This is a genomic window from Commensalibacter sp. Nvir, from assembly GCF_963921845.1.
GTDB lineage: Bacteria > Pseudomonadota > Alphaproteobacteria > Acetobacterales > Acetobacteraceae > Commensalibacter.
Genome location: NZ_CAWUGZ010000009.1, coordinates 1 through 51,739, shown reverse-complemented (window position 1 = coordinate 51,739; position 51,739 = coordinate 1). Strand labels below are relative to the sequence as shown.

Annotated in this window: 47 protein-coding genes, 1 tRNA gene and 1 pseudogene; 24 read left to right on the top strand and 25 right to left on the bottom strand. The window is 37.4% G+C overall.

Features of this window, described 5'->3' with window-relative positions:
- Positions 1-342 precede the first annotated feature (342 nt).
- The 6 genes from AABE15_RS00625 to AABE15_RS00600 all read left to right on the top strand — a co-directional run bounded on the left by AABE15_RS00625 (position 343) and on the right by AABE15_RS00600 (position 5,677).
- Entirely contained in the window at positions 343-588 is a 246-nt protein-coding gene (locus tag AABE15_RS00625) for a hypothetical protein (RefSeq protein ID WP_338329343.1), read from the top strand.
- Positions 589-1,152: 564 nt separating this feature from the next.
- On the top strand, positions 1,153-1,923 hold the full coding sequence (rfbF, locus tag AABE15_RS00620) for a glucose-1-phosphate cytidylyltransferase (RefSeq protein ID WP_408870232.1): 771 nt from the start codon (positions 1,153-1,155) through the stop codon (positions 1,921-1,923).
- Positions 1,924-1,964: 41 nt separating this feature from the next.
- Positions 1,965-3,074: a CDP-glucose 4,6-dehydratase gene (gene rfbG / locus AABE15_RS00615; RefSeq protein ID WP_338329341.1), complete on the top strand. Its 1,110-nt coding sequence runs from the start codon at positions 1,965-1,967 to the stop codon at positions 3,072-3,074.
- A gap of 4 nt (positions 3,075-3,078) precedes the next feature.
- Positions 3,079-3,495, top strand: coding sequence for a dTDP-4-dehydrorhamnose 3,5-epimerase (locus tag AABE15_RS00610; protein WP_338329340.1), 417 nt, complete (start codon positions 3,079-3,081; stop codon positions 3,493-3,495).
- Positions 3,483-4,367 (top strand): sugar nucleotide-binding protein, encoded by an 885-nt coding sequence (locus tag AABE15_RS00605; protein WP_338329339.1) that lies wholly within the window; start codon positions 3,483-3,485, stop codon positions 4,365-4,367. The genes AABE15_RS00610 and AABE15_RS00605 overlap by 13 nt, the downstream gene beginning before the upstream one ends.
- Complete coding sequence (locus AABE15_RS00600; RefSeq protein ID WP_338329338.1) at positions 4,367-5,677, top strand: NAD(P)-binding protein; 1,311 nt, start codon at positions 4,367-4,369, stop codon at positions 5,675-5,677. Before AABE15_RS00605 ends, AABE15_RS00600 begins: the two co-directional genes overlap by 1 nt.
- Positions 5,678-5,990: 313 nt before the next feature.
- Here AABE15_RS00600 and ccmB read toward each other — a convergent pair whose 3' ends face one another.
- Together ccmB and ccmA are read right to left on the bottom strand one after the other, a co-directional pair.
- Positions 5,991-6,656 (bottom strand): heme exporter protein CcmB, encoded by a 666-nt coding sequence (gene ccmB / locus AABE15_RS00595; RefSeq protein ID WP_338329337.1) that lies wholly within the window; start codon positions 6,654-6,656, stop codon positions 5,991-5,993.
- Positions 6,653-7,282 carry a heme ABC exporter ATP-binding protein CcmA gene (gene ccmA / locus AABE15_RS00590; RefSeq protein WP_338329336.1) on the bottom strand — a complete coding sequence of 210 codons (630 nt, stop codon included), beginning with the start codon at positions 7,280-7,282 and terminating at the stop codon, positions 6,653-6,655. Before ccmA ends, ccmB begins: the two co-directional genes overlap by 4 nt.
- A gap of 191 nt (positions 7,283-7,473) precedes the next feature.
- Here ccmA and acnA point away from each other — a divergent pair, with 191 nt between their 5' ends.
- From acnA to rbfA, 6 genes are all read left to right on the top strand, one after another.
- The gene (gene acnA, locus AABE15_RS00585; protein ID WP_338329335.1) at positions 7,474-10,161 is read left to right on the top strand and encodes an aconitate hydratase AcnA; all 2,688 of its coding nucleotides are present in this window, start codon (positions 7,474-7,476) and stop codon (positions 10,159-10,161) included.
- Positions 10,162-10,400: 239 nt separating this feature from the next.
- A complete protein-coding gene (gene rimP / locus AABE15_RS00580; RefSeq protein WP_338329334.1) occupies positions 10,401-11,009 on the top strand; it encodes a ribosome maturation factor RimP in 609 nt (202 codons plus the stop codon).
- Positions 11,010-11,019: 10 nt separating this feature from the next.
- Positions 11,020-12,537 (top strand): transcription termination factor NusA, encoded by a 1,518-nt coding sequence (nusA, locus tag AABE15_RS00575; RefSeq protein WP_338329333.1) that lies wholly within the window; start codon positions 11,020-11,022, stop codon positions 12,535-12,537.
- Between the two features lie 84 nt (positions 12,538-12,621).
- Entirely contained in the window at positions 12,622-13,206 is a 585-nt protein-coding gene (locus tag AABE15_RS00570) for an RNA-binding protein (protein WP_338329332.1), read from the top strand.
- Between the two features lie 52 nt (positions 13,207-13,258).
- A complete protein-coding gene (infB, locus tag AABE15_RS00565; protein WP_338329331.1) occupies positions 13,259-16,132 on the top strand; it encodes a translation initiation factor IF-2 in 2,874 nt (957 codons plus the stop codon).
- Positions 16,132-16,557 carry a 30S ribosome-binding factor RbfA gene (gene rbfA, locus AABE15_RS00560; RefSeq protein WP_338329330.1) on the top strand — a complete coding sequence of 142 codons (426 nt, stop codon included), beginning with the start codon at positions 16,132-16,134 and terminating at the stop codon, positions 16,555-16,557. The genes infB and rbfA overlap by 1 nt, the downstream gene beginning before the upstream one ends.
- A 184-nt stretch (positions 16,558-16,741) precedes the next feature.
- On the opposite strand, the gene AABE15_RS00555 is transcribed toward rbfA, so the two are convergent.
- The 4 genes and pseudogenes from AABE15_RS00555 to AABE15_RS00540 form a co-directional block, all read right to left on the bottom strand.
- Complete coding sequence (locus AABE15_RS00555) at positions 16,742-17,338, bottom strand: ABC-type transport auxiliary lipoprotein family protein (protein ID WP_338329329.1); 597 nt, start codon at positions 17,336-17,338, stop codon at positions 16,742-16,744.
- Positions 17,335-18,285 (bottom strand): MlaD family protein, encoded by a 951-nt coding sequence (locus AABE15_RS00550; protein WP_338329328.1) that lies wholly within the window; start codon positions 18,283-18,285, stop codon positions 17,335-17,337. The genes AABE15_RS00555 and AABE15_RS00550 overlap by 4 nt, the downstream gene beginning before the upstream one ends.
- Positions 18,282-19,076, bottom strand: a complete 795-nt coding sequence (locus tag AABE15_RS00545) for an ATP-binding cassette domain-containing protein (protein ID WP_338329327.1) — start codon at positions 19,074-19,076, stop codon at positions 18,282-18,284. The genes AABE15_RS00550 and AABE15_RS00545 overlap by 4 nt, the downstream gene beginning before the upstream one ends.
- A 1-nt stretch (position 19,077) precedes the next feature.
- Positions 19,078-19,748 (bottom strand): annotated as a pseudogene (locus AABE15_RS00540) (MlaE family ABC transporter permease).
- 713 nt (positions 19,749-20,461) lie between these two features.
- Between AABE15_RS00540 and truB the strand changes: the two are divergent.
- The 4 genes from truB to AABE15_RS00520 all read left to right on the top strand — a co-directional run bounded on the left by truB (position 20,462) and on the right by AABE15_RS00520 (position 25,685).
- A complete protein-coding gene (gene truB / locus AABE15_RS00535) occupies positions 20,462-21,382 on the top strand; it encodes a tRNA pseudouridine(55) synthase TruB (protein ID WP_338329326.1) in 921 nt (306 codons plus the stop codon).
- Positions 21,383-21,410: 28 nt separating this feature from the next.
- Positions 21,411-21,680, top strand: coding sequence for a 30S ribosomal protein S15 (gene rpsO, locus AABE15_RS00530; RefSeq protein ID WP_338329344.1), 270 nt, complete (start codon positions 21,411-21,413; stop codon positions 21,678-21,680).
- A 291-nt stretch (positions 21,681-21,971) separates the two neighbouring features.
- On the top strand, positions 21,972-24,131 hold the full coding sequence (gene pnp, locus AABE15_RS00525) for a polyribonucleotide nucleotidyltransferase (protein WP_338329325.1): 2,160 nt from the start codon (positions 21,972-21,974) through the stop codon (positions 24,129-24,131).
- Between the two features lie 135 nt (positions 24,132-24,266).
- On the top strand, positions 24,267-25,685 hold the full coding sequence (locus AABE15_RS00520; protein WP_338329324.1) for a nitronate monooxygenase: 1,419 nt from the start codon (positions 24,267-24,269) through the stop codon (positions 25,683-25,685).
- A gap of 85 nt (positions 25,686-25,770) precedes the next feature.
- Here AABE15_RS00520 and purD read toward each other — a convergent pair whose 3' ends face one another.
- A complete protein-coding gene (gene purD, locus AABE15_RS00515) occupies positions 25,771-27,075 on the bottom strand; it encodes a phosphoribosylamine--glycine ligase (protein ID WP_338329323.1) in 1,305 nt (434 codons plus the stop codon).
- A 51-nt stretch (positions 27,076-27,126) separates the two neighbouring features.
- Here purD and xseA point away from each other — a divergent pair, with 51 nt between their 5' ends.
- The 3 genes from xseA (at position 27,127) to AABE15_RS00500 (ending at position 29,264) form a co-directional block, all read left to right on the top strand.
- Positions 27,127-28,578 carry an exodeoxyribonuclease VII large subunit gene (xseA, locus tag AABE15_RS00510; RefSeq protein WP_338329322.1) on the top strand — a complete coding sequence of 484 codons (1,452 nt, stop codon included), beginning with the start codon at positions 27,127-27,129 and terminating at the stop codon, positions 28,576-28,578.
- Positions 28,575-29,042: a YcgN family cysteine cluster protein gene (locus AABE15_RS00505; protein ID WP_338329321.1), complete on the top strand. Its 468-nt coding sequence runs from the start codon at positions 28,575-28,577 to the stop codon at positions 29,040-29,042. The genes xseA and AABE15_RS00505 overlap by 4 nt, the downstream gene beginning before the upstream one ends.
- Positions 29,043-29,178: 136 nt before the next feature.
- Positions 29,179-29,264 (top strand) — tRNA-Leu (locus AABE15_RS00500).
- Positions 29,265-29,278: 14 nt separating this feature from the next.
- On the opposite strand, the gene AABE15_RS00495 is transcribed toward AABE15_RS00500, so the two are convergent.
- The 11 genes from AABE15_RS00495 to AABE15_RS00445 form a co-directional block, all read right to left on the bottom strand.
- The gene (locus AABE15_RS00495; RefSeq protein WP_338329320.1) at positions 29,279-29,437 is read right to left on the bottom strand and encodes a hypothetical protein; all 159 of its coding nucleotides are present in this window, start codon (positions 29,435-29,437) and stop codon (positions 29,279-29,281) included.
- A gap of 470 nt (positions 29,438-29,907) precedes the next feature.
- Positions 29,908-30,825, bottom strand: coding sequence for a LysR family transcriptional regulator (locus tag AABE15_RS00490; protein ID WP_338329319.1), 918 nt, complete (start codon positions 30,823-30,825; stop codon positions 29,908-29,910).
- Positions 30,826-31,095: 270 nt separating this feature from the next.
- Complete coding sequence (locus AABE15_RS00485) at positions 31,096-32,028, bottom strand: AEC family transporter (RefSeq protein ID WP_338329318.1); 933 nt, start codon at positions 32,026-32,028, stop codon at positions 31,096-31,098.
- Positions 32,022-32,900 (bottom strand): triphosphoribosyl-dephospho-CoA synthase CitG, encoded by an 879-nt coding sequence (gene citG / locus AABE15_RS00480; protein WP_338329317.1) that lies wholly within the window; start codon positions 32,898-32,900, stop codon positions 32,022-32,024. The genes AABE15_RS00485 and citG overlap by 7 nt, the downstream gene beginning before the upstream one ends.
- Complete coding sequence (gene citX / locus AABE15_RS00475) at positions 32,897-33,430, bottom strand: citrate lyase holo-[acyl-carrier protein] synthase (RefSeq protein ID WP_338329316.1); 534 nt, start codon at positions 33,428-33,430, stop codon at positions 32,897-32,899. Before citX ends, citG begins: the two co-directional genes overlap by 4 nt.
- Positions 33,431-33,458: 28 nt before the next feature.
- Positions 33,459-34,973: a citrate lyase subunit alpha gene (gene citF, locus AABE15_RS00470; RefSeq protein ID WP_338329315.1), complete on the bottom strand. Its 1,515-nt coding sequence runs from the start codon at positions 34,971-34,973 to the stop codon at positions 33,459-33,461.
- An 11-nt stretch (positions 34,974-34,984) separates the two neighbouring features.
- Positions 34,985-35,851: an aldolase/citrate lyase family protein gene (locus AABE15_RS00465; RefSeq protein ID WP_338329314.1), complete on the bottom strand. Its 867-nt coding sequence runs from the start codon at positions 35,849-35,851 to the stop codon at positions 34,985-34,987.
- On the bottom strand, positions 35,848-36,147 hold the full coding sequence (citD, locus tag AABE15_RS00460) for a citrate lyase acyl carrier protein (RefSeq protein WP_338329313.1): 300 nt from the start codon (positions 36,145-36,147) through the stop codon (positions 35,848-35,850). Before citD ends, AABE15_RS00465 begins: the two co-directional genes overlap by 4 nt.
- Positions 36,144-37,220: a [citrate (pro-3S)-lyase] ligase gene (citC, locus tag AABE15_RS00455; RefSeq protein WP_338329312.1), complete on the bottom strand. Its 1,077-nt coding sequence runs from the start codon at positions 37,218-37,220 to the stop codon at positions 36,144-36,146. Before citC ends, citD begins: the two co-directional genes overlap by 4 nt.
- Entirely contained in the window at positions 37,220-37,645 is a 426-nt protein-coding gene (locus AABE15_RS00450) for a lipocalin-like domain-containing protein (protein WP_338329311.1), read from the bottom strand. Before AABE15_RS00450 ends, citC begins: the two co-directional genes overlap by 1 nt.
- 1,357 nt (positions 37,646-39,002) lie before the next feature.
- Entirely contained in the window at positions 39,003-40,034 is a 1,032-nt protein-coding gene (locus AABE15_RS00445; protein ID WP_338329310.1) for a DUF475 domain-containing protein, read from the bottom strand.
- Between the two features lie 1,256 nt (positions 40,035-41,290).
- Between AABE15_RS00445 and AABE15_RS00440 the strand changes: the two genes are divergently transcribed.
- The 3 genes from AABE15_RS00440 to AABE15_RS00430 all read left to right on the top strand — a co-directional run bounded on the left by AABE15_RS00440 (position 41,291) and on the right by AABE15_RS00430 (position 42,957).
- Complete coding sequence (locus AABE15_RS00440) at positions 41,291-41,575, top strand: hypothetical protein (protein WP_338329309.1); 285 nt, start codon at positions 41,291-41,293, stop codon at positions 41,573-41,575.
- A 32-nt stretch (positions 41,576-41,607) separates the two neighbouring features.
- The gene (locus AABE15_RS00435; protein ID WP_338329308.1) at positions 41,608-42,039 is read left to right on the top strand and encodes a hypothetical protein; all 432 of its coding nucleotides are present in this window, start codon (positions 41,608-41,610) and stop codon (positions 42,037-42,039) included.
- A gap of 189 nt (positions 42,040-42,228) precedes the next feature.
- Positions 42,229-42,957, top strand: coding sequence for a response regulator transcription factor (locus AABE15_RS00430; protein ID WP_338329307.1), 729 nt, complete (start codon positions 42,229-42,231; stop codon positions 42,955-42,957).
- A 15-nt stretch (positions 42,958-42,972) separates the two neighbouring features.
- On the opposite strand, the gene AABE15_RS00425 is transcribed toward AABE15_RS00430, so the two are convergent.
- Positions 42,973-43,758 carry an NAD kinase gene (locus AABE15_RS00425; RefSeq protein WP_338329306.1) on the bottom strand — a complete coding sequence of 262 codons (786 nt, stop codon included), beginning with the start codon at positions 43,756-43,758 and terminating at the stop codon, positions 42,973-42,975.
- Positions 43,759-44,239: 481 nt separating this feature from the next.
- On the opposite strand from AABE15_RS00425, the gene AABE15_RS00420 reads away from it, so the two are divergent.
- Complete coding sequence (locus tag AABE15_RS00420; RefSeq protein ID WP_338329305.1) at positions 44,240-44,716, top strand: helix-turn-helix transcriptional regulator; 477 nt, start codon at positions 44,240-44,242, stop codon at positions 44,714-44,716.
- A gap of 1 nt (position 44,717) precedes the next feature.
- Here AABE15_RS00420 and AABE15_RS00415 read toward each other — a convergent pair whose 3' ends face one another.
- From AABE15_RS00415 to AABE15_RS00390, 6 genes are all read right to left on the bottom strand, one after another.
- Entirely contained in the window at positions 44,718-45,395 is a 678-nt protein-coding gene (locus AABE15_RS00415; protein ID WP_338329304.1) for a tyrosine-protein phosphatase, read from the bottom strand.
- 18 nt (positions 45,396-45,413) lie between these two features.
- Complete coding sequence (locus AABE15_RS00410; protein WP_338329303.1) at positions 45,414-46,196, bottom strand: succinate dehydrogenase iron-sulfur subunit; 783 nt, start codon at positions 46,194-46,196, stop codon at positions 45,414-45,416.
- 20 nt (positions 46,197-46,216) lie between these two features.
- A complete protein-coding gene (sdhA, locus tag AABE15_RS00405) occupies positions 46,217-48,025 on the bottom strand; it encodes a succinate dehydrogenase flavoprotein subunit (protein WP_338329302.1) in 1,809 nt (602 codons plus the stop codon).
- A 35-nt stretch (positions 48,026-48,060) separates the two neighbouring features.
- A complete protein-coding gene (gene sdhD / locus AABE15_RS00400; RefSeq protein WP_338329301.1) occupies positions 48,061-48,474 on the bottom strand; it encodes a succinate dehydrogenase, hydrophobic membrane anchor protein in 414 nt (137 codons plus the stop codon).
- Between the two features lie 74 nt (positions 48,475-48,548).
- Positions 48,549-48,998, bottom strand: a complete 450-nt coding sequence (gene sdhC / locus AABE15_RS00395) for a succinate dehydrogenase, cytochrome b556 subunit (RefSeq protein WP_338329300.1) — start codon at positions 48,996-48,998, stop codon at positions 48,549-48,551.
- 352 nt (positions 48,999-49,350) lie between these two features.
- Complete coding sequence (locus AABE15_RS00390; RefSeq protein ID WP_338329299.1) at positions 49,351-50,370, bottom strand: aspartate-semialdehyde dehydrogenase; 1,020 nt, start codon at positions 50,368-50,370, stop codon at positions 49,351-49,353.
- Positions 50,371-50,580: 210 nt separating this feature from the next.
- Between AABE15_RS00390 and zapE the strand changes: the two genes are divergently transcribed.
- On the top strand, positions 50,581-51,720 hold the full coding sequence (zapE, locus tag AABE15_RS00385; RefSeq protein ID WP_338329298.1) for a cell division protein ZapE: 1,140 nt from the start codon (positions 50,581-50,583) through the stop codon (positions 51,718-51,720).
- Positions 51,721-51,739 lie beyond the last annotated feature (19 nt).

Genomic DNA, 51,739 nt, shown 5'->3' with positions numbered 1-51,739 from the left:
CAATTATTTATTACTGATGATTTTACGATCATGTTCCTATTGGGAGAGATTATATTAATGTTTTTGTATGATTGCTTTATCGAGAACATTTGATCTTGTGGTCGTACTTATAAAATTTTAATTGTTCCAATATTACGATTTCTTTCAAGGGAAGAAATTAGACGTTACTGTATTTTTTTAACAAAGTTGGGATTTACATAAGGATTATTTGCGTTTTTAGATAATTTTTGGTGAGACTATCTTATTATTTAATGAAATGAAGATAAATAAGAGTGGACTACATGAGTAGGCGACAGCTTATATATTAACCAATCATACCGATATATTTTATAAAGAACACTAATGCCAGTTTTAGTAAATTTAACTCACGATGACAAAGTTAATACTTTATCTTGGTTAAACTTTATTAATGTTTTTATTGGTACAATAAAACGAAATTTTATTGTATCGCGTGCAGGTCATACTTCTTTACATATGCATTGGCCTTATAACATTGATTTTAAAGATTGCAATGAGAACCTATGTATCAGTTGGTATAATAGAAATCCTTCTAACGTTATATTGGAATATGAATATTTTGCTCCTTAACCTGAAGAAAGAAAATTTTTATCAATATACAATATATTTAAAAAAATAGAGTTTTTGATCCATATGATTGTGTTTGGGTCCCTGACGATGATCTAATAAAATCTTGGCATAATAAACATCGTTTTTTTAATATTATAAGACATCAAAATTTTTTATTTAGCACAATCTTCTTTTTAATTTAGATTTATTTATCAATCACGAGGTAACAGCCAACTATCCGGATTATCATTTAAGATATAGTTGATTCGTTTATGAAACGTGTCTAGCTTTTTCTAGGAAAGTTTTAAAAAATATGCTCCTTAGTTTTGAAGCATCAAAGTATGGATTTGGTTTTTATTTGTTTGGTAAGCAAGTTGACAAATAATGATTATTAATAATGTTTTTAGTGAGTGAAAGTAGACTTTTTAGCAGTAATTTATAATATAAATGAAGGCTTGCATGAAGGAGAAATAGTTAAAAAAATGTATGGGGCTTTATATGTTTTCATGCAGACGGATGTTGAGGCGGTAATATATATAATTTAAGATATTTTGTTTTTAAAAAGAAAGTGATGATGTTGTGACTATTAAAGCAATAATTTTAGCGGGTGGTTTAGGTACACGCTTGGCTGAAGAAACGAGCACCAAGCCTAAGCCTATGGTGGAGATAGGTGGGCGACCCATTCTTTGGCATATTATGAAAATTTACAGTGCACATGGAATTAACGATTTCATAGTATGTCTTGGTTATAAAAGTAAATGTATTAAAGAATATTTTGCTAACTATTATCTTGAATCGAACGATGTCGTTATTGATATTCAGAAGAACAATATAGAAGTTATTTCTGGGCAAGCTGAACCATGGCGTATATCTCTGATTGAAACGGGGGAATCAACAATGACAGGAGGGCGACTAAAAAGAGTGCTTCCCTACGTTAAAGATGATCCTTTCTTTTGTCTTACGTATGGTGATGGTGTTGGCAACGTTGATATAACAAAATTGATTGCGTTTCATAAAACTCATGGATTGCAAGCAACCGTTACAGTCGTTCAACCTCCAGGACGTTTTGGTGCTTTAAATCTTGAAGAGGATAAAGTTATTTCATTTTTGGAAAAACCTATTGGTGATAGTAATTGGATTAATGGTGGTTTTTTTGTTCTTTCGCCCGAGGTTGGAAAGCGTATAGCTGGAGATGAAACAACGTGGGAACGCGAACCTATTGAAACACTTGCTTTAAATGGACAACTAGCTATTTATCGTCATTTTGGTTTCTGGCAACCAATGGATAATATACGGGATAAAATGTATCTTGAAACGCTTTGGGCATCGGGATCTCCTCCGTGGAAAAATTGGTAGATTTTTGATATTCTTTTTAATGAATTAGAAAGTGTTTAATTTTGAGTTTTCATAATTATTACGCAGGTAAGCGTGTTCTAGTTACTGGCCATACAGGATTTAAAGGTGCTTGGCTTTCTGTTTGGCTCTTATCATTAGGTGCAAAAGTTTGTGGATTTTCGAAAGATATCCCAACCAAACCCTCTTTATTTGCATTAGCTCAATTAGCTACTAAGTTAGAACACCACATTGGCGATGTTCGGGATTTTTCGCTCCTAAAAAAAGTTATCCATACTTTTCATCCTGATATTATATTTCATTTGGCTGCTCAACCAATTGTATCTTTTTCATATGAAAACCCCCTAGAAACCATTACTTCGAATGTGACCGGTACAGCGAATGTCTTGGAAGTTCTTCGTAAAATTGAATGGCCGTGTACGGCCATTATCATAACGTCTGATAAATGTTATGATAATCTAGAGTGGGTTTGGGGTTACCGGGAAATAGATGCGTTGGGAGGGAAAGATATTTATTCTGGCTCTAAAGGTGCTGCAGAACTCATATTTCGTTCTTACTATTATTCATTTTTTTGTAAGGCAGACCATCCTGTTCGAGTAGTGAGTGCAAGGGCTGGTAACGTTATTGGTGGAGGAGACTGGGCCTCTGATCGTATTGTTGCCGATTGCATACGAGCTTGGGGGAGTAATGAAACTGTTGAAATACGTTCTCCTAAGGCTACAAGGCCATGGCAACATGTTTTAGAGCCGTTAAGCGGCTACCTTACTTTAGCTGTTGATCTTGCAAGTAATGTAAAACTGAATGGTCAGTCTTATAATTTTGGACCCCGTGCAGAACAAAATCATACAGTGGTTGAATTGCTTGACGAACTAGGTAAAGTTTGGGGACTTGCTTCATCAGATAAGGCTTATAAAATTACAGCAAATATTCCTTTCCATGAGGCTGGCTTACTTAAGCTCAACTGTGATAAAGCTTTGTTAGAACTCCGATGGGAAGCTAATCTTTTTTATCAGGAGTGTGTACAGTTAACTGGTTCATGGTATCGTGATGTTCTGCAAAAAAAACAAGATGCTTACGAAGTTACAATGAAGCATATTTGTAATTACGAAAATTTAGCATCTGAACGTCAGCGCATATGGCAACAGGAAAGATAGAGTGATGCCAGACCTTTTACTTACACCTTTGCGTCGTATAGTGACAGAGAAAGGAAATGTACTTCACGCGTTAAAGTCAAGCGAAGTGAGCTATACAGGGTTTGGTGAAGCATATTTTTCTTGTATTCATGAGGGAGTAATAAAAGGATGGAAACGTCATTTGCGGATGACGCTTAATCTTATTTGCCCTTTAGGACTTGTCCGATTTGTTGTTTATAAGCATCAGAGTATTGTAATTGATACATTTCTTGGCCCTGAAAAGTCAGAAACATATCAGCGTTTGACTGTACCGCCTGGTTATTTTGTTGGATTTAAAGGAATAGCAGCAGGAACATCTATAATTTTAAATTTAGCTTCTATTGAACATGACCCCTCAGAAGCTGAGACTAAGCCATTGGAGGCTTTTTCATGGCCATCATGACGCATGATAATCGTATTCTTCTTTTAGGCAATAAAGGAATGTTGGGCAGTTCTTTTGCAAATGCCTTGTTAGAAGATTTTATTACTTTTCCGCGTGAATTGCTTAATGTTTCACAACCACAGCAGTTAATGAATGCTGTGGCAAATTTAACTCCTAACATCATCATTAATTGCGTTGCTGATACACAAGTAGATGCTGCAGAAAAAATGCCTGGGCCTGCATTTGCCGTTAATGCGTTACTTCCCAGTCTTTTAGCCCAATCAGCACGCTTAGTAGGGGCATTGCTCGTTCATTTCTCATCTACTGGTTGTTATGGAGATAATGTAAATAGTCCTTTAGATCCTCATTCTGATTTTTCATCACTTCGACCGACCACGGTTCATCATAAAAGTAAATTTCAAGGTGAAGAACTTGTTCGTGAGTCTGGTTGTGAGCATATTATTCTAAGGCTTGGTTGGTTGTACGGAGGAGAAACTACGCATCGTAAAAATTTTGTTTGGGCACGTATTAGAGATGCACGGCAAAAATCTATTATGGCATCTGATCCATACCAACTTGGCTCCCCTAGTCATGTAGACGATGTAGTAAAGCAAACCTTATTGTTGATTAAATCTGGAATAAAAGGCAGCTTTAATTGTGTAAGCACGGGAGCTGTTTCTCGATATGATTACACCGCTCATATTCTTAAAGTGGCTGGTTTATCTACACATCTTACTCCCACGCGTTTTACTCGTCATGCTCCCGTTGCTTTTAATGAGTCAGCAGTAAATGAAAAACTAAGCTTACTGGGTCTCAATATCATGCCAGAATGGGATATTTCTTTAACTAATTATATTCGAACATCATCAATGCAAGAAAAGAATTTGTCTTAATGCATGAAGAAGTAACAATTTTAGGGAGTGGTATTGCAGGTCTTTCTGCCTATGCAAGAGCCCAAGAGCTTGATTTAACGGCAAAAATTTATGAAGCAACATCGCAAGCTGGTGGTTTGATGAATAGTTTTACGCTTTCATCACCTGAAGGTGACTGGCTTTTCGATAATGCTGTTCATCTTTCTTTCGCAACAGAACTAGAGGTTCGGGCAATTTTCGATCGTACTCCGTATCTGACGCACGAACCGAAGGCTTTGAATTTTGACGCTGGTTATTGGCTATCACATCCAGTTCAAAACAATATGTTTGTGCTGCCAGCAAGTGAAAAAGCGGATCTCTTGGTCGATCTGGCTCAACATCTTGCAGAGAGGTGCACAAATAAAAAAGTAGGAAATTATCGCGAATGGTTAGTTGATCAATACGGTGTAAAAATTGCAGAACGTTGGCCGTTACGCTATACGCGAAAATACTGGACAATTCAAGCTGAAGAAATGGGAACAAAATGGATTGGTAGCAGAATGCGTGTTGCAGATCTGTGGGAAGTTGCTTTTGGTGCAATGAGCGCTGAAACACCTAATACTTATTACGTTTCATCTATGCGTTATCCAAAGCAAGGAGGTTACCGTTCATTTTTGAATTCATTGTTAAAAAATATTGATTTGTACTGTGACTGTCGTGCTGTAGGGATAAATACAGAAACACATGAAATTTTATTCAATACAGGTAACGTATGTTCTTATACTAATCTTGTTTCGACAATACCTTTACCCTATCTTGTTTCTATTATTGATAATGTACCCTCATTCGTTCGAGAAAACGCGAAAACTTTATATGCAACGTCTATTGACCTTGTTTCTATTGGTTTAAATAAACCTAATATTGCACCGTCTCTGTGGTTTTATATTTATGATGAAGATATTCTTGCCGCACGTGTTTATTCTCCAAGTTGGAAATCTCCAAAAAATGCGCCACCTAACTGTTCTTCTCTCCAATTTGAAATTTATTCATCTCGGCAAAAGAAACAACATTTTACACCAAATAAACTAATAGAGCATTGTTTGATGGCATTAGAAAAAATGCAAATTGCTTCGCGCAATAATGTAATTTTGACACATCATAAACATATTAAATTTGGAAACGTCGTATTTGATAAAGGGATGGAAGAACGACGCAATTATGTGCGTCACTGGGTTGAATCTCGTGGTATTACAGTGGCTGGTCGGTTTGGTGAATGGGATTACCTGTGGTCTAATCAAGCCTTTATGTCTGGACTCAACGCTATAAATAAAATCGTTTCTTTCCAATCGTAAGAATAAAAGTAGGTTTGTTGCAAAATATGGATTGGGTTGTGATTATTTACAAAATGGAAAAGGTTAGCAAGGAATAGAGCAGTTTAATCCAAGTATTTTTATAGGTTTTGTTTTTTGCACATGGTAGTTATTTGGAGGGAATGAGCAATTTATAGTTAAGAAATCGTGATTAACCTAGTCTCGTAGGTAATTAGTTAGTTAATGTTGAAGTTTTAAAAGGAAATAAAAATTTAGAGTAGATGATAATTTTAAACTGTTTACAGCTATTTTTTGATTCGAAGGATAGAGACAGTAAAATATATATGGTCTTGGGTTAATCCATTGCTAACTTAAGTCCTGCTGCAGCGACTAAAGGACAAAGCGGTAAAGATAAGATAAAGCACGCAGACAGAAGCTCAAGGTGGGGCAAAGGATTTAGATTGTGTAGCTGTGCGTTGGTGATTAACGTACCAAAAATTAAAACGGGTGTTACTAGAGGAAAGATAAGTAAAGGCAATAAAAAACTGTTTTTTCGAGCCCCTAAGGCAATGCAAGAGGCCATTCCTCCTAATAGCGACAAACAAGCTGTTCCAATAAGTAAGCTAAGCATAAGTAAAGGAATAAAAGTAAATTTTAAAGTGTACATTAGAACCAACGGAATGCTAACCATAACAAGGGGGAATCCTGTTGTAAGCCAATGGCTTATCATTTTAGCCAAAGCAATTTCATAAGTTGAAAAGTTTAGCAGTAAAAGTTGATCTAAAGAGCCATCTTCATAGTCCTGGTTGAAAAGTCTTTCTAAAGGTAAAATAGCGGATAAAAGACTGCAGACCCATAAAATACCAGGTGCAATTTGTTGCAGGAATTTTGGTTCTGGCCCAAGGGCAAGCGGAAATAAGGAAACAATTAACACGTAGGATAAAAGGCTTCCTATCGTATCAAAATGGTGATGATAAGAAAGTTTGAGTTCTCTGTAAAGTAAACTTATAAATGACATCATAAGCGTGAGTGTGAGGTCAATGCACAATGTTGAAGACGTAAGGTATGATTAAATTTCAGCGGTAACGTTACATGAGTAGAGGCAACGATGATACCGCCCTCTTTTTTAAAAGTTTCAAAAATTATACCAAGAGCTATCAACGTTTCTTTATCCAATCCTATAGAAAATTCGTCTAATAACCAGATTTTAGCAGGGGCCAACAAGAGTCTAGCAAGTGCAGCCCTTCGTTTTTGACCAGAAGATAACAGTCGTACTGGTATCTCCGCCAATGGGAAAATACCAAGAGCCTGTAACGCAGGAGTTATGTTTGTTTTATGGATTTGCCTAAATAGATTAAGATTTTCTTTGAGGGTTAAATAAGGCTTTAAAGCGTCAGAATGTCCAAGGAAAGCTATATTTTTCATGTATTGACTAAGATTATTATAGATAGAGGATTGATTCCAAAAAATGTTACCAAGATCTGGTTTTTTTAGCCCTGCTAGAAGACGAAGTAATGTAGTTTTCCCTGAGCCGTTTGCTCCTTGTATTAACAGTGATTCACCAGTTTTTAATGAAAAGCCAATTTCTCTGAAAATGAGCGTGTCGTCGCGGCGTATGCCAAGGTTTTTAGCTATCAATACATTCATATTTATAATAAAAACTATTTTTTTTAATTGTCTATCTGTGCAATTGAATTCTTGGTGGATTAACAGAATTATGTTTTTATGTTCATAAGTTATAGAAGCTAATAAAATAATAACAAGATTGTAAACATTAATCTGAACAATTTAGAAATAATATAACCTATAAAAAATATATTGCGTATGAGGACTTTATTATGAAACGCGTTGGTCAAGACACTCTAAAAGTTAGTCGTTTTTTAGAAGTTGATGGAAAAACTTATTGGTATTTTTCACTATCAGAAGCTGAAAAAACACTAGGTTCATTAAAACACTTACCCCATACGTTAAAAATATTGCTTGAAAACATTTTACGTTTTGAGAATGGGCACACGTTTACTATAGATCATGCAAAGTCTTTAGTTAAATGGCAAGACCATTTTCATTCTTCTTCCGAAGTTCCTTTCCGTCCGTCTCGTATTTTAATGCAAGATTTAACAGGTGTCCCAGCGGTCGTCGATTTAGCGGCTATGCGAGAAGGTATGATGACTTTAAAAGGGGATCCGCAAAAAGTAAACCCTCTTATTCCCGTTGATTTGGTTATTGATCATTCTGTTATGGTGGACTACGCGGGGTCTTCTAAAGCGTTTCAAGAAAATATAACGCTTGAATTTATACGTAATGCCGAACGTTATGCTTTTTTACGCTGGGGTCAAAAAGCGTTTCAAGAATTTTTTGTTGTTCCTCCTGATACGGGTATTTGTCACCAAATTAACTTAGAATATATTGCAAAAGTAGTGTGGACTAAGGACGAAGAAGACCATACTTATGCTTATCCTGACACGCTCTTTGGAACAGATTCGCATACAACTATGGTCAATGGTTTGGGAGTTTTAGGATGGGGGGTTGGAGGAATTGAAGCTGAAGCAGCAATGCTCGGTCAAGCAACTACCATGTTGCTTCCTGACGTTATAGGATTTCGTTTAACTGGAAAGTTATCAGGAACCGTTACGGCTACCGATCTTGTGTTAACGATAACTGAAATGCTCCGTAAAAAAGGAGTGGTTGGTAAGTTCGTTGAATTCTATGGCCCAGCATTAAATTCTTTGCCTTTATCTACGCGTGCAACCATTGCCAACATGGCGCCTGAATATGGGGCAACGTGTGGTTATTTCCCTGTAGATCGTCAAACTCTAGATTATTTGCGTCTGACAGGTAAAACAGAACATCAAATTGAGCTTGTAGAAGCTTACATGAAAGCGCAAGGAATGTTTCGTGACGTCTATTCACCAGAACCTATGTTTACGGATACGTTGCAATTAGATATTAGTACAGTTGTTCCTTCCGTCTCAGGTCCTTCTCGACCTCAAGATCGTGTTGCTTTGGTAGATGCACAAGTTGCTTTTGAAAAAGTGCTAACCAATACGTTCCACATCCCTGAACAAGAGCATCATGCTATTTATAAAGTACAAGATGAAACTTTTAGTTTGGAACATGGTTCTATTGTTATTGCTGCTATTACCTCTTGTACCAATACATCTAATACTGAAGTCATGATTGCTGCAGGTTTATTGGCAAAAAAAGCGCATGCGCTCGGACTTCAAAAAAAGCCATGGGTTAAAACTTCTTTAGCACCTGGATCAAAAGTAGTGACAGAATATCTAGAGCGTGCGGGCTTAATCGAATCGCTTAATTCACTTGGCTTTAATTTGGTTGGGTATGGTTGTACTACATGTATTGGCAACTCTGGACCGCTTGCTGAAAATATTGTCGATATCATTGAATCTAATCAATTGGTTGTTTCCGCGGTTCTTTCGGGTAATCGTAATTTTGAAGGGCGTATTTCCCCTAATGTCAAAGCAAATTATTTAGCAAGTCCACCGTTAGTGGTTGCTTACGCTTTAGTAGGAACATTAAAAAAAGATATCATTAAAGAGCCTCTTGGAATTTCAAAAGAAGGTAAAGCAATTTACTTAAAAGATATTTGGCCAACACCGCAAGAAGTTGCTTCGACCATTGCTGTTGCCGTTACAAAAGAAGAATTTCGAAAAGGGTATAATCAAATTACAAAAGGATCCAAGGAGTGGCAGTCCCTTTCCGTTACGGTTGGTTCTCAAACTTATGATTGGCTAGATGAGTCAACGTATGTCCGTAATCCACCTTATTTTAAAAATATTAGCCTTTTACCTGTACCTCGGAAACATATTAAAGGGGCTAGTATCTTGGCCTTGCTAGGTGATAACGTTACGACCGATCATATTTCTCCAGCAGGTGCTATTCGTGAAGATTCTCCTGCAGGAAAATACCTGACGGACCATGGTGTTTCTGTTGAAGCATTCAATTCGTATGGTGCTCGTAGAGGTAACCATGAAGTTATGGTAAGAGGTACTTTTGCTAATATTCGAATTAGAAACGAAATGGTGCCAGAGATAGAAGGCGGGTATACAAAGCACTATCCCAGTAATAAAGTAAATACTATGTATGATGTGGCTATGTTATACCAAAAGGAAAATATACCGCTTATTATTATTGGGGGTAAAGAATACGGCATGGGCTCTTCAAGAGATTGGGCAGCAAAAGGCACAAATCTTTTGGGAATAAAAGCCGTTATCGTTGAAAGTTTTGAAAGAATTCATCGTTCCAATTTAGTAGGCATGGGTATCTTACCCTTGGTGTTTGAGGAAGGTACCACAAGAAAAACGTTGGCTCTGAAAGGAGATGAGAAGATCGATATTGAAAATACCGATAAATTGAATCCGCGCCAAAAATTAAACATGCTTATTCGTTACAGTGATGGGTTTATTAGGAAAGTGCCGCTAATTTGTCGTATCGACACGCAAGAAGAGGTCGATTATTATCAACATGGGGGAATCTTGCCTTATGTATTACGATCAATGGCACAATAATTTTTATAATTTTTTGTTTTAAACCCTTCTTATTTATAGTTAAGAAAAAAAGCGGATAAAAATTATGAGTTGTGTTTTTTAGTAGCATTTAAATTGTTATCGTTTAATAAAGAGCACTAGCATCAAAATATTTTGTGGTACGCAGTTAAAAACTTGTAATTTTTATTTTTTTTGTTAAAATAACATAAAATTTATCTTCCATTGGTGGGGGGTGGTCTTAATCGGCCGCCTTTTTTATTTTGGACTCAACAGAATTATCGGATAACCGATTAGAACATCGAATAATAGCTTTGATTGAACCCGTCTTAACAAATATGGGTTTTGAGTTAGTGAGAGTGCTTATTTTAGGAAAACTTACGCCGACTTTGCAAATTATGGTTGATCGTATTAATGGATCGCTCATTAATGTTGATGATTGTGAACAAATAAGTCATGTAGTGAGTACTGTTTTGGATGTCCAAGACCCTATTGAAGGATCTTGGACGCTTGAGGTTTCATCACCTGGTATTGATCGTCCTCTAATAAAAGAAAAAGATTGGAATCGTTTTTCCGGTCATTTGGCAAAAGCTGAAATGTTAATTCCTATTGAAGGTAAAAAACGTTTTACCGGCGTGGCTCTTGGCGCGGATAAAGAGAATGCGCGTATGCGTCTTGAAGATGGTTCTGAAGTTTTATTGCCTCTAGGTGAAATACGTAAAGCTAAATTAATTTTAACCGAAGGCTTAATCAAAGCGTATCAGTTAATGATTCCTCCTGAAGATGAGGGTAATGATTTTTTGGAAATTGAAGAAAAAGATAGTTGCCAGTCCAGGCGTATTGATAAAATAAAGCGTCATAAAACGCATTGAGAGGTTAAAAATGGATACGTCTGTTCCCCGTCCAGAATTATTGCTGGTTGCTGATGCCGTTGCTCGCGAGAAAGCCATTAGTCGAGACGAAGTGCTTGAAGCAATGGAGCAGGCTATTCAAAAAGCGGGTCGTGCTAAGTATGGTCATGAGAAAGATATACGTGCAGTTATTGATCGTAAAAACGGTGAAGTGAGGTTGTCTCGATGGACAGAGGTTGTCGAAGAAGTTGAGAACGAGGATGCACAAATCGCGCATCATATTGCGATACGGATACAGCCTAATATTAAAATTGGAGAATTTATTATTGATCCGTTACCTCCTATCGATTTTGGCCGTATTGCTGCACAAACAGCAAAGCAAGTTATTGTTCAACGTGTAAGAGAATTTGAGCGGAATCGACAATACGAAGATTTCAAAGATCGTGTTGGTGAAATTGTAAATGGGACTATAAAGCGTACAGAATATGGCAATTTATTGGTTGAAATTGGTAGTGCTGAAGCTCTACTTCGTAGAGATGAATTAATACCGAGAGAAAATTTTCGCAATTCTGATCGTGTTCGTGCATATGTTTATGATGTGCGTAAAGAACCGCGTGGTCCACAAATATTTTTGTCTCGGACACATCCTTCCTTTTTGGCAAAATTGTTTGCTCAGGAAGTGCCAGAAATTTATGATGGTATTATTGAAATTAAAGCTGTGGCAAGGGATCCAGGATCTCGTGCAAAGATGGCAGTTACGTCAAAAGATACCTCTATTGATCCTGTTGGTGCTTGCGTAGGGGTAAGGGGATCTAGAGTTCAAGCTGTTGTTCAAGAGCTGCAAGGGGAAAAAATAGATATTATTCCTTGGAGCGGTCAGGCAGCAACGTTTGTTGTAAATGCACTTGCGCCTGCAGAAGTATCAAAAGTTGTTATAGACGAAGAGGCTGGACGTGTAGAAGTGGTGGTTCCTGATGATCAGCTTAGCCTTGCAATTGGCAGACGCGGTCAAAATGTTCGTCTTGCAAGTCAACTAACACGTTGGGATATCGATATATTAACAGAAACTGAAGAATCTGATCGTAGACAAGAAGAATTTAGGACCCGTACTGCGGGCTTTGTTTCTGAACTGGATGTTGATGATGTTATTGCAGGGCTTCTAGTTACTGAAGGGTTCCGTAATGTTGAAGAGCTGGCGTTTACCCCTATTGAAGAGTTAACGGAAATTGACGGATTTGATGAAGCTATTGCGCAAGAACTTTTACAACGTGCTCAGGATGTGTTGGTTAAACGACAAAACCAGTTAGAACAAGAACGACAAAGCTTGGGTGTTTCTGATGAAATTGTCGAATTGGATTGCTTTACTCCTTCAATGCTCATTTCTCTGGGTGAGAAAGGAATTAAAACATTGGATGATCTTGCTGATCTTGCGAGTGATGAGCTTATAGAGATTTTGGGGGCGGATTCCCTAGACGAAGAAACAGCCAATGCAATTATTATGCGCGCGCGCGAACATTGGTTTAACGAAGAAAATGATGCAAATTCTTAAAAACGTAAAAATTAATTACTATTAGGGTAGTACTATAGGTTTAATAGTGATTAATTTTCTTTTCATTCTAGGTAAACTACGGTAATGGTAATTAATTTTGAGAGAACGGATGAACACTATCGTTGCTGCGTAGTCACTAAAGAGAAAGGTAATCCAGAAGAATTGATTCGTTTTGTTTTGTCGCCTAACAGCGAAATTATTCCTGATTTAACAGAACGACTTCCTGGACGAGGAATGTGGTTGAAAGCTGATCGAAATGTTTTGCATATAGCAATGCAACGTCATGTGTTTTCTCGTGTGACGCAATGTCAAGTTAAAGTGCCGGAAAATATAATTTCTATTATCACAGAAGGACTAAAGCGGCGCATAAAGAATACGATTGGTTTTGCACGTCGTGCTGGGCAGGTAACTTATGGTTTTGAAAAAGTAAGAGAAAAAATTTCTCAAAATAAAGTTGCACTAATTATTCAGGCTGTTGATGGAAGTAGCGAAGAAAAAAAACGCTTATTATCAGGGACAAAATCATTGTTAATGATAACATTTTTGACAGCAGAAGAATTAGGAAAACTTTTTGGTCGCGAACGTGTAGTTCATGCGGCGATTCATGTGGGTTCTTTTGCTCATCGTATTGGATGTGATTATAAGCGATTAGTAGGATTCATTAATTAATAGAGTACGTTTTAGGGTTTTACCCAAAATTGGATAAAGAACAGGCAGGTATATGAGCGAAGGCAACGATCAAGAACAAGGGCAGGAAAAAAAACGTTTATCTTTACGTTCAGACGTAAAAAAGGACGTTGGGCGTACTGTCGATGCCGGATCTATCAGACAAAGTTTTAGCCATGGTCGTACCAAGGTTGTACAAGTTGAAGTACGTAAAAAGAGAAGTCCTATTAGTAGTCACGAAAAAACTACAGGCAATGCAACCAATATGGCTCGTAAGCCCACTGTTAAGAAGACAACCTCTGGTACAACAGGAAAGCGTTCTCTGACTGCTGCCGAATTGGCAACACGGCAAAGAGTTCTGGCAGAAAATAAAAGTGAAGAACAGCGCAAGGAAGCAGAACGCAAGGAACAGGAAAAAATCCTTATTCTTTCTGCTGCTGAAGAGGCAAGGAAAAAAGAGGAAGAAAAAAGAAAACAAGAAATCGAAGCCATTGCTTTGGCCAAATTAGAGGCTGAAAAAGAGCTTTTAAAGGCTGCTGAAGCTGCTTCTGAATCTAAAAAATTAAAAAAAGAAACTTTATCTGATGATGAAACTAAATCAAAAGTATTAAAAGAGAAAGCAAACGTTTCGTCCAAGAAAAAAGAATCGTTAACCACTAAGGTTCATGATCGAAGCTCTTCTGCACGAAAAGTGAAAGTTTCTCATAAAACTATACCCGGTGAAATTACATTTGCACCGAAACCCACGCCAGTTGAGCCGTTGGCAAAACGTGCGATCATGTCAAGTAAGACCGCTACCAAAACCCCTTCCTCTTTGGTAAACCCAAGTTTTCCTAATCCTTTAAAACTGGATGATAAAGAAGAGAAAACAAGCAAAAGGGCACATGACACGCTTCGTACTCGGCCTAACGTTCGAGATGAATTAGAATCAGAAGAGGGGGATAACCGTCGCGGCGCTTCACGTAAAGGGGGAGGTGTAGGGGCTAATCGTAAAACCCCAACCAGTCGCACTAAAAATAATGATGGAAGACGTTCCAATAAAATAGATATTCAGGCGGCCATAGAGGGAGAGGATGATAATAAAGTACGTTCTTTGGCATCAGTACGCCGTCAAAGAGAACGTGAACGCCGTCAAGCAGAACTAGAAAAATTACGTGCCGACCAGGTCAAAGTTATAAGAGATGTTGTATTGCCCGAAACGATAACAGTACAAGAACTTGCAAATCGTATAGCTACTCGGCAAGGTGATGTCATTAAGGCGCTTATGAAAATGGGCGTTATGGCAACGGTTAATCAGTCTTTGGATGCAGATACGGCTGAACTTGTTATTGAAGAATTTGGTCATCGTGTTCATCGCGTTTCGGATAGCGATGTTGAACTTGGTATTGAAGGTGTTGAAGATGAAGAAAAAGATAAAACCTCAAGACCACCTGTCGTCACGGTAATGGGTCATGTCGATCACGGTAAAACGTCATTGCTTGATGCTTTGCGTACAACAGATACCACAAGAGGGGAAGCTGGGGGTATTACCCAACATATTGGTGCTTATCAAGTTAAACTCGCTTCTGGGGAACGAATTACATTTTTAGATACTCCTGGACATGAAGCGTTTACGGCGATGCGTTCAAGGGGGGCTTCGGTAACAGATATTGTTGTGTTGGTCGTTGCTGCTGATGACGGGGTCATGCCTCAAACAATCGAGGCAATTAAGCATGCTAAAGCTGCAAACGTTCCTATTATTGTCGCAATTAACAAATGCGATTTACCTGGAGCTAATCCTGATCGAGTTCGCCAAGAATTGTTGCAACATGAAATTGTAGTAGAAAATATGGGTGGTGAAACGCAAGATGTTGAAGTTTCTGCCAAAAAGCGTACAGGATTGGATAAATTAGAAGAAGCGATTGTTATTCTTGCAGAATTGTTAGAGTTAAAAGCAAATGCCAATCGTGTTGCTGAAGGTGCCGTTATCGAAAGTCGTTTGGACAAGGGTAGAGGTCCTGTAGCTACATTACTAGTGCAAAAAGGAACTTTAAGAAAAGGTGATGTTATTGTCGCAGGAGCTGAATGGGGACGTGTTCGGGCGATGCTGGACGATAGAAGTAAAATCATGAAGCAAGCAGATCCTTCTACCCCAGTTGAGTTGCTTGGATTAACGGGTGTTCCACGGGCAGGTGAACCTTTTGTTGTGGTTGAAAGTGAAAGTAAAGCTAGAGAAATTTCTGAATTTAGGCAACGCAAGGCCCGTGAAAAGCAAGTTGCGGTTAGGATGGAAGCTCGTGGTACTCTTGATCAAATGTTGGCACGTATACAAGCCGGAGAACAAAAAGAGATAGCTGTTTTAATTAAAGCCGACGTTCATGGTTCAGCCGAAGCGATTCAGACAACTGTAACAAAATTAGAACATGAAGAAATAAAAGTTCGAGTACTATCAGCAACGGTTGGTCAGATAACGGAAAGCGACGTACAACTTGCTAAAGCATCGAATGCGATCATTGTTGCCTTTAACGTTCGTGCAACTTCTCAAGCAAGAGAACTTGCTCGTCAAGAAAATGTTGATATTCACTATTATTCAATTATTTATCAAGTGGTTGATGATATTGAAAAACTGATTAAAGGTCGTATTGCTCCGAAATTAAGAGAAAAATTCTTAGGTTATGCTGAAATACGTAAAGTCTTTAATATTAGTAAGACTGGAAGAGTGGCAGGATGTTATGTTACTCAGGGTGTGGTGCGCCGTGGTTGTGGGGTAAGATTACTGCGTGATAATGTCGTTATTCATCAAGGCAGTTTAAGCCAACTTAAACGCTTTAAAGACGATGTGAAAGAAGTAGCCCACGACTATGAATGTGGTCTATCTTTTGCTGGATATAATGATTTACGTGAAGGCGATGTCGTTGAGTGTTATGAAATGGAAACTGTTGAAGCCTAATGGTTAAACCTTTTATATTCGATCAGGAATTCGGACAAAAGTCGGCTGGCGGGCCGTCGCAAAGGCAATTGAGAGTTGCTGAAGAGATACGCCATAGTTTAGCTGAAATATTTACTAAAACTGAATTTCGTGACACTGAGCTACGTAATAAATATTTGACGGTAACAGAAGTCAAAATGAGCCCAGACCTACGTTTAGCCACTGTATATTTTACACGTTTAGGTCATAATGATGCAGCCGAGTTAGTTCCTGCTTTAAAACGAGTCAGCTCGTTTTTAAGAGGGCAATTGAGTTCTAGATTGAAATTGAAATTTTTACCAGAGTTGCATTTTATCGCCGACACCAGTTTGGAATATGCTGCTAAAATTGATAATCTACTTCATAGGTCAGAGGTTAGACGTGATCTTGAAAAAAGCGATTCATAATAGTAGCTTTAATCTTTTTAAATTGTTTAAATTTGTGTCGTTTGGTTTTTATTTTAATCTAAGTTAAAGAATCAAACGAGCTAAGATTGCTTGAAAGTTTTGTTGGATTAGTCTCTATATTTTGTACAAATAGACTAGAAAGATGTGTGTTCATCAAAGTCAAAATGGTTTCTATTTTTGTAATTTAAAACATCGGTTGTAATGTTTGAGTTATTTTTTGAGTGAGTTGTGATAACACTTTTTGCTCAAGAGCGATAATGTTTTCATCGGAATCTAACTGACCGTGATCAATAAGTCGTGTTTGGTATTTTTTGATTTTAATATTTTTATCACTGGGCACAATATACCATAACGCTTCGCACGTTAGTATTCCTTGCTTGTCTTTTGTTTTTTGTATATCGAAAAGATTTATATTTACCACAAGTTGGTAAGTAGGTTTAGCAAAAGGGTTTTGATCTGTGACCAAAGCATTAGGGTAGGCTTTGGTTAAGTTGTTTTTAATAAAATTTGTAATTTCATTAGATAAAATGCTGCTTAATCGTCCAGTATAACTTGAAATGATAAGGGAATGCTTTCTTATAATGATATCAGAGGTATTAAGATAGTCCGGGAGGGTAACCGGGCTGACATACAAAATAGGATAATTGTCTGTGTAACTCACTGTTTGTGAGGTTAAATTATTGTCCGACAAAGAGAGGGTATAATAGTTCAAAGGCGGTGCAGCGCAGTGGGTAGTTGCTAGCAAAATGAGTACAGAATAAAAAGAAAATTTAATTGTCATTTACGTCTACCCATCAGCAACAAATTAGGGTTGCGTTCAATATCTTTAGCAAACCCACGTAAAGAAGAAGATGCGCTTGCTAGATTATTTAATATTATCGTCAAATTATTGCGTTCTATGGATCTTTCTGAAGTTAAATTTTTCATATTTTGCATGACAGCGGAGGTGTGTTTTATGACTTGTTGTGTAGAAATTAATATCTGATGCAATTCACGATTTCGGTTTTGAATTTGCTTATTACTATTAAGCAGCAATGTATTGAGATTAGTTGAAACACTATTAATATTTTGATTAATAGTGGTAATGAGTTGCTGGGTTCGCTCTGAAGTTTTTTGTACACTATCAATAAGAGGAGGAAGTTTTTGATTAAGTTGATCGCTTAACTCGCCAATTTTCTGAATTGTTAGATCAAGATGTTCGGACAGCTTTTCTAAATGCAAGTTCATTAATTCTGATTTAATCTGTTGTATGGCTGAAGGGCGAGCTGGAATTTCAAAAAGTTCATTGGTCAGCTTTGGATGAAATACAGGGATGTTTTTTTTATTAAAATTTAAGTAAATATTGGAAGAGCCTGTTACAAAGCTTTCGGTACTAATCTCGGCACACAAACCATTTTTTACCATAGCCTCCATAAAATCGTTAAAGTCTTTATAAATGGGTTCAATTTGTATTTTTTTTGTATCAAGCGTAATGGTCACCGGGATATAGGCTTTATGTTCTTCTTGATCATATCGTAATTTAATGGAACTGACTGACCCCACTCTCACCCCCCTAAATGTAACAGAAGAGCCAACCCCCAGACCGGAAACGGAATCAGGAAAAATAACAATAGCTTTTTTTTGACTTGAAAAAAGATGAACGTTACCTAAAAAAATTATAGCACATAAGGCTAAAACAAACCCTCCTAAGACAAAAGCACCCGTTGTGGATTGTTGGTAATGGGTCATAATGCGTGCTGCTTTTTTTCATGGTCGTCATAACGTTGACGATGCATAAAATTGTTTACCAGTTCGCAAGGAGGATGATCCCTCAATGAAGTAGGGGATCCCCAAGCAACAGGTTTTTTATAATACGAATCGAGAAAAATTCCATCATCTGCAATATTAAAAAGACTAGGAAGCTCGTGACTAACAATGATAATGGTCGTTTTTAGACCATCACGGAGGCCAAGAATTAAATCATCCAAACGTTTAGACGTTATCGGATCCAATCCGGCAGAAGGTTCATCAAAAAAAAGTATTTCAGGGTCTAAGGCAAGGGCCCTGGCTAAACCACAACGTTTTTTCATACCTCCACTTAGTTCAGAAGGATAGAGATTATAAGTATGATGCATATTTACTAATCCCAATTTTAATCGTACTAATCGTTCAATTATTAAAGAAGGAAGAGAAGTAAAAAGTTGTAAAGGTAACGCTACGTTTTCTCCAACGGTCATGGAACTCCATAATGCACCACTTTGGAACAAAATACCAAATTTGTGGGCTATTTCTGTTTTTCTTTGTTTTGAAGCTTCCCAGTAATCTTCCCCTTTTATGGTGTAATGACCTGTAATAGGGGGAAGTAACCCTATCATTGATTTCAAAAGGGTACTTTTTCCGCATCCACTTCCTCCCATGACTGCAAAAATACTTCCTTTCTTGACATCAAAATTGATATTATGTTGCACGATGGTATTATCATAACCAATCGCTAGGTTGCGTATAGAAATGATAGTGTCGGAGTTCTGTTTTTCCTTCATGTTAAATACCAATAATATCAGCGATTACAGCGAAAAAAGAATCAATAGCAATAACCCCAACGATCCCAATAACTACAGCTTTTGTCGCTGAAATACCTACATCAGCGGCACTTCGACCCGATTTGATTCCTATGTGACAACTGCTTATTCCTATAAAGGTGGCAAAACTTATGGTTTTGATCAAAGCGAAAATAAATTGATTGAAAGGTACAGCCCAAAAAATTTGTTGCAAAAACCCTATGATAGATATTTTTAGCATAAGTATTGAGAAACTAGCCCGCCTAAAATTCCCATAAGGCAACCATATAAATACAATAGGGGCATGGTAATAACTAACGCCAGAACAGAAGGCAAAATAATGTATTCTGTAATGGATACCCCCATAACGTTTAAAGCGTCGATTTCTTCGTTACCTTTCATCGTTGCTATCCTTGCAGCATAAGCCCCCCCTGTACGCCCAGAAATAACGATGGCAGTCATAACCGCAGCCATTTCTCGAATAATGGCTATACCGACTAAATTAGCGATATAAATGTCAGCGGAAAAACGACGCAATTGCACTGCTCCTACAAAGGCTAGGATAGAACCAATTAAAAAATTAACGACGCTAATAATAATAAGAGCAGAAGGTCCTGAACTTTTGATGTCCCTTAATAAGTCGACACGGCGCATAAAAGAACGTTTAAACAAGGCATAATAAAAACTTTTTATGCAGGAAATAAATAAAAAGTAGGTTTCGCCAATATTGTTTAAGTTTATGATAAACCACCCTCCTAGATTATAAAGAGGTTGAAAGGGAGGTTCGGATTTTTTAGGTTCACAACGTGGCGTTTCTTTTAAAAGGTCAAGTAATTTTTTTGCTGAATCAGGAAGGGCATGATAACGAATCGTAATATTACGTTGACGTGCCCGTTGTTCAAGTTCTTCGAGAACAACAATTAAAATGCTATCCCAACGGTTGATTTGCGAAGTGTCTATTTCGATTGAGTTTACGGATTGTTCCAATGACCAAATCAATTTAATATCTTTGGGCAAAACCTTTTGCTCTGTCAGCCAGTTCCCAGACAATAGGATATATAAGGTTTGATTTTTTTGTTCAAATGACCATTTAGGTTGTTCTTGAAATGACATGCGTTGCTGTTTGTTAAAGCCGATCCTTGGAAACTAAACACGTTGTTACGTTTGAAAAGATAAAAAAGGAGATGCTTGCTATCAAGAAGAGCTATGCTAAGAAGTATCTTAGTCAAAATTTATTACAATATAAAACAGTTTTTTACGTTACACACGAGATATGGGTTTTAATTTACTTGATTCCCATGTAATGAATACAAATATTAAAGTTAGAGAATGAGCTTGGTAGCGATTATAGGAGTTTCTTAATTTTCATGCGTAAGCAGCGTGGACAGAAAATTGATGGATGGTTACTTATTGATAAGCCTTTAGGAGTAACGTCTGCTTATGTAGTGAATCGTGTTAAATTTGCTTTTGATGCTCAAAAGGTCGGTCATAGCGGTACATTAGATCCGCTAGCCTCTGGAATGTTACCGATTGCACTTGGTAAAGCAACCAAAACTATATCGTATATAATGGATAAGCCGAAAACATATCAGTTTATCCTTTGTTTTGGTGAACGTCGCAGTACGGATGATGCTGAAGGCGAAGTATTAGAGCGATCACACTATCGGCCAAGTACGGTTGAAATTGAAGAAGCATTAAAACAATTTCAAGGGAGGATTTTGCAAATTCCTCCTATTTTCTCTGCGATCAAAGTGAATGGTCGACGATCTTATGATCTAGCACGCCAAGGGATGATCCCAGAGTTAAGTAAACGTCCTGCACGTATTGATTCGTTTCGGTTGCTTGAACGTTTGGACGAAGATTGTTTTTTGTTTGAAGTTATTTCTGGCAAAGGCGTCTATATGCGCTCTTTGGCTAGGGATTTGGCGGCGGCTTGTCATTCGGTGGGATATATTTCTTACTTACGCCGTCTTGTAGTCGGTCCTTTTGAAGTAGACAAGGCTATTATGTTGGACCACATTGTCGGAAACGGCAAAAGAGGAGAAGCTTCTTTGGATATGATTCTGCCTGTCGAAACTGTGCTGAACGACATCTCGGCACTAGCTTTAACGTCAGAAGAAGCCACTGATTTGGGGTTTGGTCGCAAAATTGCGGTTGAAAAACTTAAGAATCAAGCTTTACCGAATACGATAGGTCCTAATCAGATTATTCGTGTTGTAGAGGGGAAGCGTTGTATTGGATTGTGCCGTTTGGAAAATGAATGGTTGCGACCAGTATGTATTTTTTAATGTATATCTAGAAAAAAGGAATATTATGATGTCGATTACACGAGAACGTCGTAGCCAGTTAATGAAAGAATATCAAACAAAGGAGAACGACACGGGTTCACCGGAAGTGCAAGTTGCTTTATTAACTGACCGCATTGTTAATTTAACTGAACATATGAAAGAACATGCCAAAGATTTTCACTCTCGTCGAGGGTTGTTAAAGCTTGTTGGCCAGCGTCGTCGTTTGTTAAGTTACTTGCGTAATAAAGACCAGATGCGTTATGAGAATTTGATTAAACGTTTGGGTCTACGTCGCTAACACTTATTTAAGGAGCTGGCACATATAAAAGCCAGTTCCGAACACTAAAAACTATGTCATAAATAATATTAGTATGTTTTTTAAATATTGGCGTAGTTTCAATTAATGATCATAGGCAGGAGTGAAAAAAATTTAGCCATTCATTTTATACAGCGTTTCAGGCCACATGGTGCAAAAATAGATAAAAAGATAACGAGCTCCATGCCGTCCGAGACGCTGTTATTTGCAGTTAGTGGTATAAGGATGAATTAAATTTTTTCTCTTTGTCGCCTTAAAACTTAAGGTACATGTATGTTTAAATATTATCGTAAAGAAATCAATTGGGGAGGACGTCCCCTTATCCTGGAAACGGGAAAGATTGCTCGTCAGGCCGATGGAGCTGTAGTGGTCACTTATGGTGGAACTGTTGTTTTATGTACTGCTGTAGGAAATAAAAAAGCAAAACCAGGTCAAGATTTTTTTCCTTTAACCGTCCATTATCAAGAAAAAGCTTTTGCCGTTGGTAAAATACCTGGTGGTTTTTTTAAAAGAGAAGGGAGAGCATCAGAGACAGAAACACTAGTTTCTCGTCTCATTGATCGTCCGATACGTCCTTTATTTCCAGATAATTTCAACAATGAAGTCCAGGTTATTGCGACAGTACTAAGTCATGATATGGAAAATGATCCTGCTACTGTGGCGTTAATAGGATGTTCAGCGGCATTGACTTTGTCAGGAATTCCGTTTCTAGGGCCCATTGCAGGTTGTCGTGTGGGATATAAAGAGGGCCAATATATTCTCAATCCAACCTTAGCGGAAATTGATGAAAGTGCATTGGATTTGGTGGTTGCAGGAACTTCTGAAGGCGTGTTGATGGTTGAATCTGAAGCCAAAGAGCTTTCAGAAGAAATTATGCTGGGTGCCGTGACGTTTGGTCATCAGGCCTGTCAGCCTGTAATTGAAGCTATTATTCTTCTTGCTGAACATGCTGCACGTCAGCCATGGGAACTTGCAGAGCCCACCGAAGAAGATAAGAAATTAAAAACGCGCGTTGATAAAATTGGTCGTAAGCCTCTTGCTGATGCTTATAAAGAAAAAGAAAAACAGAAACGCTACGCTTTGCTTGATGCCGCACGAGTTAAAATTTTGGATAAATTGGCGAGCGAAGAATTAAATATTGAGAAGGCAGGTCCTTTTATCGATAAGTTGGAAGCGAATATTGTTCGCACTTCTGTTTTAAAAACGGGATTACGCATTGATGGTCGCGATCTTAACACCGTTAGACCTATTATCAGCGAAGTCGGCGTTCTGCCTAGAACGCATGGTTCTGCCTTATTTACGCGTGGTGAGACACAGGCCTTGGTAGTAACAACGCTTGGTACAGCACAAGATGAACAGATTATTGATGCATTAGAAGGGGAATATCGCACGAATTTTATGCTGCATTATAATTTCCCTCCTTATTCTGTTGGAGAATGTGGTCGCTTGGGTGCACCAGGAAGACGTGAAATCGGTCATGGAAAGTTGGCTTGGCGTGCTATTCGTCCGTTGTTGCCAAGCAAGGAAGCCTTCCCTTATACAATGCGTGTCGTCTCTGAAATTACCGAAAGTAATGGTTCTTCGTCTATGGCAACCGTTTGTGGTACGTCTTTATCACTAATGGATGCAGGTGTTCCAATGGAAAGACCGGTTGCAGGGATTGCTATGGGGTTAATTAAGGAAAATAAAGGCGTTGCGGTCTTAACCGATATCTTGGGTGATGAAGATCATCTTGGGGATATGGATTTTAAAGTGGCTGGTACTGACATGGGTATTACAGCTTTGCAGATGGATATTAAAATTACGTCGATTACCCCTGAAATTATGAAGCAAGCTCTGGCTCAGGCTCGTGAAGGGCGCATGCATATTTTAGGTGAGATGGCCAAAGCGTTGACGGAAAGCAGAGCGGATATTTCTGATCAAGCCCCTCATGTAATTGTCATGAATATTCCTAAAGAAAAAATTAGGGAATTGATTGGTACAGGGGGAAAAACCATACGTGAAATCGTAGAATATGCAGGATGTAAGATTGATATTGAAGACGATGGTACGGTCAAAATTGCTGTCACATCAAACGAGCAAGCTGAAAAAGCAAAGGAGCGCATCGAAGCAATCATTGCTGAGCCAGAAGTTGGGAAAATATATTCTGGTAAAGTTGTGAAAGTTGCTGAATTTGGTGCTTTTGTTAATTTTATGGGTGCTAGAGATGGTCTAGTACATATTTCTGAGCTGTCTGCAGGTCGTGTCGCTCGTACTAGCGATATTGTAAAAATGGATGATATCGTGAAAGTTAAAGTTGTCGGATTTGATGATCGAGGAAAGATCAAACTTTCGATGAGAGAAGTCGATCAAGAAACAGGGAACGATATTAGCGAGCAAGTTGGACCGCGGGCCTCATCAGGTGGAAGAAATAGAGGTCCACGTTCTTCGTAAAAAAGAAACCATCTAAAGCCAGCCGTACATATTTTCCAGTAAAAAATAAACTTATTTTTTACTGGAAAAATTCGTCTTTTTTTATTAAGTAAAGTTTAATTTTATATTTGGTTTCTACTGAAAGCAAGAGAAGTAATGAAGACTATTCATCCAATTCGCATCGGGGATAAGGAGGTTTTGCCACTCATCGAAGGGGGTAAGGGTATTTCTATCTCAACAGGTGTATCTGCTGGACATTGGTCTGCAGCAGGTGGAATTGGTACGGTTTCAATTGTGAATGCAGACAGTTATAATGAAAAAGGAGAGATTGTTCCGCAAATTTTCCATGCAAAAACGCGTAAGGAAAGACACGAAGAACTCGTTCAATATGCAGTTTCTGGTGGAATAGCACAAGCAAAAATTGCTCGTGAAATCGCGGGCCCACAGGCTAGTGTTAATGCTAATATTATGTGGGAGATGGGTGCTTCAGAGCGTATCATCACGTCTGTTCTCGAACAGATTCCTGGCGTGTTGAGTGGTATTACCTGTGGTGCAGGTATGCCGTTCCGCCTGTCCGAAATTGCTTCTAAATATAAAGTATATTATTATCCCATCGTTTCTTCCGGTAGGGCTTTTAGCGCTTTGTGGCGACGTTCTTATCGGCGTAACCCTGAATGGTTAGGGGGTGTTGTTTACGAAGATCCTTGGCGGGCAGGGGGCCATAACGGGTTATCTAATAACGAAGACCCTCTAATTCCACAAGACCCTTTCCCACGTGTTTTGGAATTAAGAAAAGTGATGCGTCAATATGGTTTGGATCATATCCCTATCATTATGGCGGGTAACGTATGGTGGCTATCCGAGTGGGAAGATTGGATCGACAATCCTGATTTAGGTCCTATTGCGTTTCAGTTTGGTACTAGACCTCTTTTAACGAAAGAGAGTCCAATATCAGACGCTTGGAAAGCACGCTTGCGCACTTTAAAAAAAGGCGATGTTTATTTAAATCGGTTTTCTCCAACTGGCTTTTATTCTTCCGCAGTACAAAATAGTTTTTTGAATGAATTACAAGAAAGATCTGGGCGAGAAATAGATTTTTCTAAAACGCTAGATGATCAATTTTCTGTCCCTTATGAATATGGAACGCGTAAACGTACGGTTTATGTACGTGGTGAGGATATGCAAAGAATAATTTCTTGGAAAGAACAAGGATTTACACAGCCACTTTTAACGCCTGATGAAACGTTTATCTTTGTTAATTCAGAGAAAGCAAAAGAAATACTAAAAGACCAAATTGATTGTATGGGATGCCTTTCAATGTGTCGGTTTTCAAATTGGTCTCAACAAGGACCTGATTACACTACAGGTTACAGACCTGATCCTCGATCCTTTTGTATTCAAAAAACGTTGCAAATAATTGCTCATGCAAAAGGTGAAAATGCCAGTCAGAGCATTGATAACAATCTTATGTTCAGTGGTACAACGGGTTGGCGTTTTTCAGAAGATTCATTTTATAATAATGGCTTCACACCGACTGTAAAAGAATTAATAGAACGTATTCTTACTGGGTATTAATTTTTTATATATGTTTGAATAGCTTAATAAAAATGGTTTTAGTTTTTATTAAGCTATTGCACGTAATGACACTAACCCATAATTACTAGTCAATCGTTTTAGACGTTTTGGTATTTATATAATTTAATGCTTTTTTTCCAATATCAGTTCGCCAAATAGCATCTTTCCAGTCAATTTCTTTAATGGCCAGATAAGCAGTTTCTTGAGCTTTTGCTAAGGTATCGTGCAGGGCTGTAACACATAGAACGCGCCCACCAGCAGCATAAAGTTCGTGCTTGTCGTTTAACGCAGTTCCAGCATGAAAAATTTTTACATTGGGGTAATTTTCTGCTTTGTCGATATGTTTTATTACTCCCCCTGTAATAGGTGTGCCTGGGTAATTTTTAGCAGCCATTACCACGCAAAGAGCTATTTGTTCGGAAAATTGAATATCCGTTTTAGCAAGTTTTCCTTGACTTAAATTGTATAAAATTGTCAGTAAATCGGATTGGAGTCTTGGGAGAAGAACTTCCGCTTCTGGATCGCCAAAACGAGTATTGTATTCAATGAGATAGACACCTGTTTGAGTTAGCATTAAACCAGCAAAAATGACACCCCTAAAAGGAATTCCTCTTCGGTTCATTTCTTTCAACATGGGCAGAATAGTTAATTCAAGGGCATCCTGTTGAGCTTTTTTTCCAAAAAAAGGTGGAGGCGAAACAGCGCCCATCCCGCCTGTGTTCGGGCCTGTATCGTTGTCGCCTATACGCTTATGATCCTGTGCAGCCCCAATTAAAATAGCATCTTTTCCATCACAAAAAGCAAACAAAGAAACTTCTTCTCCTACAAGAAATTCTTCAACGACAATTTTTTGTCCAGCTTTACCAAAGTGATTGTTAATCATCATATCGGTAAGTGCATCTTGTGCTTCTTTTATGTTATAAGCGATAATAACCCCTTTTCCTGCTGCCAACCCATCTGCCTTAATAACAAGAGGAAATTTTTGTTTTTGAACGTAAGTAAGCGCCTTGTTAACGTCGGTAAATTCTTGCCAGTTTGCAGTAGGTATGTTTGCTGCGTTACAGATCGATTTGGTAAAGCTTTTGCTTCCCTCTAACTGCGCAGCTTTTTGAGTGGGACCAGCACAAGCAATGCCAGCAAGAGTACAAGAATCGGTTAATCCTTCGATAATAGGTAATTCTGGACCGGGAACGACCAAATCAATATGATTTTTTTGTGCAAATTTTACTAGCTCAATGATATTATCACTGGCAATGTTAACATTTTTTCCAAAGTGGGCAGTACCTGGATTTCCAGGAGCAATATAAAGCTTGGTAAGTTTGGGTGAGCGGGCTATAGCCATAGCCAGAGCATGCTCTCTTCCTCCTGAACCGACGAGTAACACTCGCATAGTAATTTCCTTTAAGATTAAAAAATTTTAGTATAGGGTTTAGCATAGATTATGGCACCAAATGACCAACTTTCTGATTTAATGATGGATAATATACCAGAATTTAGTGTAGGGGACATTTCTGTAGCCATTAAACGTGTTTTGGAAAGTAACTTCTCTAAAATAAGAGTAAGAGGAGAGATTACAGAATTAAAACGTTATCCTTCGGGTCATATTTATTTTTCTCTTAAAGACCAACAGGGCAAATTAACGGCTATTATCTGGCGTTATGTGACTTCTAAAATAAAATTGCCACTTGAAGACGGTATAGAAGTTATTGCAACAGGAAAAATTTCTTCGTATGGAGAGCGTTCGTCGTACCAATTCATCGTCGACCGTGTTGATTATGCAGGAGAAGGTGCGTTATTAGCGCGAATCGAAAAATTACGAAAAAAACTTGAAGACGAAGGAATTTTTTCTCAAGAAAAAAAACGTCAACTTCCTTTGCTACCACGAGTGGTTGGGGTTATTACCTCGCCAAAAGGAGCCGTACTACACGATATACAGACAACAATAGCAAGACGTTTTCCCAGAGAGATTATTCTTTGGCCCGTAGCTGTACAAGGAGAAGGAGCAGCGGAGCAGATTATTGAAGCGATACAAGGTTTTAATCAGATAACTGTAAGTTCAATTATACCAAGGCCTGACGTGCTTATTATCGCAAGAGGCGGGGGTGCCTTAGAAGATTTGATGGCTTTTAATGACGAAAATCTTGTAAGAGCAGCTGCCAACTCAACTATTCCACTGATTTCTGCAGTGGGCCATGAGACCGATACCACACTTATAGATTTTGCTTCTGACCACAGAGCTCCCACACCCACAGCCGCAGCAGAGCTTGCGGTACCTTCAAGAGTAGAATTATTATCGAGTTTGTTGCAATTGGCAAAACGGTTAAGCAACGCGTTTATTCATAGTGTTCAATCGTATCGTCTTAAGCTTAGAGAAATGCATAGTCGCTTCCCTGATATTATAATGGTGCTTGGTCAAACCCGTATGCGCTTAGATGATCGTTCGTATCGCTTGGATCTATCTTTGCCGGGTTTGTTAATGAAACACAAAAATTGTCTTAATTTAATTAAACCCGTCAATCAGTATATGATTGGTTTGCTTAACCGTTATAAAAATGATCTTAATCTTATGAGCTTAAGAATAAATAGTTTTTGGGGATACTATCATCAAAAGAAAATAGCTTCGCTTCCTTCCTTACCTTTAAATTACCTACGCGCTATAGTGAGGGAGCAAACACTTAAGTTGAACAGTTTATCAGCACGATTAGATTCTTTATCGCCACAAGCTGTTCTTACTCGAGGGTATGTTTTAGTACGTAACACGCAAGGTCATGCTATTTCAAAATCTCGTGGGCTGCGTGGGGGGGATAAACTTCTTTTAATGTTTCAGGATGGAGAACGTTTAGTTCGTGTAAGCAAAGCACCTAAAAAGAAACAAGAAACGTTAGATCTATGAAAAAGAAGTTGCCGTACGTTTTTCCAAAACCTTATTGGGAAGTGCTGAAACTAGATCAAATGAACCGCCAACAATGGGAGGATTTGTGTGACCATTGTGGTCGATGTTGCTTGAATAAATTAAGAGATGAAGATACAAATGTGGTGGAATATACAGAAGTAGCTTGTTCTCTATTAGATATTCACACGGGTCAATGCTCGGATTATTGTCATAGAGCGATAAGAGTACCAGATTGTATACAATTAACTCCAGCCTTGTTAAATGAAATTGATTGGTTGCCTCGTACATGTGCCTACCGTTTGATTCACGAAGGAAAATCTTTGCCTTTTTGGCATCCTTTAGTCTCAGGTACAATGAAAACCGTCTATCAGCAAAATATATCGGTAAAAAATCGAATTATCAGGGAAAGCGAAGCGGGTGATCTAGAAAATCATGTTGTCTATTGGCGCTGTTTAGAAATTTGAAAGAATTTGATCATTATTTCTATAGTTTAAATCCTAAATTTCACTCGTTTTTTCGAAAATAACCTAATAACATATATTTTATTAAATTATCCATTGACCTTTTTTTTCTTCATGGTATTAGTCATTTCATAACTTCGCGAGCTTGGCGGAATGGTAGACGCTCGAGACTTAAAATCTCGTGTCCATTTGGACGTGCGGGTTCAAGTCCCGCAGTTCGCACCATATAGCTGTATGGTTCAATTGAGAAATTGTTCCAACATCTTTTGGGAGGATGCTATAGGCTGTAGTTTAGTCTGAGCACCCCTTATGCAGTTGTTTGAAATAAAAAGTGAGGCTTGAGAAAGCTGGGTGTTGATGAAGTATTCTGTTCGTTCATCGGAGAGAGTGTTTAGCATTTGGCTTTCCACAATCTTGAATATCATCATAGAATTAAAAAGAAAGATGAGCCTCTTTGTTCTCACCCAAATAAAATAAAGTCTTTCCAAATTGATCGAAATACTTCAAAGCCGATAGTTCAAAAAAGCTTTTAAGTTAACTGGTTTAGTCTGATCGAGCGATAAAAGTGTTCTTCGACATCAAAGAAACTTGATTGTTTTATGCCCTAATTCTCATGCTCAAACCATGGAGGATGACGGTATAAATTAATTTCTAAAGTTAGTAGGGCGATTTTTTAAACATACCAGATCACACGTAACCCTCAGAAAGCGTTAGGTCATACCCTAACAGTATAAATAAAACCTTATGGATAAAGAGAACTATGACCAATCAAAAGACAGTTTAGGGTCCATATTTTCTAAAAATAAAGAGGCAAGAGTAAGTTATTTTAATTATAATTCTTTAATGAGACTTATAAAAGTGAATAGTATCAAGGATCAAAGTCCATATTTTTCTTTGCAAATTTCTTAAGTTCTTCTAAAAAAACACGAACACTTTTTTTAACATAGGCTTTTGATGGAAGAACAGCATACAAATATATTATTTCCCCACGATAATCCGGAAGAATTCTTATAAGCTTTCCTTTATCCAGATTCTCTTGAATATCCCAAAATAATTTATAAGCTATTCCGTTTCCAGATAAAGCCCAATCGTGTACAATTTCAGCATTTGTACTACTTAATTTAGGTTCAACTTTTATAATATAAGATTTTTCATTATTTTCCAAAAGCCACTGATTCATTGGCTCCATTGTTTTATACCGCCTTAAACAAAGACACGGATGATTCTGCAAATTTTCTGGTAATTCAGGCTCCTTGTGTATTCGAATGTAATCGGGTGAAGCACATAGAACGCGAAGCGTAGAGGCAATTTTAGTTACAATTGCACTGGAGGATTTCGGGAGGCCAATTCGAACAATAATATCCAGATAATCGTCGAAATTATAGGAACCTTCAGAGGCAACAGCTAGATTTACTTGAATATTGGGATATTTTTTAATAAAATTTGCAATAAAAGGTGCTAACTTGTTTCTTCCCAACTCCAAGGGGGCACCAATACTTAATGATCCTTTAATCTGTTTCTCTGAAGAAACAATATCTGTTTCTAATTTTTCAATCCCAGCTAAAAGAATACCACCATCGTCGTAATAAGATTGTCCAGCAGAACTCAGGCGAAAGTGTCTTGTGTTTCTGGTGATGAGTGTGATCCCTAATCGTTCTTCAATTTTGCTTAAACGACGAGATACTGATGGCGCTGACACACCAAATCGACTTGCAGCAGCCGTAATACCCCCAGCATCAACTAAATTTATAAAAAACTTTAAATCGTTTAAGTTTTCTAAGCTCATCTTAAACTCCATATCAATATGTTGTTTTATTCATTATTTCATTTGTTTAGTCCTTTTCTTTTTATAAAGTTTATTCTGTATTCTAAATATTTTATCCTTTACGATTATGCCTACAAGTTCTGTGACATTAGAGGTATCTGTATTAGTAAGTGTTGAAAACAAAATTGCTGAAGGAGAGATCTTTAATTCTCATACGTTTATTTAGGATATTTTTTCATGATTTTTTTGTGAAAATGAAAAATTTAACCTTTTATTATTGTAAAATGGTATCTACGACGTAAGTGCTATCAAAACTCCCATACTTACTATAGATGCTATGGTGGAAAAAAATACCGTCGAGGCTGCTTCTCGTTCTCCTTTTTTTATCTGATTAGATAAAATAACAATTATGGATGCAGAAGGCATTGCAAAAGTTAATACGGCTTCTCGTAAGTAAAAGGGTGAAAGATGTGCGGCCAGAGCCAAGCCCCATGCGATGAGAGGTGCGACAACGTTCCTTAGTAATACAGATGTTACAACCATCTTATTCAAAACAGGTTTCATAAGGCATAACAGGATACCTGCAGCAAACATTGCAACGCCTCCCGTTGTTTTTCCAAGCATGGCAAGAGAAGTATCAAGCAATTTTGGAACAGGAATTCCGAGTAATACCCAGACAAAGGCGGCCAATGGTGCAAGAACAACAGGCTGTTTGAATGCATGCGCCAGATGAGAAGTCCATTTTCCAGAACCTCCCATAGTTTCTTGATTGTCACTGGCTAATAGAAAGAAGACCATTGGAATAAGCGCCACATTAATGGTTACGCTGGCCAATGAAACGGCAAGGGCACTTTTGACACCAAAGAGAAATTTTAGAACGGCTGAACCAACAAAGGGTACTGATGGATTACCAATAGCTAAGGCTTGAAGCGTTGCAAGAGACACAGATCTTTTAAATACAAAACGCGATAACCAATAGGTTAAAAGGAAACTAACAATCATCCAACCAATTATAATCGTGGCAAAATGTCCTGAGTTTAAGATTAGCGAACGATCAATTTTTGAGACCCCAAAAAAAAGATCCATGGGTAATGCAAATTTAAGTACCATTCGATTCATGGCCGTTGCTTGATCTCGATTGAACATCCCAAGAAAAGCTCCAAGATATCCAAGCATCATTGAGACAACGATAGGGAAGACGGCGCCACAAATAATTTCTAACATAAGATCTCTCTTTCCGAAAAAATATTTTCTGAATTTATAAGAAACAACATTACAGAAAGAAGATCGGCGCTTCCGCTAGGACTTATTCTGTGTGCAATAAAAACATGATTTAACTGTTTGACGTCACGCCGAAAGGCTAAGAAACCCTTTTCTTGTAATGTATTCAAAACTTTTTTGGAGGCGTTTTGAACAAATTCCAATCCAGAAAGGCCTACCCTTGAAATGACGTTGGTATCCTGATTATGAGCCATTAGAGTTATCAGTGCGATAAGTTTCGCATGATCTGACGGAGCACCATTCAAAAGAGCTTTACGGTAGGCTGGCAATGCATAGCGTTGAACCGTTGCAAAGCCAGACTCTGCTTCGGCTCGAGCACCGCCCAAACCGTGTCTTAAATATATGCTTTCCCCCGCTGTATACTGAGATTTGGAATTAACCTGTTCGAGATCGTTTTGAACAAGACCGTCACAGATGCTTGATACTTCTGCGCAGATATCTAAACTAGTATACTTCTTCTTTGTTGCGGTAAGACGGCCCACTGCGCCACACAAAAGACCAAGTGAAAAAACTCCTCCTTTATGGGTGTTGACGCCTTTTGTTGCCGTAAACATGGTTTGTTCGCAGCGGATGCCGATTTTGCGCAAGACCCGGAGCGTTTGTGATGCGGGCACATATGCTGTTTTGTAGCCCTCTTCGTAAAAAAGTCGAAAAAAAGGTGTGATAGCGTGAATACTTTCCAGAAAAAGACTATAATCCATGTCAGAGTGGGCGCCACAATCCTGCGGATCAACCAGTCCAGGTTTAGGATGTAGATTAATTTCGCTTAGTAAAGCATCTCGTGCCATGTCCGTCACAGTATTAGAAAAGGTCATGTTAATTCACCTTTTCTGAATGAAAGAAAAATATTTCTTATGCTTTTTTCGAGTATCAAAAGTGAATGTGCTTGACTTCGAGCACAATTTTTGGCGGCCTCAGAGCATACAAGACAGCGGCGTTCTGAAAAGCCGAGATCTTTCCTTGAAATAATATTTTTGCTCGGAGTAATAACATCAAGATCCCATAGCCGACCGAGAGGATGGGTATCTTCCAGATGAATGGTTACATTTTTGAGGCGCTCTGCATAAGTTCCTTCAATTACAAAGAAAGATTCAGGGCCTGCAGTATCGAGATTAGTCTCTTCGGCAACAATTCGATAAGGGAGAGACATAAAGGTTTTACGGATTGATTTTATAGCTTCTGCGAATACCTCGAGGATGAGGGGCGTCGATTTCTTTTCGCCTGGTGAAACAATAGTGATAGAGATTAGAGGAAGCTTGAATTTTTCTAAAAGATCTTGCTGTTTACGAGCACGATTTTCACGCGCTTGTAAAATAGAATGGAAAATATCAGGATCTTTTGTCATGTCATCAGGATTCCGTTTTTAATCTTTATTACGCGACCTGACGAACGATATCTATGACGTTACCATCGCGGTAGCGTACTACGGCAATGACTTTATCGGTGTACGCAATGGGTTCAGGTTTGCCAGCAAGTTTAACTGCGCGGTCGCGGAGCGCTTCAATGGTCATTACTGGAAGGTTTGCGTCATGCAAACGCTTGGCCAGATCCGGATTATTAGGATTAACGGCAATACCATGATCGGTCACGACCACATCTACTGTTCGGCCAGGGGTTATCACCGTGTTGACATTATCAACGATACACGGTATGCGAGCCCGTAGCAGCGGGGTAACAATCACTGTCAAGTTGGCAGCCGCAGCAACGTCACAATGGCCTCCTGATGCGCCACGTAGCACGCCGTCCGATCCTGTTAACACGTTCACATTAAAACTCGTATCCACTTCGAGAGCACTCAGCAATACGGTATCAATGCGATCAACATACGCCCCTTTTGACGATGGATTTGCGTATTCATTTGCTGAAATTTCCGTATGAGCTAGATTATTTCTCAAAGACTGCGCTGCGTCGATGTCAAAGGACTGAACATCAGCAATAACCTCAATCATACCTTTGTTAAAAAGATCAACGATAGGACCGGTTATACCTCCAAGCGCAAAGCTGGCCTTAATGTTTTTTTCAATCATCTTCTCTCCCAAAAAGATGGTTGTTGCGGTTGCTGCGCCTCCAGAGCCAGTCTGAAGGGAAAAGCCCGTTTTAAAATAACCGGAATTTTCAATCACCGAGGCTGCAATCCGTGCAAGCAAAAGATCGCGAGGGTTCTTTGTTAGGCGTGCTGCACCCACGCTAATGAGAGAGGGATCGCCAACCTCGTCGACTTTAACTACCGCGTCCACTTGATCTTGGGATAAACTGGCCGGGTAATTAGGAAAATCTACTATGTTCTGTGTGAGAACGACGACGTAACGTGCGTAAGCCGCATCAACCATGGCATATCCCAGAGATCCACAATTTAGTTCACCGTGACTGCCATTCGCATTTCCGAATTCATCCGCCGATGCGACACCAAGAAAGGCAACATCGATAGAAATCTCCCCCGTTTGGATAAGATGAACGCGACCCCCATGAGAGTGAATCTGAACGGGTGTATCCATAGCACCATGGGAAATAGCATCACCCAACTCACCTCGAAGCCCTGACGTAAAGATTTTTGTAATGACCCCAGATCGGATATATTCAAGGAGCCCATCGTGGCAATTCAACAGTGAGCTTGGCGCAATGGTTAAGTTTTTAAAACCCATATCTGAAAGCGTCTTAACAACGTGCATTACCACCTTGTCGCCTTCACGAAAAGCGTGATGGAAGGAGATGGTACCACCATTTTTTAGACCAGAATCTTTGATAACGTCTTCAAGAGAAGGTTTCAGTTTGCGCCGTAATTTTGTCACAGGATTTGCAAGCTGTGGTGAGTTTGCAAATACTCCTTCGAATGAAGGAAGCTTATTTTTTGCTGCGTAAATTTCAGCTCTTTTTTTTTCGTAAGCCATTTGAACCTACCTTAGGAATTTTCAGCTAAAAGAAGAACGCGCTGCGCTTCATACACGACAGGCGGATCAATCATCTTACCGTCGAGCGAAATCACACCCAGACCCTTTTCTTCAGCCTCTTGAGCTGCTTGAATTACTTTTTGGGCATAATCGACATCCTTTTGCGTGGGTGCATAAGCTTTGTGTAAAAGTTCAATTTGTCTTGGATGAATTAGGGACTTTCCATTATATCCCAGGTTTTTTGCAATTTCGACTTCTCGCAAAAACCCCTCTTCATCGTTGACATTGCCGTACGCCACGTCGAAGGCGTCAATTTTTGCAGCCCTTGCAGCATGGAGAACGGCAGCTCGAGCATAAAACAACTCGGGCTCGCTTCCTGAACTACGGGAGGTCTGCATATCGACAAGGTAATCGAAACCGGCCAGTGCAATCGCCACCATACGTGGCGTTGATTTTGCAATGGCTACAGCGTTGACGACGCCGCAGGCGGATTCAATTGCCGCCATAATTTTTGTATCGCCGGCTGGACGCCCACAGTCTTTTTCAATTTTTTCAATACGCTGTTCAATTTCTCGAACGTCATCAACGATTTCCGTTTTGGGCAAACGAACAATTTCAACCCCACCGCGAACGGCCATATCCAGGTCGTCTTCCCAAAAGGGGGTTTCAACGCTATTGATACGGACAACGGTTTCAATACCTTCGTAGAGGTTTTCTTTCAGTGTATTGAAAACCAGAAATCGTGCACTGTCTTTTTCCGTAAGACTTACTGAATCTTCAAGGTCAAACATTACTGAATCGGGTTTGTATATATAAGAATTCGACAACATTCCAGCGTTAGCCCCTGGAATGAACATCATGCTTCGACGTAGCCTCATGATAGTTCTCCGAATTTTACTTTTTTTTCATCAGCGGCCCGGTAAACAGCCGTTTCAACGCGTGCCTTAATAACGCAATCTAAGGCGCCTTGGTCTCTAACATCAACCAACGCCGATACCACACCACATTTAGACAGAGTGCTGATAACGGTTTTTTTTATAGAGTCACCGTATTGTTTTTCAACTTTACTTTGTAAGATGAGTTTTATTTTGTCTTCATTATGAGGACTAACGACAACAAGGACATCGCTCGACTCTAAGGTCCCTGCTATGCCTTTTTGCTTGATTTTCATCATAGGGTTTCCTTCTTTTTTTGGCAGTTGTCGGAGGCATTTTTAATAAATACAAATGTCGATTCTGGAACTAAATCTTTGATACCCTCATAATTTCTTGCTTCCATCAAACGTCTAACTCTGGAGGCAGAAACCACCACACCACGATATTTCAACCTTTCAAGCTCTTTAAGCTCAATGGGTTTGGCATTATACGGATAGGTATTTAGGAATTTCTTTAAGACAAGATTATACCTTGCTGTGGTTTTATCGAGAGGCTCTGTTCCTACATACCTTACGCTTATGTTCAATGCAGGGGCAATATATCGACGAAACATGAGTGCATCTATCGCAGAGGCCTGAGTATTTACGTCATAATCGTTTTTAAGAAAATATTGAGGAAAAGTTGCATGCGAAATGATATAATCCGATCCCTCATGAACGGTAACATTGTTAATATCTGCGAGCCCTTCTCGAACAAGCTCAAGTCGGGTTTTATATGAAAAAAGAGATACATCTTCTCGAACTAAAAAAACGTGCACCCAATCACAATTTTTAGATGCCTGCTCTACAAGGTATCGATGCCCGTTTGTAAAAGGGTTCGCGTTCATAACAACGCTACCGATACGTGAGCCATTTTTTTTGAGTGTCTGCAAACCCTCAAGGTAATCACGAAATTTCTGAGAGTTGTAGTTCATGAAGGCAACAACATCGGGAAGCTCGACGAGAGGTGTAAATCCCCATCCTCGGAAAAGCTTCAAATTCTTGTATTTTGTGTAAAGAAAAAGGTCGTCATAGCCTTCGGAGAGACCACGCTTGATGACTTCCGTTCCAATCTTTACACTTAGACCCGATCCACGAAATTGTTCATCCACACAAACGCATTTCACAACATTTTTGTCTAGACCAGCACAACCGACAATTTGGTTATCTTCTTGATTGTATGCAAGTATAAACGTCTTTACCTGAACATCGATATTTAAGCCTCTGTCTGTTAGGAACTGCGTAATTTCCTTCAGTTTAGACTGAAGATCGTCGTCTTGAAGAACAGAGAGTGTGATACCATCAGAGATTGACATCATACCAGGTGCAAACATTAACGCGCTCGGACAAATTTTATGATACTGCGTGACATTTGATCTTTTGCCCAATTGGGCATTTTTCGCCAGGGGGTAACTACCTGAGCCGTATCTCCTTCAATTGTAACGGTGCGACGTTGTTCGGTGCCTACCCATTCCGGAGCCCATGCTGTTTGTACTGTTGTAACCCATTGGTTTCCTTCAATTCGATACCGACCAATATAGGCCACTAGGGTCTCCATTAGATGCGCACGATCTTCATCGGAATGAGCGGGTTCACGACCCGTGCCTTCAAGATTAAACGCAACCCAGCCATCTGCTGTAAAAATTACTCTTCCGCGCGGATAGTCTCCCATTGCATCAATGAATTCTCCCGTCGCTTGTAGTTCCACTTGATAAGAGACAAGTTGCCATGTTCCGACGATTTCCTCTGCGAGACCCATTGGTGTTGATTCCTTTATCTTTAGTGAGGTTTTCATTTCTATTTCGCAATACCATTTTAAAACTCTGTAACTTAACTTAAGGCGAAGATTTATTTATTCTAGATATATTATAGGTAAATGATCTTTGCGTTTAACGTAATTAATATTCGTTTTATAAGTTCCGAAGTGTAGATTTTTGTTTGCATTATAAATTCAAAACCCCCTAATTTAGGGCACAGGTTGGCCAAGTTGACTTGTATTATAAGTAGATGATTTTTGCGTTCAACGTAATTAGTTTCTGTTTTGAGAATTTTGATATATGGATTCTTATTCGTATTATAGATTCAATCTTATACTCTTTTAAAAGAGTTTATATTATTTATTTTATTGCAGTAAATTTTTTCATTATTCAAAAATATATGAACGGCTAATAAAATTTTTAATAGCATAATAATGTGAAACTTACGGTAGTAAGTTTGCGCTTAGATGATGTTATTGAAAATAAGATAGGTAAATATAAATTTTATCTACTTAATCATTTTCTTGTAAAAATTCGTTCAATTATCCTACGTGGGAAACCTATAAAGAATTATCACAAAGAAACGATTTTTTTAAAAAATTCTGTTAAGAGAAGCTATATGTTTATTTGATGTTATACAACGTTCATTCGTATGAATGACACGGTTATTGATTGCAAAACATAGGATAAACTAAATAAATATCATAAGAATGTTGGTTTTTCTTAAATATTTTTTTTATAAAAGATAAAAAATTCGTTAAGTATTTTAGTGAAAACTTTAAAGAATATCCTGAGGTTATAATTAAATATGAAAAAAATAGAAGTTCATTTATGCGGCTTTACAATAAATATACTAATGGGGAAAGAAAAGGGATTTATGATAAAATTAAGGCTCTTAGAAATCAACGTCTTGCGCACGCTTTTATAGGGGAGAAGCTAAGTGCCCAGCATTCATTAAAGGAGTTCCAATCACTTTATAACGATTTATTGGAAAGGTATGCGATGGCATGTTCTCTGTTTGAGATCGGCTATAATTTTATTAAAACAAAATAATTCATACACGCTGATGCTAGAAGCGTTATTAAGGATTTAGAAAAAATTAGGAACATCGGAATACAAGATTCATCCTCATTAATTTCTAAAGTGTAAAGTTAAAAGACTTGATTTATAAATTTCTAACGAAAGATTGATTGTTTACATTTCGCAGTGTGTAAATTTCCTTTTAAGAGCAAAAAAAAATTCGTCTTTTCAATTTTGTTAAATTAAAAAATTCTTTATGAGTTTGACTTGCCACTAAAAAAGTTTGGATATTGTTTTTGAGATGAGCGAAACTATAAAGAAATTGATTCATAGTGGCTATTAGACTTTTTTAGAATATTTTTTATTCCAATAGAGCGAAGAAATAAAGGCAATAACGATTAGAATTGCCCCGATTAATCCTGTGATTACCTCTGGTATTTTTTTATAAACACTGAAAAACATAAAACCTGACAGTACTAAAATTGCCCAAAATGCTCCATGTTCTAGAAAACGATATTTATTTAACGTATTAAGGTTTACCAGCATGAGTGTCAACGAACGGACAAACATGGCGCCTATACTAAGTCCTAAAACAATAATAAATAAATTGGTCGTTAAAGCGAATGCAGCGATGACCCCGTCAAAGCTAAAGGAAGCATCTAATACTTCTAAATAAAGAAAACTACCGAGCCCTGCTTTTATAAGCGTGTTATGGGATGAGTTTGTTTGGTTTAGCAAATGGTTTAACGCATCAAGGCTTATATAAGTAACGATACCAAAAAGACCGGAGATAACAAATACGAGGGACTCGCTTTTAGCGGTTAATTTCGACATAAAGATAATCGCTATTAAGACCAACATAATTTCGATAGAATCTAATTTTGAAAGTTTTACTAATTTAACTTCTAAAAATCGTATCCAATGCACATTTTTTTGTGTGTTAAAAAAGAAATTTAATCCCACTAAAGCAAGGAAAGCTGCGCCAAAACCCATAATCGCTGTGTGTGCATTTGATACTATCTGTGCATAACGTTCGGGTTCGTTGAGAGCGAGTTGTAAAGCGGATATAGGTCCAACTCGTGCGGCTATACTTACAATGAGTAAAGGAAAAATTAGTCTTATCCCAAAAACAGCGATAATCATTCCCCACGTTAAAAAACGGCGTTGCCAAATTTTGGACATTGTTTTTAAGGTGTTCGCATTAACGACTGCGTTGTCAAAGGAGATCGAAATTTCAAGCACCCCTAACATTGCACAGATAAATATCGTCGATAACGTTCCTGCTAATGTATGGGTTGATTGATATCCTAAATATCCAGCTATACTAAGGCATAACGCTGTGAAATAGAAAGAGCTCTTAAAATAATGCATTGACTGAGTCCAATGTATAGCATCCTTACGAATCCAGACATCAAAAATGATTCTATGTAGTTTTAATATGAATTCGCATTGTAAGGTAAATTTTAGCATACGCAAAACTGCTGATAAGGAGCAAGCATTTATAATTAAACGTTAATTGACAATATAAATGTTTAATCAAATTATGGTGTCAATCGGAGCTTAGAAGGGTTTTATTTTTTTTAAATCAATATTTGTTAATAGATTTTAAGATGAAGTAAATCAATTAATAGCATTTTATAAGCGATTTAAAATAGTTTTTGAGTCTTATTTTATTAGAAATATTTATTAAAATGTAAAAACATTATAATTCGTAATTAGTCTATTTTTAAGCTTGGATCCCATAATTCCATTAAGAGCAATTAAACTGTTTTCTTTTTTTCGAGTTAATGCCAAAAAATTAATTATTTTATATTGTCAATTCAAACCACTCAGCGATTTGCTTAACGTATTAACCAAGTAGACAGTTTTAAAATAGTTTTTTTCAATAACGTATTATACCCGTTTTTTGTATTATTTTTCTTACCATTTTGGGTAAACGTATAGAGTCTTCGTAAAAGTTAGAAATTTTGTAAAAAAATATCGCGTCTGTTATGAAAACTATAAAAAAAGTAAGATACAATATTAACGTGTAAGATTGTTTCAAAAACAAGACAAGGCTAATCATCTTATTAGCTTTGTGTGCGATGATATAAAATACAAAAAAGATTGTTATTGTGGTGATGAGCACGTTAAAAAGGTGCGGTATAGTAAATATACTATGAAGAAATTAAACTTAAAAGGTATCTTTATACTCAAAATTTTTAAAAACGTTTAGTGTAAAGTAACAATCTAATATTACTGTAATATAGTTTTAAATAATTTTTTTGACGATTCGGATTATATTTCATCCGAGGGACAGGTATTTTGAAAAGACACGGTACAGTTTTTAATTAATAAATTTTCATCTTAATCCTTATCTGATAATGATAAAATTATGTGGCACATATTTTTGGTTATTATAAAAATAATCAAGTAAACGCTTTATAAGTGGGCTAGTTATTTTTCAATATACTGCCTTAAAGCACTTTTAAATTTTTACTTTCCCTTAGTGTATTTAAGTAACACCGTAAGACAGATATGAATTACTTTTTTTTATTTATTGATTCATATCCCGTCACAATAATAAATTTATGAAGACAGAGATTAGGTTTTAAAGTTTCTTTCATTGAATAGTTACGGAGAATACAATGTTTTTCAGTCGCAAACAAAAGAAAGAGTTCGTTGAAACGGTCGAGCAAAAGGGAAGAGAAGAATTAAATAATATTAAAAAACAAGTCGGGGCATTAATAAATGAACAAATTAATCCCGTTATTACTCAAGCTTCGGATAGAGCAGAACACGCTGCACAAGATGTAAAAAAAGTAGCCAATAATCAAATTGACCAAGTGTCACAAAAGATCAAATCTAAACCGTTGCTTGCTATTGTTATATCCTCTGTTGTTGGTTATCTTTTGGGCAGATCTAATCGTTAATTGGTTTAATTTAGAAAATGGTTTAAAAATTCATGAAAATTACTACTTTAGGCAAGACAATCGCCGATGCTGAAGTTTTGTTGTTAAAAAAGAGATCAGCAAGAGTGGTAAAACAGCTAATTTTATGTGCTATTGGGGCACTCTGTGGTTTGTTTACACTGATTTCACTTCACGCAGTTTTGGCGGCATTATGTTGGGATTTATTTCATTTTGGAGTTTTAGGAGTTTCTTTAATCTTATTTGCTTTTGATATTTTTTTAATGGCGTTGTTTTTTCTTCTTGCCGTTAGGCAAAGAGTTTCTGTTGAAGAAATAGAAGCAAAAGTTATACGGAACCATAGTTTAAAAGAATTAAGGAATTCTCTCGCTTTAACAGCTTTGCTTGGTGCTTTTGGAGGGCCTTTGGGCAATGTAATACGCCAGCATGGGTGGAAATTTATCAGAAATGTTTTTAAGAGAAATTGAAACTTTAAAATGAAGGGTAATTCTTTAAAGTACTTTAAACATTATGTTCAAATTCTGTCTAAATATTAACACGTTCACCTTATTTTTAACAAATTGGATGTAAAATATTAACTTTCTGTTGCTTTTTCCCACGATTTGTTTCAACCTGTAGTTGTAATTATTAAAGATAATTAATCTGGAGTGGTTGTTATGCATGTTCTTCTTATGGGTGAATTCTTTTTTACAGAGCATGAGTTCTATCAAGAGTTAAAGAAAACTGGATTTTCAATTGATCGTGTAGGGTATGAATCGCAAATTATTTCCGCTATCAGGTGCTACGATTACGATCTTATTTTGGTAGAGCTTAATAGTTCAGACAAACAATTCTTTTCTAATATTAAACTGTTAAGGTCTTTTAATGAAAAAATACCTATTATTGTGGTTTCTGACAGAAGGGAATTGGATGTAAAGTTGCAAGCGTTTCAAGTGGGTATTGATGATTATGTTACTGTTCCATTTGAAGCAAAAGAGTTGGTTGCTCGTTGTAAGGCTGTCCTTAGACGTGTAAATAAACTGGGGAGCGAAAGAATTATTCAAATTGATAATCTGAAAATAAATCTTGAGACTCGCGAAGTATACGTTAACCGCAATCAAGTCCATCTAACTGGTAAAGAATATTCAATTTTAGAAATGCTGGTTGCCAGAAGAGGTATATTAATCAGTAAATCTACAATTTTAAATTATCTTTATACGATTGAAAAAGATGAGCCCGATGTTAAAATTATTGATGTCTTTGTATGTAAGTTAAGAAAGAAACTTCAACAAGCAGGTGCAGAAGACTTTATCTCAACGATGTGGGGGCAAGGTTATATATTCAGGAAGTCCTTTTCGCAGATTAAAGAAGAAGCACATATGTTGGATAGCTTGTCAATAATGTAATTTGTTGATTGCAAATCAAACGGAAAATTGTTCTGCCACAATACGTTCTGATAACCCATGATCTGGATTAAACAATAGGGTAGAACACACCGATTTATTTTCCCTGACAAATACATGTGTAACGTTTCTGAGTTCAGTAAAATCTGCAACGGCAGCGACGGGTCTTTTTTGTTCTTCTATGATTTTAAATTCAAAAGAGGTTGATGCAGGTAAAAGAGCACCACGCCATCGCCTCGGTCTAAAAGGACAAATTGGGGTAAGAGGAAGAAGTCCTGAATTAAGTGGAACAATGGGGCCGTGTGCCGAAAGATTATAGGCCGTTGATCCTGCAGGGGTGGAAACAATTATTCCATCACATATCAATTCGGAAAGCCTGACTTTTTCATTTGTAGTAATTTTTATTTTAGCAGCTTGTCTTGTTTGTCGATATAAAAAAATATCGTTAAAAGCTAAAGCGCTATGCATTTTTCCATCTGCTGTCTCTACCGTCATGGACAAAGGGCGCAAATTAGTTGGTTTTGCCTTATGTAATATTCTTGGTAAATCTTCGGAAATGATTTTAGGATTGGTAAGAAAACCAACGGAACCAAAGTTGATACAATAAATAGGGATATGAAAATTTATATAATTGTGTAGGGTTTCCAAAGCAAAGCCGTCACCTCCTACACAAACGATAACTTCACTTTGATTAACATCAGCATTGCCATATTGGTTAATAAGGTTTGATTTATATTGAACGGCTTCCAGTGCACTGATAGATAAAAAATGAATATTCCTGGGTGGATTAATGGGAGGCCACATTACAATTTCCATAAAGTATTGTTTAAAATGCTTAGCTTAGTCTATTTAATTTTTATTTCAATCTTAGAAACGGGTTCGTAAATATCCATTGATTTTTGAGTTACTAAATTAAATTGATGACTACCGTAAAGAATTGTAAGTGAAATGTTTTAAAATTAATTGGAGTTAATAATATGTTTTTTAAATTTAACAATAGAAGGTTTACTAGCAATCATTAAAATTTTACAGATACAATTAATAGTTGTAGCATCACGATAATGTTTACAAAATTTAATTACCAATAACGTTTAAGTAATTTTTTATATATTATTTATTATATTGCTTTATCGAAAGAGTTAATAAGTTAAAATTTAACTACTATTCTTGAATTTAACTCATAATGCTGTTAATTATTTAATGTTACTTGTTAAAATATCAAATTATTATTAATATGTAACAATTTTATTTATTATTATTCAGTAATATGGGTTAATATAGTTTTATGTCTATCGATAAATTACCAATTAATAGTTCCGTTGAAACCATTGACCAAAGAATTGGCCAACGTATAAGAATGAGGCGGAATGCTTTAAAATTTACATTGCATAAATTAGCGTCTGTGCTAAAATTATCTTTTCAACAAGTACAAAAATACGAAAAAGGTACCAATCGTATCGTTGCGTCAAGACTTCTAGACGTCGCAGATGCTTTAAACGTGCCTATTAATTTCTTCTTTGATGAAATTGTAGATCCAATTTACATTGATAAAGATTACATTAGCGATTTAAAAATAATGGCTAATGATTTTGTTTTAGAAGAGAATAGCGTAAGCTCTTCTAGAGAGATATTACATTCAATAGATAAATCAAACGTGCATAATGAGGAAGGGATTGAATTGTTAAGGGCTTATTACAGTATACGTGATAAAAAAAAACGGGATAGAATACTGCAATTGATTAAAAACATAGCTGAGGAATAATTTATTCTCTTTTAAGAAGAATATCGGTAACAAAGGATGATAAACGTTTCGGTTTGAAATGTTTTTTTAGTTCATTCTCATCGTACTCTTGAGCAACCCATTGGATAAAATCCTTTTTTCCAAGTGTTTCAAAATAGTATTTTTCAAAAAAAGAATCGAGTATTCCTGTTTTGGAATGTTTAAAATGTCCATATATCCACGATAATTGTTTTTGCGCTTGGTAAATATTATTGTTTTCTATTAAAACAATGATAGCGGCGATTAATCCTGCGCGGTCAGCACCTGATTTACAATGTATTAGTAAAGGAAATTTACTTTCTTTATAAATTTTAACTAAGTTAAGAATTCGATCTTTATGAGGAGCTCCCCTACTTTCAAAAGGAAGATCAATGTGATGAAGTCCTAATTCTTTACTGGTAAAGCGCGAAAGAGCATCTGAGCCGCAATCTCTTTTGCCGCGAAGGTTATAGATGGTTTTTAAATGGTATTTTTCAGTAAGTTTCCTTAGTCTCGCAGGTGTTGGATGATTACAACGGTAAACTTTATTAGGAATAACAACTGCAAAATTGGACCAAACTAATCTGAACATAGAGTGATCAATAAAAAAACTATTGCACCATGCTTTGAAATGATCTGTTGGTTTAGGAAAGGATGGATCAAAAGTTGTTTTTTTACTCATGATCCATACATACTCGATTTAAACTTTTCGTTCAACCTGTAGCTTTTTTAATTCTGCAATTGCATAAGCAGGGTTAAGTCCTTTAGGACAAGTTTGAGTACAATTCATAATAGTACGGCAGGCATAGAGACGCATAGAATCTTCGAGTTCACTTAGACGTTCGCCCGCACGCTCTTCTCTACTGTCATGGATCCAACGTAAAGCTGCCAGCAGTACCGCTGGACCTAAATAATGATCTCCATTCCACCAGTAAGAAGGACAAGAGGTTGAACAGCAAAAACACAGAATACATTCGTAGAGTCCATCAAGTTTTTTTCGTTCATCAATACTCTGTAGGCGTTCTTTATCAGGGGGTGGGGGAGTATCAGATTTAAGCCACGGTTCAATTTCACGCAGTTGTGCAAAGGGGCCGCTTAAATCTGGTATTAGATCTTTAATGACAGGCATATGCGGCAATGGATAAATAGGAACATCGTGGCGAACTTCTTTAATAGGTTTTAGACAAGCTAATGTATTTTCTCCATCAATATTCATGGCACAGGAGCCGCAGACGCCTTCCCGACAAGAACGTCGAAAAGATAAAGTCGTATCCACTTCGTTTTTGATATAAATCAAGGCATCTAAAACCATGGGGCCAATTTTATCCAGATCAATTTCATAGGTATTAATGACGGGATTACTGTTTTCATCTGGGCTCCATCGATAAATTTTAAATCGTTTAATGTTTTTTGTACCAGGAGGTGCATGAAAGATTTTTCCCATTTTAACACGACTGTTTTTAGGTAATCGAAACTCTACCATAAGTTAATGCCTTTCTGGATTTAATATACGCGCTTTTTAGGGGGGAAGGTTTGAACTTCATTTGTCAAAGTATCTAAATGAACAGGTCGATAGGATAAAGTAACATTTCCTTTATCATCAAGATAAGATACCGTGTGTTTTAGCCATTCTTTATCATCTCGATTAATGTAATCGTCATGCGCATGGGCGCCTCTACTTTCATGACGAGCGAAAGCACTAGATAGAGTCACCGTAGCATTGGAAAGTAAATTTTCAAATTCCAGTGCTTCCATTAAATCCGTGTTCCAAATTAGTGATTTATCTGAAACAGATATATCCTCAACTTTTTCCCAAATAGTTTTTAATTTTTCAATTCCTTTTGCCAAATTTTTGGTATTACGAAAGACAGCAGCGTGATGTTGCATTGTTCTTTGCAAATTATTACGTAGTGCAGCGACTTTGGTTTTTCCTTCGCTATACCTTAAGCGATCTAAGCGTAAAAGCCCGTTTTCACCAGCATTTTCGGAAAGAGGTTCTATATGTTGATGAGGTTTTAAAATTTCTTGAGCTCTTAAAGCAGCAGCCCGTCCAAAAACAATTAAATCCAGTAAAGAGTTTGTTCCTAAACGATTGGCACCATGAACAGATACACAGGCTGCTTCACCAATAGCCATAAGTCCCGGAACAATTGCATCAGGATTGTCGGTAGTAGGTTTTAAAACTTCTGCATGAATGTTGGTAGGTATTCCCCCCATATTGTAATGTACCGTCGGTAAAACGGGGACAGGGGCTTTGGTAACATCTATACCAGCAAACACACGAGAAGTTTCGACAATACTTGGTAAACGTTCATGAAGTATATCTTTTCCTAAATGTTCCAAGTGGAGCATAAGATGATCTTTTTGAGGACCACAGCCACGACCTTCGTTGATTTCAATGATCATTGCTCGTGAGACAACATCACGAGAAGCTAGGTCTTTTGCATGAGGCGCGTACCGTTCCATAAAACGTTCGCCTGTACTATTGGTTAAATAGCCACCTTCTCCTCGGCAGCCTTCGGTAAGTAGACAGCCAGCGGGGAAAATACCTGTTGGATGAAATTGAACAAATTCCATGTCTTGTGTTGGAATACCTGCGCGCATCGCCATTGCGTTACCATCTCCCGTGCAGGTATGCGCTGAGGTACAAGATTGAAAAGCTCTTCCATAGCCTCCTGTGCCGAGGACGACCAAATTGGCTCGAAAACGATGAATAGAACCATCTTCAAGACACCAAGCTATAACGCCTTTACACGTACCCTGATCGTCCATTATAAGGTCAATGGCAAAATATTCTATAAAAAATTCAACATCATGTTTTAAACTTTGCTGATACAGTGTATGTAAAATGGCATGCCCAGTACGATCAGCCGCTGCACAAGCACGTTGTACTGGTTCTTGACCAAAATCTCTCATATGACCTCCAAAAGGTCGTTGGTAAATTTTGCCATTTTCTGTTCGAGTAAACGGTACGCCCATGTGTTCAAGTTCATAGACTGCGGAGACGGCTTGCCGGCATAGATATTCAATAGCATCTTGATCACCTAACCAATCTGAACCTTTGATGGTGTCATACATATGCCATTGCCAATGGTCCTCGGCCATATTGCCTAATGAAGCGGCTATTCCTCCTTGAGCTGCAGTAGTGTGACTTCTTGTAGGAAAAACTTTGGTAATACAAGCCGTGCGAAAACCACAAGCGCCCATACCTAAAGTGGCACGTAGCCCAGCTCCACCTGCGCCAACAACGATGACATCATAAGCATGATCAACAACGCGATAATTGTGCGGTGTAGTAATATTTGTAATCATCAGTATAAATATGTCCTGTTTCGTTGAATTATTATTTATAGTTTATTTGGAGAAGTAAGCATTAACTTTAAAATAGAAGAAATAGTTAGTAATCCCATAAAGAGTGCGCATCCTTTAATTAAAAGATTAAGTGCCATTCTAATTTTACCGCGAGTGTAATCCTCTGTAATAACGCTTAGTCCTAATCGCATATGATTAAAAGTAAGTAATACGAGTGCTAATAATAAAACAGAATTTATGGGTTTTTTTGCCCAGTAAACAACGTCTTTATGCTCAGCATCACTTAATCTTAATAATTGTATTATGAACCAGATGGATAATGGAGCCATGCCCGTAGCACAAAGTCGTTCAGTCCACCAATGTTCAAAAGCATTATGGCCAACGCCCAAACAGCGTACTCGGCCTAAATGCGAACGCATTACTCTAGGGTTTTGGTGAGAGGGGATCACTTTATATTTTTCCTTCAAAGGTAAAAAACTAGGAGTTTTGAGTTTAAAACATTATTTAAAAAAGGGACTTGACGTTATTTCTTGTTTCTTAAGCGTTTGCCAATGATTAAAGCCCACAGTCCGCAGGTTAACGTTAATATAGCGGCAATATCAATGACGCTGTCTTGGTTAATTTCATCTTTTTGTAAACGTTTTCCTGTTGAATCCCAAATGAGATGTCGAATGCCTCGTATGAAATGTAAAAAGAAAGAGATAGAAAATCCAAAAATTACAGTTTGCCCAATGAAATGTCTGGTAATTCCTTGCATTTTTTTAAATGGCTTTGGTCCTTGAGCCGCTGAAAATAACCACGCAACCACAAGGGTGCTACCGAAAGCCATTGCGGCTCCCGTTACGCGGTTTAAAATGGAAAGTATCATAGAAGGTATTGGCTTATAAACTTGCAGATGAGGGGACATGGGGCGTTTTTTTAACGCGCCGTCGCTATTATGACCTTCGTAAAAAGTCGCTCGTATATCCGACATAATCATTTCCTAATGTGTTAATTTTTCATGGCTTTGAATAAATGCCATGTGTAGGTTTTGATCTATAAATTTTAAAAGGGATGGGGAAAATTTTTTTAAAGGAATCGATTATTTTTATAGATCAAGTGTATAAAATTACGCGATTTTAATAGATGGTACTCTCCCCATATGAAAAGTTAATATCGCCTTGTCGATAATAACTTCAATTTATGCTTGACCAGTTATTTGGTCTAGTTAATTTATTTGAAAATTATGTTCAATTTGAGAGAATTAATTTGCTTTCATTATGTGTATAAACTGCAAGTGAAAAAGCAGATTACAAGTTTTTTGGAAGAATTAGGGTTTATTTTATTTAATTTGATATTAACTTTGATTGAATTAAAGCTTCAGCAATTTGAACAGTATTCAAAGCTGCTCCTTTTCGTAGATTATCAGATACACACCAAAATCCCAATCCGTTAGGGACGGTGGGGTCTATGCGTAGTCGAGATACATAAGACGCGTCTTCACCAGCGGCTTCGATTTGTGTAATATACCCTTCGTCTTTACGTTCATCATACAAAATTACGCCATTAGTTTTATTAAGAGCTTGACGAGCTTTAGCGAGATTAATGGGCTTTTCACATTCAATACTGATTGCTTCACCATGGCCGATAAAGACGGGCACTCGTACACAAGTAGCAAAAACAAGAATATTTGGATCTAGAATTTTACGGGTTTCGACAGACATTTTCCATTCTTCTTTAGTCGATCCGTCGTTCATAAATGCATCAATGTGTGGAATACAATTAAAAGCTATCTGCTTAGTAAAGTGATTACGGGTAATGTGGTTGCCGGTAAGGGAGTCCTTAGTTTGAGTATAAAGTTCATCCATTCCTTTTTTCCCTGCCCCTGCCGTTGCTTGATAGGTTGAAACCACTACTCGCTTGATTTTAAAAAGTTCATGAAGAGGTTTTAAAGCCATGACCATTTGGATAGTTGAACAATTAGGGTTAGCAATAATATTGCGTTTCATCTTTTTAAGGTCATCAACATTAATTTCTGGCACAATTAAAGGAACATCAGGATCCATGCGGAATTGGGATGTGTTGTCAACAACAATACATCCAGCTTTGGCTGCTTTTGGAGCATAAATAGAGGATAATGTTGCACCAGCGGAAGAAAGGACAATATCCCAGCCAGAGAAATTAAAAGTTTCAAGGTTTTGAACCTTTAATGTTTGTTTATCGCCAAAAGAAATTTCTTTTCCAGCAGACCGCGGTGAAGCAAGTGCACTAATTTCTTTAATTGGGAATTGACGTTCTGCAAGTATTTTTAAAATCTCTCTACCTACTGCGCCAGTGGCACCAATTACAGCTATGCGATAACCCATAGTTTAAATCCTTGGAGTTCAATGAATATTTTGTAGTAAATAAAACCTAATTTGTTATAAAAGTAAATATTTTAACATTCAATCAAACAATGGAATGTTCGAAATGGAAAAATATATTGTTAACGTTAATGATTAAGAAAAATGTCTAAATAAAACATAAGCAAAGTTTATGACATTACATTAAATAGAAAATAAAAGAAAAATACAACGATGAGTCGTTTTAGCACGATATATAATCAAAAAATTAAAGCAGGGCTTTTGCAAGATGATAATGCTCAACGCAAAGTTGTTGCAGCGTTTGATTATTTATATGGAGAATTAATAAATTACCAACCTAAAACGATTAGTTCAAGTGTTTTGCAAAATTTTAAACATTTTTGGCAGAAGCCACGTCGTGCACCTAAAGGAATCTACTTAGTAGGAAAGGTGGGACGGGGCAAATCAATGTTGATGGATTTGTTTTATGAACATATCCCTATTAAACAAAAATTAAGGGCACATTTTCACGGTTTTATGCAACAGATTTATATTAGTTTTAATAAATTAAAGATAAATTTTCCTCAAGGTAAAGATCCTGTTCCATTGTTAGCAAAGAATTTAGCAAGCAAAACATGGTTAATTTGTTTTGATGAAATCCAGATTAATGACATTGCGGATGCTGTTTTACTAGGGCGTTTATTTGATCACCTTTTTCGTCTCGGGGTTGTCGTTGTGGCAACTTCTAATGTACATTTGGGACAACTTTTTCAAAATAAGCCTGGCGCAGATGCCTTTAAACCCTTCATAAAAATATTGCAATCACATATGATGGAAATTGAAGTTGATTCTGTAAAAGATTATCGACTGAATAGAACAATTGAAGAAAAAAAATGGCTAACTCCTTACGATAGTAAAAATAGTGCTTGTCTTGATGCTATTTTTTTGAGGGAATCAAAAGGGGAGCCGATGAAAGAACGAATTTTTAACGTAATGGGTCGCTCTTTTATTGTTTCTAAAGCTTCTGGAGAAGTGGCACGATTTTTATTTAAACAGCTTTGTGATGTAAATTTAGGAAGAGGAGATTATTTAACGTTAGCGCAGAATTTTAATGTAGTGATAGTGGATGGCATACCCAAATTTAATTCAGAAGAGCGCAATGTTATTGAACGTTTTGTTGTGTTAATTGATGTTTTATACGAGTATCGTACTAAATTTTATGCGAGTGCGGAAGAAAATTACAATAATATTTGTTCTGAATGTAATCAAAAAATTTTTCCCAAACGCACTGTTTCAAGATTAAATGAAATGCAAGATAAGCATTGGGGTAAATTTTGTCTAAATAATAAAAAAAATAGTTCAAGTAAACTTTAGGTTTTTATAATTTATTAAG

Coding starts and splice junctions, on each gene's coding strand:
- AABE15_RS00625 (WP_338329343.1), top strand. CDS start 343: ATGCCAGTTTTAGTAAATTTAACTCACGATGACAAAGTTAATACTTTA.
- AABE15_RS00610 (WP_338329340.1), top strand. CDS start 3,079: ATGCCAGACCTTTTACTTACACCTTTGCGTCGTATAGTGACAGAGAAA.
- AABE15_RS00605 (WP_338329339.1), top strand. CDS start 3,483: ATGGCCATCATGACGCATGATAATCGTATTCTTCTTTTAGGCAATAAA.
- AABE15_RS00600 (WP_338329338.1), top strand. CDS start 4,367: ATGCATGAAGAAGTAACAATTTTAGGGAGTGGTATTGCAGGTCTTTCT.
- ccmB (WP_338329337.1), bottom strand. CDS start 6,656: ATGATGTCATTTATAAGTTTACTTTACAGAGAACTCAAACTTTCTTAT.
- ccmA (WP_338329336.1), bottom strand. CDS start 7,282: ATGAATGTATTGATAGCTAAAAACCTTGGCATACGCCGCGACGACACG.
- acnA (WP_338329335.1), top strand. CDS start 7,474: ATGAAACGCGTTGGTCAAGACACTCTAAAAGTTAGTCGTTTTTTAGAA.
- nusA (WP_338329333.1), top strand. CDS start 11,020: ATGGATACGTCTGTTCCCCGTCCAGAATTATTGCTGGTTGCTGATGCC.
- AABE15_RS00570 (WP_338329332.1), top strand. CDS start 12,622: ATGGTAATTAATTTTGAGAGAACGGATGAACACTATCGTTGCTGCGTA.
- infB (WP_338329331.1), top strand. CDS start 13,259: ATGAGCGAAGGCAACGATCAAGAACAAGGGCAGGAAAAAAAACGTTTA.
- rbfA (WP_338329330.1), top strand. CDS start 16,132: ATGGTTAAACCTTTTATATTCGATCAGGAATTCGGACAAAAGTCGGCT.
- AABE15_RS00555 (WP_338329329.1), bottom strand. CDS start 17,338: ATGACAATTAAATTTTCTTTTTATTCTGTACTCATTTTGCTAGCAACT.
- AABE15_RS00550 (WP_338329328.1), bottom strand. CDS start 18,285: ATGACCCATTACCAACAATCCACAACGGGTGCTTTTGTCTTAGGAGGG.
- AABE15_RS00545 (WP_338329327.1), bottom strand. CDS start 19,076: ATGAAGGAAAAACAGAACTCCGACACTATCATTTCTATACGCAACCTA.
- truB (WP_338329326.1), top strand. CDS start 20,462: ATGCGTAAGCAGCGTGGACAGAAAATTGATGGATGGTTACTTATTGAT.
- rpsO (WP_338329344.1), top strand. CDS start 21,411: ATGTCGATTACACGAGAACGTCGTAGCCAGTTAATGAAAGAATATCAA.
- pnp (WP_338329325.1), top strand. CDS start 21,972: ATGTTTAAATATTATCGTAAAGAAATCAATTGGGGAGGACGTCCCCTT.
- AABE15_RS00520 (WP_338329324.1), top strand. CDS start 24,267: ATGAAGACTATTCATCCAATTCGCATCGGGGATAAGGAGGTTTTGCCA.
- purD (WP_338329323.1), bottom strand. CDS start 27,075: ATGCGAGTGTTACTCGTCGGTTCAGGAGGAAGAGAGCATGCTCTGGCT.
- xseA (WP_338329322.1), top strand. CDS start 27,127: ATGGCACCAAATGACCAACTTTCTGATTTAATGATGGATAATATACCA.
- AABE15_RS00505 (WP_338329321.1), top strand. CDS start 28,575: ATGAAAAAGAAGTTGCCGTACGTTTTTCCAAAACCTTATTGGGAAGTG.
- AABE15_RS00495 (WP_338329320.1), bottom strand. CDS start 29,437: ATGCTAAACACTCTCTCCGATGAACGAACAGAATACTTCATCAACACC.
- AABE15_RS00490 (WP_338329319.1), bottom strand. CDS start 30,825: ATGAGCTTAGAAAACTTAAACGATTTAAAGTTTTTTATAAATTTAGTT.
- AABE15_RS00485 (WP_338329318.1), bottom strand. CDS start 32,028: ATGTTAGAAATTATTTGTGGCGCCGTCTTCCCTATCGTTGTCTCAATG.
- citG (WP_338329317.1), bottom strand. CDS start 32,900: ATGACCTTTTCTAATACTGTGACGGACATGGCACGAGATGCTTTACTA.
- citX (WP_338329316.1), bottom strand. CDS start 33,430: ATGACAAAAGATCCTGATATTTTCCATTCTATTTTACAAGCGCGTGAA.
- citF (WP_338329315.1), bottom strand. CDS start 34,973: ATGGCTTACGAAAAAAAAAGAGCTGAAATTTACGCAGCAAAAAATAAG.
- AABE15_RS00465 (WP_338329314.1), bottom strand. CDS start 35,851: ATGAGGCTACGTCGAAGCATGATGTTCATTCCAGGGGCTAACGCTGGA.
- citD (WP_338329313.1), bottom strand. CDS start 36,147: ATGATGAAAATCAAGCAAAAAGGCATAGCAGGGACCTTAGAGTCGAGC.
- citC (WP_338329312.1), bottom strand. CDS start 37,220: ATGTTTGCACCTGGTATGATGTCAATCTCTGATGGTATCACACTCTCT.
- AABE15_RS00450 (WP_338329311.1), bottom strand. CDS start 37,645: ATGGGTCTCGCAGAGGAAATCGTCGGAACATGGCAACTTGTCTCTTAT.
- AABE15_RS00445 (WP_338329310.1), bottom strand. CDS start 40,034: ATGCATTATTTTAAGAGCTCTTTCTATTTCACAGCGTTATGCCTTAGT.
- AABE15_RS00440 (WP_338329309.1), top strand. CDS start 41,291: ATGTTTTTCAGTCGCAAACAAAAGAAAGAGTTCGTTGAAACGGTCGAG.
- AABE15_RS00435 (WP_338329308.1), top strand. CDS start 41,608: ATGAAAATTACTACTTTAGGCAAGACAATCGCCGATGCTGAAGTTTTG.
- AABE15_RS00430 (WP_338329307.1), top strand. CDS start 42,229: ATGCATGTTCTTCTTATGGGTGAATTCTTTTTTACAGAGCATGAGTTC.
- AABE15_RS00425 (WP_338329306.1), bottom strand. CDS start 43,758: ATGTGGCCTCCCATTAATCCACCCAGGAATATTCATTTTTTATCTATC.
- AABE15_RS00420 (WP_338329305.1), top strand. CDS start 44,240: ATGTCTATCGATAAATTACCAATTAATAGTTCCGTTGAAACCATTGAC.
- AABE15_RS00415 (WP_338329304.1), bottom strand. CDS start 45,395: ATGAGTAAAAAAACAACTTTTGATCCATCCTTTCCTAAACCAACAGAT.
- AABE15_RS00410 (WP_338329303.1), bottom strand. CDS start 46,196: ATGGTAGAGTTTCGATTACCTAAAAACAGTCGTGTTAAAATGGGAAAA.
- sdhA (WP_338329302.1), bottom strand. CDS start 48,025: ATGATTACAAATATTACTACACCGCACAATTATCGCGTTGTTGATCAT.
- sdhC (WP_338329300.1), bottom strand. CDS start 48,998: ATGTCGGATATACGAGCGACTTTTTACGAAGGTCATAATAGCGACGGC.
- AABE15_RS00390 (WP_338329299.1), bottom strand. CDS start 50,370: ATGGGTTATCGCATAGCTGTAATTGGTGCCACTGGCGCAGTAGGTAGA.
- zapE (WP_338329298.1), top strand. CDS start 50,581: ATGAGTCGTTTTAGCACGATATATAATCAAAAAATTAAAGCAGGGCTT.